The 57,671-nt window shown below is 38.2% G+C and carries 44 protein-coding genes and 1 pseudogene (2 of these 45 only partly in view); 11 read left to right on the top strand and 34 right to left on the bottom strand.

Features of this window, described 5'->3' with window-relative positions; all coding sequences use genetic code 11:
* From G6N06_RS03190 to G6N06_RS03175, 4 genes are all read right to left on the bottom strand, one after another.
* On the bottom strand, window positions 1–3,353 hold the 5' portion of the coding sequence (locus G6N06_RS03190; protein WP_163514613.1) for a T9SS type B sorting domain-containing protein. 1,474 nt of this gene lie to the left of the window's left edge; the window shows 3,353 of its 4,827 coding nt (coding positions 1–3,353); it begins with the start codon at window positions 3,351–3,353; its stop codon lies off the left edge, out of view.
* A gap of 325 nt (window positions 3,354–3,678) precedes the next feature.
* Entirely contained in the window at window positions 3,679–6,120 is a 2,442-nt protein-coding gene (locus G6N06_RS03185) for a T9SS type B sorting domain-containing protein (protein ID WP_163514612.1), read from the bottom strand.
* A 232-nt stretch (window positions 6,121–6,352) separates the two neighbouring features.
* Window positions 6,353–7,177, bottom strand: coding sequence for an ABC transporter permease (locus G6N06_RS03180; protein ID WP_163514611.1), 825 nt, complete (start codon window positions 7,175–7,177; stop codon window positions 6,353–6,355).
* Window positions 7,178–7,195: 18 nt separating this feature from the next.
* Entirely contained in the window at window positions 7,196–8,092 is an 897-nt protein-coding gene (locus tag G6N06_RS03175; RefSeq protein ID WP_163514610.1) for an ABC transporter ATP-binding protein, read from the bottom strand.
* 99 nt (window positions 8,093–8,191) lie between these two features.
* On the opposite strand from G6N06_RS03175, the gene G6N06_RS03170 reads away from it, so the two are divergent.
* Window positions 8,192–9,253, top strand: a complete 1,062-nt coding sequence (locus G6N06_RS03170; protein ID WP_163514609.1) for a hypothetical protein — start codon at window positions 8,192–8,194, stop codon at window positions 9,251–9,253.
* Between the two features lie 195 nt (window positions 9,254–9,448).
* On the opposite strand, the gene G6N06_RS03165 is transcribed toward G6N06_RS03170, so the two are convergent.
* The 7 genes from G6N06_RS03165 to G6N06_RS03135 form a co-directional block, all read right to left on the bottom strand.
* Window positions 9,449–9,967 (bottom strand): IS1096 element passenger TnpR family protein, encoded by a 519-nt coding sequence (locus tag G6N06_RS03165; protein WP_163514608.1) that lies wholly within the window; start codon window positions 9,965–9,967, stop codon window positions 9,449–9,451.
* A gap of 38 nt (window positions 9,968–10,005) precedes the next feature.
* Window positions 10,006–11,025 carry a COX15/CtaA family protein gene (locus tag G6N06_RS03160; RefSeq protein WP_163514607.1) on the bottom strand — a complete coding sequence of 340 codons (1,020 nt, stop codon included), beginning with the start codon at window positions 11,023–11,025 and terminating at the stop codon, window positions 10,006–10,008.
* 97 nt (window positions 11,026–11,122) lie between these two features.
* Window positions 11,123–12,544 (bottom strand): CCA tRNA nucleotidyltransferase, encoded by a 1,422-nt coding sequence (locus G6N06_RS03155; protein WP_163514606.1) that lies wholly within the window; start codon window positions 12,542–12,544, stop codon window positions 11,123–11,125.
* 71 nt (window positions 12,545–12,615) lie between these two features.
* Complete coding sequence (locus G6N06_RS03150; protein WP_163514605.1) at window positions 12,616–13,173, bottom strand: L-threonylcarbamoyladenylate synthase; 558 nt, start codon at window positions 13,171–13,173, stop codon at window positions 12,616–12,618.
* A gap of 191 nt (window positions 13,174–13,364) precedes the next feature.
* On the bottom strand, window positions 13,365–14,120 hold the full coding sequence (locus tag G6N06_RS03145; protein WP_163514604.1) for a glycosyltransferase family 2 protein: 756 nt from the start codon (window positions 14,118–14,120) through the stop codon (window positions 13,365–13,367).
* A 500-nt stretch (window positions 14,121–14,620) separates the two neighbouring features.
* On the bottom strand, window positions 14,621–15,730 hold the full coding sequence (locus G6N06_RS03140; RefSeq protein WP_163514603.1) for a CDP-glycerol glycerophosphotransferase family protein: 1,110 nt from the start codon (window positions 15,728–15,730) through the stop codon (window positions 14,621–14,623).
* A gap of 242 nt (window positions 15,731–15,972) precedes the next feature.
* On the bottom strand, window positions 15,973–16,788 hold the full coding sequence (locus G6N06_RS03135) for a 2,3,4,5-tetrahydropyridine-2,6-dicarboxylate N-succinyltransferase (RefSeq protein ID WP_163514602.1): 816 nt from the start codon (window positions 16,786–16,788) through the stop codon (window positions 15,973–15,975).
* Window positions 16,789–17,574: 786 nt separating this feature from the next.
* On the opposite strand from G6N06_RS03135, the gene ruvX reads away from it, so the two are divergent.
* From ruvX to mazG, 4 genes and pseudogenes are all read left to right on the top strand, one after another.
* Entirely contained in the window at window positions 17,575–17,985 is a 411-nt protein-coding gene (ruvX, locus tag G6N06_RS03130; RefSeq protein WP_163514601.1) for a Holliday junction resolvase RuvX, read from the top strand.
* Between the two features lie 79 nt (window positions 17,986–18,064).
* Entirely contained in the window at window positions 18,065–18,655 is a 591-nt protein-coding gene (def, locus tag G6N06_RS03125; protein WP_163514600.1) for a peptide deformylase, read from the top strand.
* A 67-nt stretch (window positions 18,656–18,722) separates the two neighbouring features.
* Window positions 18,723–19,139: pseudogene (locus G6N06_RS03120) on the top strand (DUF5606 family protein); the annotation flags it as partial.
* 487 nt (window positions 19,140–19,626) lie between these two features.
* On the top strand, window positions 19,627–20,403 hold the full coding sequence (gene mazG / locus G6N06_RS03115; RefSeq protein ID WP_163514598.1) for a nucleoside triphosphate pyrophosphohydrolase: 777 nt from the start codon (window positions 19,627–19,629) through the stop codon (window positions 20,401–20,403).
* 232 nt (window positions 20,404–20,635) lie between these two features.
* Here the strand turns inward: mazG and G6N06_RS03110 are convergent, their stop codons facing one another.
* From G6N06_RS03110 to G6N06_RS03055, 12 genes are all read right to left on the bottom strand, one after another.
* Entirely contained in the window at window positions 20,636–21,685 is a 1,050-nt protein-coding gene (locus tag G6N06_RS03110; RefSeq protein WP_163514597.1) for a glycosyltransferase family 10 domain-containing protein, read from the bottom strand.
* Between the two features lie 275 nt (window positions 21,686–21,960).
* Entirely contained in the window at window positions 21,961–24,042 is a 2,082-nt protein-coding gene (locus tag G6N06_RS03105; protein WP_163514596.1) for a DUF349 domain-containing protein, read from the bottom strand.
* A 96-nt stretch (window positions 24,043–24,138) separates the two neighbouring features.
* The gene (locus G6N06_RS03100; protein ID WP_163514595.1) at window positions 24,139–24,873 is read right to left on the bottom strand and encodes a shikimate dehydrogenase family protein; all 735 of its coding nucleotides are present in this window, start codon (window positions 24,871–24,873) and stop codon (window positions 24,139–24,141) included.
* On the bottom strand, window positions 24,866–25,885 hold the full coding sequence (locus G6N06_RS03095) for a DUF368 domain-containing protein (RefSeq protein WP_163514594.1): 1,020 nt from the start codon (window positions 25,883–25,885) through the stop codon (window positions 24,866–24,868). The genes G6N06_RS03100 and G6N06_RS03095 overlap by 8 nt, the downstream gene beginning before the upstream one ends.
* The gene (locus G6N06_RS03090; protein ID WP_163514593.1) at window positions 25,886–26,896 is read right to left on the bottom strand and encodes a DUF368 domain-containing protein; all 1,011 of its coding nucleotides are present in this window, start codon (window positions 26,894–26,896) and stop codon (window positions 25,886–25,888) included.
* Window positions 26,897–26,935: 39 nt separating this feature from the next.
* Window positions 26,936–28,348, bottom strand: coding sequence for a tetratricopeptide repeat protein (locus tag G6N06_RS03085; RefSeq protein WP_163514592.1), 1,413 nt, complete (start codon window positions 28,346–28,348; stop codon window positions 26,936–26,938).
* 172 nt (window positions 28,349–28,520) lie between these two features.
* A complete protein-coding gene (locus G6N06_RS03080; protein WP_163514591.1) occupies window positions 28,521–29,699 on the bottom strand; it encodes an aspartate aminotransferase family protein in 1,179 nt (392 codons plus the stop codon).
* A 1-nt stretch (window position 29,700) separates the two neighbouring features.
* A complete protein-coding gene (locus G6N06_RS03075) occupies window positions 29,701–31,509 on the bottom strand; it encodes an OstA-like protein (protein ID WP_240337955.1) in 1,809 nt (602 codons plus the stop codon).
* Window positions 31,510–31,706: 197 nt separating this feature from the next.
* Window positions 31,707–32,978 (bottom strand): adenylosuccinate synthase, encoded by a 1,272-nt coding sequence (locus G6N06_RS03070; RefSeq protein ID WP_163514590.1) that lies wholly within the window; start codon window positions 32,976–32,978, stop codon window positions 31,707–31,709.
* A gap of 2 nt (window positions 32,979–32,980) precedes the next feature.
* Window positions 32,981–33,442 carry a Fur family transcriptional regulator gene (locus G6N06_RS03065; RefSeq protein WP_163514589.1) on the bottom strand — a complete coding sequence of 154 codons (462 nt, stop codon included), beginning with the start codon at window positions 33,440–33,442 and terminating at the stop codon, window positions 32,981–32,983.
* Window positions 33,443–33,478: 36 nt separating this feature from the next.
* Window positions 33,479–35,683 (bottom strand): RelA/SpoT family protein, encoded by a 2,205-nt coding sequence (locus G6N06_RS03060; protein WP_163514588.1) that lies wholly within the window; start codon window positions 35,681–35,683, stop codon window positions 33,479–33,481.
* Between the two features lie 348 nt (window positions 35,684–36,031).
* Window positions 36,032–36,475 carry a hypothetical protein gene (locus G6N06_RS03055; protein WP_163514587.1) on the bottom strand — a complete coding sequence of 148 codons (444 nt, stop codon included), beginning with the start codon at window positions 36,473–36,475 and terminating at the stop codon, window positions 36,032–36,034.
* Window positions 36,476–36,727: 252 nt separating this feature from the next.
* Here G6N06_RS03055 and G6N06_RS03050 point away from each other — a divergent pair, with 252 nt between their 5' ends.
* Window positions 36,728–37,702: a hypothetical protein gene (locus G6N06_RS03050; protein ID WP_163514586.1), complete on the top strand. Its 975-nt coding sequence runs from the start codon at window positions 36,728–36,730 to the stop codon at window positions 37,700–37,702.
* A 103-nt stretch (window positions 37,703–37,805) separates the two neighbouring features.
* Window positions 37,806–39,026 carry a class I SAM-dependent rRNA methyltransferase gene (locus G6N06_RS03045; protein ID WP_163514585.1) on the top strand — a complete coding sequence of 407 codons (1,221 nt, stop codon included), beginning with the start codon at window positions 37,806–37,808 and terminating at the stop codon, window positions 39,024–39,026.
* Window positions 39,027–39,074: 48 nt separating this feature from the next.
* Here G6N06_RS03045 and G6N06_RS03040 read toward each other — a convergent pair whose 3' ends face one another.
* A complete protein-coding gene (locus G6N06_RS03040) occupies window positions 39,075–39,674 on the bottom strand; it encodes a hypothetical protein (protein WP_163514584.1) in 600 nt (199 codons plus the stop codon).
* A gap of 188 nt (window positions 39,675–39,862) precedes the next feature.
* Here G6N06_RS03040 and G6N06_RS03035 point away from each other — a divergent pair, with 188 nt between their 5' ends.
* The gene (locus tag G6N06_RS03035; protein WP_163514583.1) at window positions 39,863–42,148 is read left to right on the top strand and encodes a glycoside hydrolase family 20 protein; all 2,286 of its coding nucleotides are present in this window, start codon (window positions 39,863–39,865) and stop codon (window positions 42,146–42,148) included.
* A gap of 148 nt (window positions 42,149–42,296) precedes the next feature.
* On the opposite strand, the gene G6N06_RS03030 is transcribed toward G6N06_RS03035, so the two are convergent.
* From G6N06_RS03030 to G6N06_RS03015, 4 genes are all read right to left on the bottom strand, one after another.
* Entirely contained in the window at window positions 42,297–42,785 is a 489-nt protein-coding gene (locus G6N06_RS03030; protein WP_163514582.1) for a YdcF family protein, read from the bottom strand.
* A 118-nt stretch (window positions 42,786–42,903) separates the two neighbouring features.
* Entirely contained in the window at window positions 42,904–43,452 is a 549-nt protein-coding gene (locus G6N06_RS03025) for a hypothetical protein (RefSeq protein WP_163514581.1), read from the bottom strand.
* A gap of 132 nt (window positions 43,453–43,584) precedes the next feature.
* Window positions 43,585–44,820 (bottom strand): M48 family metallopeptidase, encoded by a 1,236-nt coding sequence (locus G6N06_RS03020; protein ID WP_163514580.1) that lies wholly within the window; start codon window positions 44,818–44,820, stop codon window positions 43,585–43,587.
* Window positions 44,821–44,978: 158 nt separating this feature from the next.
* Window positions 44,979–45,776 (bottom strand): TrmH family RNA methyltransferase, encoded by a 798-nt coding sequence (locus tag G6N06_RS03015; protein WP_163514579.1) that lies wholly within the window; start codon window positions 45,774–45,776, stop codon window positions 44,979–44,981.
* Between the two features lie 257 nt (window positions 45,777–46,033).
* Here G6N06_RS03015 and G6N06_RS03010 point away from each other — a divergent pair, with 257 nt between their 5' ends.
* Entirely contained in the window at window positions 46,034–46,837 is an 804-nt protein-coding gene (locus tag G6N06_RS03010) for a DUF6503 family protein (protein WP_163514578.1), read from the top strand.
* Between the two features lie 227 nt (window positions 46,838–47,064).
* On the opposite strand, the gene G6N06_RS03005 is transcribed toward G6N06_RS03010, so the two are convergent.
* From G6N06_RS03005 to G6N06_RS02995, 3 genes are all read right to left on the bottom strand, one after another.
* On the bottom strand, window positions 47,065–48,366 hold the full coding sequence (locus G6N06_RS03005; RefSeq protein ID WP_163514577.1) for an amidohydrolase family protein: 1,302 nt from the start codon (window positions 48,364–48,366) through the stop codon (window positions 47,065–47,067).
* Between the two features lie 107 nt (window positions 48,367–48,473).
* A complete protein-coding gene (locus G6N06_RS03000) occupies window positions 48,474–51,440 on the bottom strand; it encodes an amidohydrolase family protein (RefSeq protein WP_163514576.1) in 2,967 nt (988 codons plus the stop codon).
* A gap of 82 nt (window positions 51,441–51,522) precedes the next feature.
* Entirely contained in the window at window positions 51,523–52,590 is a 1,068-nt protein-coding gene (locus G6N06_RS02995; RefSeq protein WP_163514575.1) for a DUF3810 domain-containing protein, read from the bottom strand.
* Between the two features lie 165 nt (window positions 52,591–52,755).
* Here G6N06_RS02995 and G6N06_RS02990 point away from each other — a divergent pair, with 165 nt between their 5' ends.
* The gene (locus tag G6N06_RS02990; protein WP_163514574.1) at window positions 52,756–54,216 is read left to right on the top strand and encodes an aminoacyl-histidine dipeptidase; all 1,461 of its coding nucleotides are present in this window, start codon (window positions 52,756–52,758) and stop codon (window positions 54,214–54,216) included.
* A 144-nt stretch (window positions 54,217–54,360) separates the two neighbouring features.
* Here the strand turns inward: G6N06_RS02990 and G6N06_RS02985 are convergent, their stop codons facing one another.
* The 3 genes from G6N06_RS02985 to G6N06_RS02975 are packed head-to-tail and all read right to left on the bottom strand — an operon-like array spanning window position 54,361 to window position 57,090.
* The gene (locus tag G6N06_RS02985) at window positions 54,361–55,524 is read right to left on the bottom strand and encodes a peptidylprolyl isomerase (protein WP_163514573.1); all 1,164 of its coding nucleotides are present in this window, start codon (window positions 55,522–55,524) and stop codon (window positions 54,361–54,363) included.
* Between the two features lie 4 nt (window positions 55,525–55,528).
* Window positions 55,529–56,077: a gliding motility-associated peptidyl-prolyl isomerase GldI gene (gene gldI, locus G6N06_RS02980; protein WP_163514572.1), complete on the bottom strand. Its 549-nt coding sequence runs from the start codon at window positions 56,075–56,077 to the stop codon at window positions 55,529–55,531.
* Window positions 56,074–57,090: a DHH family phosphoesterase gene (locus G6N06_RS02975; protein ID WP_163514571.1), complete on the bottom strand. Its 1,017-nt coding sequence runs from the start codon at window positions 57,088–57,090 to the stop codon at window positions 56,074–56,076. Before G6N06_RS02975 ends, gldI begins: the two co-directional genes overlap by 4 nt.
* A gap of 463 nt (window positions 57,091–57,553) precedes the next feature.
* On the opposite strand from G6N06_RS02975, the gene G6N06_RS02970 reads away from it, so the two are divergent.
* On the top strand, window positions 57,554–57,671 hold the start of the coding sequence (locus tag G6N06_RS02970; protein ID WP_163514570.1) for a nucleoside-diphosphate kinase. Its footprint extends 302 nt past the window's final position; the window shows 118 of its 420 coding nt (coding positions 1–118); its start codon is at window positions 57,554–57,556; its stop codon lies off the right edge, out of view.

The following is a 57,671-nucleotide window of genomic DNA, read 5'->3' as shown; positions in this document are numbered from 1 at the left end:
TGGCCGTCATAATCCGTGTCACATTGAACGATTGGCTTTGACGGATTGGCATCTGGAGCTTTGATGACTCCCAAACTAAAGTCGGTTATGGACGCACAAATACTACCATTTTCAATGCGAGCATAAATCTTTTGTGGGTTTTTTGTGTTGGCATATTTTGTATTGAGAGGATTCACTGCATTCTGGGCATTGGCATAACTCGTATAAAACGTAATATGCAAATTATCCTCAATTCCTGCTGAGATTTCCGCGATTTTTTCTGATAGATTAAAAATTTCAGTGGAATCATTGGAGATATCATCACAGACAAACCAATCTGAGGCCACATTAAATTCTGGGCTTGTGCCTACTTCAATGTTGAAGGATGATGTTCCGTAGCAGGTCATATCTGAAGTGTTTTCTACCCTCACGAAAATCCTTTGAGGATTGCTGATGTTCTCGTAAATCTCCGTCTTATTTATCGCATTTGTTCTATTATGGGCATCTTCTTGGGTTAAATAATAAGACGCTACCTTGCCGTTTTGCCCATTTAAAATCTCAGAGTCTTTAGTTTTAAATATAAACTCTCCAAAACCATCACTGGGATTTTCACAATAGATGTAATCACTAATACTTGTAAAAACAGGTAAGGTATTGATGATAATTTTAATCGGTTCTATGGAATGACAACCGGTCAATTGGTTTTCAACCCGAGCGAATACGGTTTGTGTATTGGCATTATAACTGGTAATGTTGGTTATGGGTTCAGTATTGAGTTCGGCATGCTCTAATGATTTATGGAAAGAAAATGTCCTGTTATTTCTGTCCGTCACCAATTCGTTGATTGTAGTGCTTAAATCTATAATTTTAAAACCGTCTTGGTCATCATCACAAATGATGATTTCTTCAGGAGTAGTTGTTTCTGGTGCGGGAAGAACCGTAATTTCAAAACTCTTAATGTCTGAACAACCTGTCGCATTTGAAGTAGTTCTCGAATAAAGTCTTAACGGATTGATGGTATTCGTATAAAAATTTGGAAGGGCGTTGCTGTTATTATCAGCGTCCTCTTGAGTTTCAAAATAACGTACGGTATAACCATCTTCCCCATTGGTAATGGCACTTGAAAATGAACTCAAATCGATAGGAGTATAACCATCTTGGTCGTTGTCACAATAAGTTACAGATCCTATGGATGGGAAGTCGATGACAGGATTCAGCAATAATTGTATTTCTGAAATTTCCGTGCAACTACTGTTTTTTAAAGTAATGTATAGCGTTTTCGGAAATGCTGGTGGCATATATGGAAAAGCATGATTTAAGGCATTGGTTTGATTGGTTTGGTCTTCAATGGTTTCGTAAAATGTAATCGTCACATCGGGAAGATCATTGATAATCACTTCTGCAATGTTGTTCAAGTCAAATGACGGGAGATCTCCATCCTTAACGTCGCAAATAGAGAAGTCTTCAATGCGTGTGCCAGTCAATAGAAGGTTGGCATGAACCTCAAATGAAGTTACAGAAGCACATCCTGATTCATCATCGAGCACTCTAATGTACAAGGTTTGAAAACTTTGTTTCGTATTTGTATATGCTGAAGGATTAGGGATGGCATTGGTTCCGGATAATGCATCATCATAAATTTCATGAAACGTTACTGAAACACCAGTCAGCCCATTTAAAACATCTGGAGTGATATCGTTGAGGTTAAATTGTGAAAATCCGTCATGCTCAGGATCACAGGCGTCCAAATAGTGATCACCTGTATTAATGGCAGGTTTATCAAGAACTATTAAATTGAGAGTTGTGGTACTTGCACAACCAGTCTCAATATTGGAAACTCTTACAAATAGGGTTTCGTTTCTCGACTGATTGGTATATGGAGAAGCAATGGCATTGATGCCTTCATCTGCATCGGATTGGGTATGGTAATATGCAACAACTAACTCTGCTTGTCCGTTCGTGATTTCATCGTCTTTTTCGGTAAGGTCAATAGAAGACAAACCGTTTAAGCTAGGATCGTCACAAGCATATAAATCGGTTGGAGCTGTAATTTGTGGAAGCTGATGAACTACCAAATTAAAGGAAGCATAGGCCAAACAGCCATTGATTGTATCTTCAATTCTGACAAATATAGGTTGCGGATTGGTGGTATTAGTTATTGGTGCTGAAATAGCATTGCTGTTTTCGAGAGCATCCTCATTGGAATAATGATAGGAAATGGTGTATTCAGATTTAGGAACTGCTTTTAAAACATCAGCATTTTTAATATTAAGATCAAAAACCTCGAAACCGTCCCCAGACGCGTCGTCGCAAATGCCAAAATCTGAAATTTCTGAGGCCGTTTGGGTTGAACTTAAAACAAGGGCTACCCTGTCGTCAATGGTGCAGAAGCTATTTCCTAAAGGAATATCAATTTTTACCGTGTAAACTCCGGATTGAAGAGCTGTTAATGTAGATTGTGTTTCGCCAGGTAGAAGCTCATCATTTAAAAACCATGAATAAACCCCGTCTGGATTATCGATATTGCCATCCAAGGTTAAGCGATCGGCGCAGGTGGTGATGTCTTCTCCCAAGTCGACGACGGCCGAAAAACTATTTCCTTCAATAAAAACGGCAGAATCATAATTGGAATCGGTCTGATCAGCGATAATCAATTTGATATGGTAAACCACATTTGGGACCGTGTTTGCCGTGGCAGTCATCACTTTGGTTCGACCGTCATAGTTGGTGTCCCCTAAACCATAACCATCAAAATAATCTTCATTTGATGCTGCACAAAAACCAACAATTTCGTTATGAATGGTATTGGTGTTTACAGGAATATCGGTACCTGGAATAATGGCGATATTTTGGTATGGATCATTGGTCCCTGCACGTTTGATTAAGAACGCGAAACCATCTGAATAATCACAAGGATAGTTTCCATAATACTCTTCAGACGCTAAAATATAATTAAATTGAATTTGGTTGGAGAGTGATGAGAAATCAAATTCTATTACGGTGGCATTTAGGGTATTTGAAATACCTAAAGCTTCTTCAAGATCTGGATCGGAAAGCCAGTTGCTATCGCCATCATTTAAAGTTTTATCATTCTTCTTATTACCCGCTGAATCTGCTTTTCCGGTAGAGAGAATTATTCCATTTTCAAACGGAAAATTAGAGTTGCCACGCTCAAAATATCCAAAGCTTGAAAAACCGTTGATCGAGCCATTTATGGGTGAAGCCACATCGGAAATCTCGACACAACCCTGAATTAAATGGTTTGCAATCAGTTGATCCGGATCGACTTGGCTATCAATCGATATTTGCTGACTAAATACCTGGTGGCATAAAATACATGCAAAAGCAAGGAGGGAAATTCGGAAAGATTTCATTCTTTATAGGTTAAGTTTAGTCGGGAGAGAATTCATCTTTAGGGGAATGAAATCTCAGTATCATTTAATTGGGCCCGAAAAATAACCAATTTTTAGACGAAATACAATAAAACACGATGAATTACAATAAACTTTAACTTTGATTGGGAATTCAGTGGTTTTATTGGGATTTAAAACCATTTACCATAGAAAATTGTTTGAAGATGAAATTTAGAAACTAACAGTTGATGTTATATTCTGGAAGTTTTGAAACAATACCCGTTAAAGTAGCGTCTCAAATTGACTGCTTGGTGCAGATTCAAATGGAATCGGGTTTAAGCTTCGATTAACGTTTTAGACTAAAGTGACCACTAAATACCCTACCGTCCTGAAGGGTCACTGAAAACCAATAATCATCTGTTGGCATTGGCTTCCCGATATAGTTCCCATCCCAACCACTGCTTAGGGGATGAAGTTCTTTGAGCAATTTACCCATCCTATCAAAAATATAAATAGTTGTCTTTGGCTGAAACTGCTCATTGACACCGTGTACTTGCCAACGGTCATTGATGCCATCGTTGTTTGGGGTGAAATATTTGGGAAAACCAATAACGGAAATGTCCTCTTGGATGATGCCACAACCGTTGATGTCTCTTACAAAAATAGTGTGGAAACCAGGAGCTACATTGTTAAAGGTGGCACTATTTTGATAAGGACCATTGCTTTCGTTTAGTGCATATTCGTATTCACCTTCTCCGCTAACAATTACCGTGATGCTGTTGTTTTGAGCGCCATCAGTGATATTGATATTTGTTACTGTGGCAATATTGGAAGGCAAGACATTAATTGTTCTGTCTTTAAAACAGCCATTGGCATTAGATACTCTTACCGAATAGGTTCCTTGTGTATTTATCATAATTTCAGGAGTGTTTTCACCTGTAGACCAAGCATATGTATAGTTGTTTGGGTGGTCATCAATAATTCCTCCAGTGAGTGTGATTTCGTCGGGGAATTTATTTAGACAGTAGATAGCATTGACTTCCAGTTCAACATTTGGCATTTCAAATACGGTCAGGACAATTTCGCTAATCCCATAACAGGCATTACTGTCCTCAACCCTTGCATAAATAGTTTGTGAATAAGGGACTGTATTGGTGAAAATATTCGGGAGTGGGTTGACTTCCAAAAGGGCATCCATATAGGTTTCATAGTAAAACAGATCGAGCCCAATGGGCAAGCTGCTCAAAACTGCAGCATTTGCGTCAGAAAGATTAAATGCGTACAACCCATCTTCATTACCATCATTGTCACAAGCCTCCAAGAGTGCGTTATTTGCGGAAGTTGTGCTGACTTCAAGATTCAGCTGACTAATACTGAAACAGCCGGTCAAATCATCGGTTACCCTAACAAATATCAACTGCGGATTTGCGATATTCGTATAAGCAGTTCCACTAACCGCATTGCTGTTATTTTCGGCATCGTTACGATTGAGATAGTAGCTTAGACTTCTATTAGGACTACCACCAGTAATGGCCTCTTTGGCTTGATCCAAATTAAAAGTAGTATTGCCGTCAAAAGTGCCATCCTCATCGCATTGGAAGAGTGTGGCATCAAAGGCATCAGGTAAACGATTGACCACGAGATCTAATGTTGTAATCGTTCTGCAGTTAGTGTTCAATACGTCTTCAATCCTAACAAAGATTTGTTGCTGATTGGGAACGATATTATAATAGGGGCTGGATATTGCATTTATTCCCATTTCTGCAGAAGTCTTAGACTCGTGGTAACTAATGTTAATAGAAGATGGATCTTGACCGTCTAAAATCTCAGGATTTTTAGAGTGTAGATCAAAATAAGTCTGTCCATTGTTATTGTTGCCATCAATCGTTGAGTCGCAAAGTAAAAAAGGCGTAGGAGGTTCATAATTTGGTCCTAAATTGACATTGAGAGAAAAATCGGTGATTTCAAAACAACCGGTAAGATCATTGGTGATCCTAACAAAAATTTCCTGCGGATTGGAAATATTGGTATAAGGACTTGAAAGTGGATTGATATTGATATTGGCATCACTCTCAGTGAGATGATAGCTAATGGAAACATCGGTTTGTGTACCCATAATTATAGGTGTATTGACATCTAAATCAAAGCTTGTCAAGCCATCTTCAAAAGGTGTTTCGGTATCGCACTTCGCAAGGTCCAAAGGTGTCAATGGACTTGCCTGATTGACGGGAGGCGCAGAAAACTCAGCTGTTCCGGTCCATTCCAAAGTAAATCCACTATTGCCAATGGGCCTGTCAATAACGATGAAGTAAGTGTCTCCAGCCATAACATCGAGCCAACGGACAAAACTGTCGCCGTCAGGGCCAGGACCTTCGGACACATCGCTTGAACTGGCATTCATTCCTGTATAATTATTGTTCAGACCTGCCGAAGCCGGATTTGTTGTAGAACAACGGATAGCTTGTCCAATATCATTACATGGAACATTTGGTCCGAAAACAAAAAAATCATAATCTTCTTGAATCGCGCTGCTGTTTGGTCGTAAGGTAAAGCCTAAGGTGCCATCGGTAACAAGGCTTACTTGAAGCCAAATACTATTGTGTTCACTACTGCCACAGGTGTTTGAATTATTCAACTCCTGGACTCCAACGCCGTTGACATCTAAATTGACCGTGGAATTCCCACAAATAATTACAGAATCGATACAATCTGTAGGGCCCTGCCCATAGGAAATATAATTTACACAAAGTATAGTTAATGCTGGCAGAAATCTAAGAAGTGTTTTCAAAAAAGCAATGCGTTAGGATATGGTGGACTTTTAAAAAAAATATAAATGGACGAATTTCTGAACTCCAGAATTCATCATGCTTGTTTCATTGTCCATCCTAAACAAAATAGATTCACAACTGATATTCTCAATAATAACAGTAGTTGTGCTCAACTACTGTTATGAATAAATCTGTGATCGAAATTGAATTAAAGTTTTGTCCCATTAATGATGGCAATTTCGATCAAATATATTATAAATCGCGATTTTTTAATAATCTGTACGATAAAAACACAAATAGAGCCGTCCAACCCAAAACAATGACGATTTCGTACCAATGTACCGCATAGTCATAAGCCATATCAATTTTTTCTGGATACTTGGTCATTAGGACTCGTTGAAAAGGCTGATCGATTAATTTGTACATGGATTCCAAAGGCAAAAAATTCTTGACTTTCCATGCTATATCCATACCTGATGCCTCTGTTACAATCCAAAAAATAATCCATTCAAATATGTAGAGGATAAAAAGAAATGCCAAAGCGAAAGCGGAACGTTTCACCAGCATCCCAAAAAACAAACACAAACTAAAAAAGCCCACAAGTTTCAAAAAATAGGCCAAGAGGAATTCGGTTTCCCTGAAGATAATGGATGCTTCCGTATAGCTTGAATAATAGAGACCTATAAAAAATGAGCCTAGCCCAATGAGAACGGTGGCTAAAAATGAAAAGAAAACAATGGTATAAAATTTAGAAAGGATGAATTCCTTCTTGCTCAGTCCATCAATCAAGTTTTGTTTTATGGTTTTATTGCTGTATTCATTGCCAATCATACTCACCACAACTATGGCAAAAAACAGTTTAAAATAAGAGGCAAAAAAAGTGGTAATATGCCAAATGATCGGGAAGTTGAAAATACCAAGCTCTCCTAATTCCAAGGTAAAAAAACCGAAAAAGTTGATTTTTATTGAAGAAAGGATCAACACCGTAAACGGCAATACAAATGAGATAAATATCAGGACTCTGCTCGCTCTGTTTAAGAGTAGTTTTTGCAGTTCTAAATTGACGAGTCGTAACATGGATTAGGTTTTGATGGATTAGGTCTTATCAGTTAATTTCAGGAATTGCTCTTCCAGACTTTCCTTGCGTTTCACCAAATGTGAAAGAATGATACCTCTATCAAACATGAGTTTGTTGAATGTGGAAGCATCCATAGGTTCATTTAAGAATGCGGTAAAAAGTTCCCCTTCTTCCTTAACGCTAATAAAATCAGGGTTGTTTTTAAGAAAGGAAACCAAGTCTTTATGCTGTGCCGATTTTAACTCAAAAAAACCATGACTGGAAATCATTTCATCCACTCGGCCTGAATACAATTTTTCACCTTTGCGTAGTACGACAACATGTGAACATACTTTTTCAACTTCATCCAGCAAGTGGGACGCCAGCAGGATGGTAGTTCCTTCGCTCGCAATCTGCTTAATCAAGGTCCGAATTTGATGAATCCCCTGAGGGTCCAATCCGTTGGTAGGCTCATCCAAAATTAGGATCTCCGGATCATTCAGTAGGGCGGAAGCAATGGCCAAACGCTGTTTCATGCCCAAGGAATAATTGCTGAATTTACTGTCTTTTCGCTCCAAAAGACCAACAATACTGAGTTTCTCATTAATCTTGCCATAATCTACTCCTTTGATTTTGCAGACCAATTTCAAGTTTTGATAAGCCGTCATATAAGGATAGAAATTCGGGTTTTCTATAATGGCGCCCACCTTTTTTAAAGCTTCATGAGTTGAAATCTGTCCGTTGAACCAGCTAAAATCACCCGAAGTTTTATTGACCACATTAAGTACAATACCTAAGGTAGTTGATTTGCCACTTCCGTTTGGGCCTAAAATACCGTAAACATTACCTTTGTTGATGGTAAATGATAAATCTTTGACAGCTGTGAGATAACCAAATTTTTTAGTGAGATTATTAATGGTGAGAATAGTTTCCACGTTGTTTTTTGATTGATTAGTTATACGTATGACGAGTGATATGTAAATTTGTTACACAAGTAAATATATAAACTTTACATTTGAGTTAATTTAAATACTATGCAAGATCTTAAAATATCCTTACGCAAACCGTCTTATCCCATAACGGAAAAGCTGGATGCCTATCTTTCTGAGTATAACAGAAATATCAGGCTGCCTATTTTTTATGACGATTTGTTACGTTTTCAGGGAACCGTTGTTTTGTATGATAAAGATGATAATGATACCCTATGGGTCAGAGTGTATTTTAATGAATTTGAACGCCAGGAAATTGATCTGAGTCTTAAGAAGGTCTATACCATATTGCATTCTGATGGGAACGAGCGTACCATTCCGTTTTTGAGTGTAGATGCTATCGACTATTGCACTTTTGGAAATTCAAAGCCATTTAGAATTAAGATCAGAAATATCCTCAATGATAATTACACCTATTTTTATGTCAAGAAAGCAGATGCTTCGCGAATCTACGGCTTGGAATTTGAACATATGTTATCACCGTATAACCTAAATTTCTTGGTGTTTCAGGATACGCTGATTGAAGAGCATATTGCAGGCGTTCCGGGAGATGAATTTATTAAAAATATGCTACCCAACTGTACTGCATCTGAAAAGTCACAGATTGCCAAAGAGTTTGTAAAATTTAATGAAAGGTGCATGATAAGACTTTTGGGCGATATGCGTTCTTATAATTATGTGATTGTCCCCACTCATGATTTTGACCATGTCGTCTATAAAATTCGGGCCATTGATTTTGACCAACAGAGTTATGAAGGTAAGTTCAATGTCTATCGGCCACAGTTTTTCAAGGAGAATTTGGCCATGGTACAATTGGTGCAAGAAAAGTTTCAAAAGGAATCTATTGATCAATATAAGTTGGAAGAGCGCTCCATCGTTGCAAAACGATTGATCAGTTATCACGAGCGCATCAAGGAATTATTGGACTGTATGATCGCCGACACACTGTCTACGCCAGAACATATCCACCTTCTTAAAATGACTATTTATGAATATACGCACGATTTAAAATTCAAACGAAGTAAAAATATGGGAGAGATTGTAAAGAATGCGCTGGATTTTGTGAAACGGAATTACGAAAATGTGAACATGAAGTATTTGAAATGAGGGGGATACGTAGGAAGTGTTAAGAATCAAGTATTAAGAATTAAGAATCAAGTATTAAGTATCAAGAACCAAGAACCAAGAATCAAGAATCAAGAACCAAGAATCAAGACCGGACTGTATTTGAAATATAGGTCAGATAATTATAAATAGACGGGAATAAATAATAAAAGTAAGCACTAATAAAATAGTTCCTCTTTAATTCCAATTCTCGTCAAAATCCAAGCTTTCGTAATCGTCAACGTCAAAATCGTCATCAAATTCATTGTAATCATCAAACTCATCTTCAGCTTCAAATCTTTTAAGAGGTGCTTCAGTAGGAATTTGACCATGAACATACATCAAATTTGGATAATCAGTGCCTTCGGCTGCCTCAATTATTTCGGCCAATTCCACGTAAAAGGTCCACATGTTGAAGAAATCATATACATAGATCAATCGAGTTTTCGCTTCGTGAACGACATGATTGATAGCTGTTTCGCTCATAAGTCTCACATCTCCTTGAACGTCGCCTGTGTCAAACATCGGAATTTCCTCACCTTGATTCCAGTCTTCATCACTTAAATAAAATGACGCCATCTCAATACCGTCAAACCCGAATGCCTGTGTGATACTATTGTGCAAGTCTTCAAGAGTGTCTGTTTCGCGGATTTCTAAATCCCTAAAAACATCATCATCGGTGTCGTTGTCAAGAATAATTCTGAATCTGTAAACCATGAATAAAAATTTAAAAGGCAAAGGTAGAACTTTTTCTATTATCTACTGAAGCGATGTAATGTAAATGTCATTGCCGATAAAAGTAAAAAAGCTCCAACTTGATGCGCTACGCCCAACCAAAGAGGTACGCCATAAATGATGGTCAGTACGCCCAGTAAAAATTGAACCCCAACAAGAATAAGCAGGCTGTCAATACTTTTGGATTGGATAGGTGTTAATGATAATTGTTTGCCACGATACCAAATGATTGCAATAATGATCACCACCACATAGGCAAAAGTGCGGTGGACAAACTGAATACCACTCGGGTTTTCAATCAAATTTAAATAGAAAGGATCGATGGCATAAGCCGATTCGTGTATAAATTTACCTTCATTCATAAAAGGCCAATGGTTGTGGAGTAATCCAGCTTTTAATCCCGCTACAAATCCGCCATAAACAATCTGAACGGCCAAAATGATATACCCAATACCAATGAGGTTTCTAAAATTTTTATCTATAGGCTTCTTTTCAGGAAACTTTAGATCCAAAGCCACCCAAAGCGTGGCTGCAAAAGTCAGAAAAGCCGTGGTTAAATGTGCAGACAATCGATAGTGACTAACATTTGGCATATCCACCAATCCGCTTTTTACCATATACCATCCAAGGAAACCTTGAAATGCCCCTAGAGAAAGTAATATTAGGCATTTTTTGATGGTTTTTGATGTAAGCTGCTTGGTGGCCAAAAAATAGATAAATGGAATAATGAAAACAAGACCAATCAATCGCCCCATAACACGATGCAGCCATTCCCAGAAATAGATTTCTTTAAAATCTGATAATGTGAAATGTGAATGGAGTTTCTGGAATTCTGGGTATTGCTGGTAAAGTTCGAAGGCTTCTTGCCATTCTACTTCATTTAATGGTGGAATGGTTCCAGTTATGAGTTTGTAATCTGAAATAGATAGTCCAGAATCTGTTAATCTGGTAATTCCGCCAATAACCACCATGATAAATAGTAATACGCAACCTGTAAGGAGCCAATAGATGACGTTTTTATTATCTTTTTGTTTTGCCATTTTTTATATAAAATTGAAAATGAATTCGAAATTGAACATGAAACTTAACATAATTTTAAATTTTACCAACTACCAACTACCAACTACCAACTATCCACTACCCACTTGTTCCTACTTCCTTTAGGCCCAAACGCCTCCCTTCTTCCAACATTAATGCGTAAGCAGCTTGGTGTTCATTGGGGATTTTACCTTCCAAGATGGCCTCTTTAATACTTTCTTTTATCACACCAATTTCTCTTGATGGTTTTAATCCAAAGGCTTCCATGATTTCTTCACCTGAAATTGGAGGTTGAAAATTTCGAACTTGATCACGTTCTTCAACTTCTATGATCTTTTCTCTGACAAGTTTGAAATTGTTGTGGTATTTTTTGAATTTATTGGGGTTTTTAGTAGTGATATCTGCCTCACACAGTAACATTAAATCGTCCACATAATCACCGGCATCAAAAACCAAACGTCGCACGGCTGAATCTGTGACATCTTGCGCCAATGCAATTGGTCTCGAGCTCATGAGTACCAATTTTTGCACAAATTTCATCTTTTCATTAAGAGGCATCCTTAGGCGTTTGAATAGACGATAGACCATTTTTGAGCCTTCAAACTCATGGCCATGGAAGGTCCAGCCAACCTTTTTGCTGAACTTTTTAGTCGGTGCTTTGCCAATATCGTGCAACAGCGCTGCCCATCGTAACCAAAGGTCATTTGTGTTTTGAGCGATATTATCTACAACTTCCAATGTGTGATAGAAATTGTCTTTGTGGCGTTGTCCTTCTTTTTCGTCTATCCCTTTTAGGGCAACCAATTCGGGCAGAATATAATCCAAAAGCCCAGTTTCTTCCAAGAGTAAAAATCCGATGGAAGGCACATCGCTTTCCAAAATTTTATTAAGTTCAACTACGATCCGTTCTTTCGTGATGATTTTGATACGGTCTTTATTTTCCGAGATCGCAGCAAGTGAAGCACTTTCAATGGTAAAGTTGAGCTGGGTCGCAAATCGGATGGCGCGCATCATTCTTAAGGGATCATCGCTGTAGGTGATGTTGGGATCTAATGGCGTCCTAATTATTTTAGCGTTCAAATCGGCCATCCCATCAAACGGATCAAGCAACTTGCCAAAATTTGAGATACTTAGATCCAAGGCCATGGCATTTATCGTAAAATCGCGTCTATTTTGATCGTCTTCCAAAGTGCCATTTTCGACAATTGGGTTCCTGCTTTCTTCTGAATAAGATTCCTTTCGTGCACCCACAAATTCCACTTCAATATCCTCATAACGCAACATTGCTGTCCCGTAAGTTTTAAACACTTGGACCTTAGGATGGTTTGGAATGTTTTTCGCCACTTGTTTAGCAAGGTCAATACCACTACCTATGGCTACAATATCGATGTCCTTATGCTGTCCGCGCTTCAAGATAAAATCACGAACAAACCCACCAATGACGTAGGCGTCGATTCCCAATTCTCTTGCCGATTGGGAGATGATTTTGAAAATGGGATGTTCTAATGCCTTATGTTTCATAATATTCAAATTTCAAGTACCAAATACCAAATGGATTTGTGGAATTTGGAATTTGAATTTTGGAGTTTTAATTATCTGATGATCTTCACCCTCCCGTTTGCGCTCAACTTAATAATGGAGGAGGGTTTGGAACAGATTTTTTCGCGATGCAAATTTACGACATAGTCCACTCCTTTTAAAATATGGGGTGTGATTTCTTTATATGATTTTGGGGTGGCTTCATGACTTCTATTTGCGGAGGTCGAAACTATGGGTTTGCCAAATCGTCTGAGCAGTTGGAAGCAAAAATCGTCATTGGGTATTCTGATGGCAATCGATCTATCCTCGGCAATTAAATTTTCGGCTAAATTCTGGGCTTCATCATAAATAATGGTGATGGGCTCTTCAGAAACCTCAAAAATATCGTAGGCCACTTTCGGAATCTCCTTAACGTATTTGCTCAGCATCCGATCATCGGCCACCAAGCAAATCAAGGCCTTGTTATCCTCGCGCTCTTTAAGTTGGAACACCTTTTTAACAGCTTCAGGGTTGGTAGCATCACAGCCTATTCCCCAAACAGTATCCGTGGGATAGAGTAGGAGTCCACCGTCCTTTAAAACTTGTAAGGCATTTGATATTTCTTTTTGCATATTTTATAATTTGAACTTGAACTTGAACTTGAACTTGAACTTGAAAATGAAACTGAAGTTCGAAATCACTCTGATCTGTCATTTTTTTTAAATTCTACAATATTCAACTTTCATAACTCATAACTCATAACTCATAACTCATAACTCATAACTCACCAACCGTCCACTACCAGTTTCTTGGGTCAAAAAAATCATTCCCTATTTCTTCTTAAGAGCCACAATTTAACATAGCGCATAAAAACGACATAGCCTTGCATATAACCTATAGTTAAACCTACCACCCCATCTCGAAAACCACTTTGTACGATATAATGTTTGAAAAACCCCCAAAAGGGCTTGAGTACAAAATGATAAGGTGTTAAAGGCCCAGTTTTTGGATCATAATCCTTGGCTTGCCATGTGGCGTACCTGTTCATTTTTTCTATGTATTTGTCAAGGGTGGTATAACTGTAATGCAGGAATTTATTTTTTAAAGTTGCAGTTTCACCATTTGCAATGATCTCTGCATGCACATGCTTATCTTCGTAGATACAAAAATCACGTTTAAATAATCGAGTGACCTTATCATTGCGCCAACCGCTATATTGGACACGTTCACCCATAAAATGATTGATTCTCCCAATTTTATAGGCTACGATATTCGGATCTGGATCCTTTAGAATTTCTAATATTTCTATTTTCAACTCAGGAGTCACACGTTCATCAGCATCGACTAACAAGATCCATTCATGCGTCGCCTGAGGAATAGCCCAGTTTTTTTGTGAAGCAGAATATTCATATTCTCTTCTAATTACTTTAGTGGCCAATTCCTGTGCCTTTTCAAAAGTACCATCGGTGCTAAAGCTGTCTACAACGAGAATTTCATCGGCAAAATCAATAGATGCTATGACCGCGTCAATATTGTGAATCTCGTTGCCGGTAGGAATAATAGCAGTAAGTTTATGCATGCGAAGAGTTGGATTTGATCAAATTTAATTTAAATGCAAAAATAGGGTTTTTGCGTTATGGAATGCAACCTTTAGGCCTCTATTAAGTAATGGGTAAATTGATCCCACCCCTGAAATTTGATATTACATCACTAATATCAATGAGGCTGCCTTTAGTTGAACGCTTTGCTATTGATCATTACTCATGTATATAGTAAAAATGCAGCAACAGGACGTATTGATTATGTTCTCAAATTTCGGTGGAAATATTAAGTGGACGTGATTTTTTAGTCCTTAGGATTAATTAGAGTGAATTGTTGAAGAGAGACGATTAGCTGAGTGTGCGATGATTATTGACGATAATTGCATTTATGAAGGATCTCATCTTAATAACATGTAGCAATCTTTAACGAAATCGGGTTACTCAATCTTTTTCTAAAAGTATAATCAAGCTCGTGCAATTTCGAATAGATACTTCAAAATAATCTCAACAAATAAGGTGTTTTGGTTTGTATTTAATACTAGGTGTTTTGTTGTTTTTTCATGGTATATGGTCTATTGAAGCTTTTAAATGTGAAATACCCCAAGCGTTTTCTTATTTTATATTTTCGGAGTAGGTTGAACGGTTTGTTTTTAAGGTGACTTTTATCTTTATGCAAAAATTCAATACAGGCCTCAATAACACGCTGGCTCGATTTGCCATCAAAATATGGATGAAGATTTAGGATGTAGGCTTCTATTTTTTCCATCAGTTCTTCGGATGGATTTAAAGCTTTTTCAAAAGCTGTTTCAATTGCATTGACATTATCGATATCAATTAAAAAATCCTCGTAGACTTTATGCTTAAAAGTAACAACAGGCTTTTTTTGAAGCACAAACTCTTGAATTGCCGATGTAGTATCGGCAAAAAGTATATCTGCTTTAAAAAATAAGGGCGTTAAGTCCGTAGTATCGTAAAACGTAAAATTATCGTTGGTCAAGGACTGCCATTTTCTAAAGATATATAAGGGCAATTTGGGATGTAAAACCATAATGAATTTATAGGCATTTGATTTTGAAAGCCTTTTTATCTCCTCAAAAACCTTATCATCATAGGCCAGGCTCAAGCGCTCAGTAAATGTTGAAGCTATCATGATGGTTGGAAGCTGAGAGTTGGAGTCGGGCAAAATATTTTGCTTTTCTTCTAAGGGAAACATGGGGTCTACCTTGCTCCATCCTGTCTCAATAACCTCAAAATATTTTAATTGATTTGCAAGTCTGGTAAATTCACTAGTTGTACTTGGCCCTTGTGTACAGTACAGATCATAAGAGCCCCGGATTCTGAAATGATAGAACTTTCCATTTTTCAAAGGCCTTTTTTTCGCAAAAAAACCGTGGAAAATCTGAACTTTTAAACCGGTAATAAAATCTGGAACATCATCGGTAGCTACTAAAACCACATCCGGTTCGTAGGAAACCACTTCCTGAATGGTATCAAGTAAATAGGGATTATCTTTTAGACCTTCTTTACCATTACCTGTATCGCTAAACCATTTAACGGAATTTCCAGTACGAAGAATTTCTTTCTCTAACGGATTGCCAATTGGAACTGCATAGCTGTAAGAGATATAAATTAGAAACTTGTAAGACATATATTTATTTGTTTTAAAAAGAATTAAGGTCTTATAGAAACCTCAATCGGGCCCTCTTTTGCTAAATTCTATTTCGGAGTAATGAAAACACACCTCTTTATATAAGGATTCCTCTCAATAAATATATGCGAATTGAAACTATAATCCGAAACAGGATTTGGATATTTTATTTCAAAGTCTCAAACATCAGCCTGTTCTGTGTTCCTCGCCAAGCCATCTTGTTCTAAGGTTATCGCTTCTAATTATACCGCTACATCATACTCGCGCAATGCATCATTCAATGACGTTTTTTTATTGGTGCTTTCTTTACGTTTTCCAATTATCAAAGCACAGGGAACATGATAGGATCCTGCTGGAAAATCTTTAGCATAACTTCCCGGAATCACTACAGAACGGGCAGGGACGACACCTTTCATTTCAACAGGTTTGTCACCAGTAACATCAATTATTCTTGTTGAAGCGGTCAGGCACACGTTTGCGCCCAAAACGGCTTCAGTTTCAACTCTGACGCCTTCCACCACAATACATCTACTCCCTATAAACGCATTGTCTTCAATGATTACAGGAGCGGCTTGTAATGGTTCTAAAACACCGCCAATACCAACGCCACCAGACAAATGAACGTTTTTACCAATTTGTGCACAACTGCCAACTGTGGCCCATGTATCCACCATAGTCCCTTCATCTACATAAGCCCCTATATTCACATAACTTGGCATTAAAATCGTGCCTTTGCTAATATAGGCGCCATGTCTCGCTACGGCATGCGGGACCACACGAATGCCTTTATCTGCATATCCGCGTTTCAAAGGAATTTTATCATGATATTCAAAAATCCCCACTTCAAAAGTTTCCATTTTCTGGATAGGGAAATAAAGTACAACCGCTTTTTTGACCCATTCGTTTACTTGCCATCCACTTGCTGTAGGTTCTGCGACCCTTAAGCTGCCTTCATCTAATAGATCGATGACACTCCTGATACTTTCTATGGTGACTTTATCGCTGAGCAATTCACGATTTTCCCAAGCATTTTCTATATTTTGTTGAAGTTGTTTCATGTCTAATTTAAAATTTACACAAAGATAAACGTATAATTCATTTAGGAAAATTTCTTTATTGAACTTTAAATTTTTGATACAGATTTTGCTGATTGACGCGGAAGACTCAGGATGATCCTCATGTGTAACCGACTTCATTGATACTTTTGGGGTGCTATTTTCATCAATTTACTCTAATGTTTTAAACATTGATTTCACGGATTACACGGATGCCTCGAATTGTGGATTCGATTGTAATCCATATTTTTTGCGAATTGAACCCAATGACATTACACGGGTTTTTTGGATCTATTTTAAAAATTGGCGCCAAATTAAAATTCTCCTCCTTTTTAAGGAGTAGTGGCTTCTTCATCAGAAAAGAGGCAGAAGACGAGGTGGTTAAAATGGGCTAGAGGATTACCAATTACTCGTTGAAATGATTTTGCTTTTAGAATGAACCTTAATTTCAGTCTTTAAGTCTTTCCTACGCAGCTCCTTTGGTTTTTTTGGCCACGGATTTCCAGCTCCCTGCTATTTACCTTTGATTTACGCAACTTTGTGTCTCCTTTGTGTGACTTTGCGTAACACTTTTTAGTGGTGAAAATATGGTAAACAACAGAGTTATTTAGAATAATTTCTCACAAATATCTGAGAACATTTTTCCTTCCAAAGCTCGATGTTTTCTGGTACATCTCTGTTAAAAAAATCTCATAAACACATCATAACTCTTCACACACCCATTTAATTGCTGTAACTTTGCAGCATTAGTAATTTAAAAATGGGATTTCCACTTTCGTGGGAGCTACAATGGCAAGAATTTTAGCAATAGATTACGGAACAAAACGCACTGGTATTGCGGTAACCGATGAACTTCAAATCATCGCTTCCGGATTGACCACAGTTGCCACAAAGGAACTTTTGCCTTTTTTGAAGGATTATATTTCTAAAGAAAATGTAGAGTTGTTTCTTGTCGGCGAACCCAGACAAATGAACAATGAAGTGTCTGAAAGTGAAGAGTCCATCCAATCCTTTTTGAAAAAACTTGCCAAATCTATTCCAGATATGCCCGTTAAACGTGTTGATGAACGCTTCACTTCAAAAATGGCATTTCAAACCATGATTGATAGTGGGCTTAAAAAAAGACAACGTAAAAACAAAGCCTTAGTCGATGAAATTAGTGCGACCATCATTCTTCAAAGTTATTTGTACAATCAATAAGTGGGCTTTAACAATTTTATCCTAAGCATCTAAAATTCTAATAAGAATTGTATTTTTGCAGTCGTAAATTTAAAGAACAATGATTTTACCCATTATTGCCTATGGCGATCCCGTATTAAGAAAGGAATGCGAAGTCATTACTGCAGAGTACCCCAATCTAAGGGAACTCATTGATAATATGTTTGAAACCATGTATGACGCCTATGGCGTTGGTCTGGCGGCACCACAAATTGGACTCCCAATCCGTTTGTTTGTTATAGATACGACTCCTTTTGCCGATGATGAAGATTTGACCAAAGAGGAGCAATCACAATTAAAGGATTTTAAGCGTATATTCATCAATGCTAAAGTGCTTGAGGAAACAGGAGATGAATGGGCCTTTAACGAAGGCTGTTTGAGTATTCCAGAGGTTAGGGAAGATGTATTTAGAAAACCGAAAATCAAGATCCAATACCAAGATGAGAATTTCAAAACACATGTTGAAGAATTTGAAGGTCTTGTAGCCCGAGTCATTCAACATGAATATGATCATATTGATGGCATATTATTTACCGATAAGCTCTCTACTTTAAAAAAGCGCCTTATTAAAAGTAGATTGATTAATATTTCAAAAGGAAACATTAGCGTGGATTATAAGATGCGTTTTCCATCCATGAAAAAGAAACGTTAATTTTACAAAATCATTAAGGCAAAAGTATATATTTGTCAACTTCAAAATAAAAAAGCATATAACGACTATGAGTTTAGACAAGATTTTATCCATTTCAGGAAAACCAGGGCTCTATAAGATAATAACCCAAACACGAAACGGTTTTGTAGCAGAATCGTTGTTGGACAATAAGCGGATAACGGTAAATATTCATAGCAATGTGAGTGTTTTAAGTGAAATAGCCATGTACACGCTTACTGAAGAAGTACCATTGCGCGAAGTTTTTAAAAAAGTGCGTGATAAAGAAGAAGGTAAACAAACTTCTATTAGTCATAAAGATTCTAAGGATCAACTTGAAGAATACTTCTTTGATGTCTTGCCAGATTATGATGAAGATCGCGTCTATCCAAGTGACATCAAGAAGGTGATCCAATGGTATAATATATTACAAAAGAATGACTTGTTATCTTCCTTAGATGAAGAGGAGGAAGATAAGTCAGTGGCCACCAAAGTAGAAGAAGCTCATGCCAAAACTTCTGCCAATCCGGCTGCGGTAAGAAACGTCGCGCCAAAAGCATCATCTTCCAAAAAAGGTGGTTCTACCAAAAACACGAGTGCGAGAAAAACCTAAGAAGTATTAAGATATAAGTATTAAGTATAAAGACTTGATACCTTAACATACCCCACAATGTTATTTGAATATTGTGGGTTTTTATTTTGAAGACAATTTGACGATAAGCTTTTGGAGCTAATAGCACAATAAATATTAAAGAAATTTCTTACAAATCTCTAATCCCTAATCCCTAATCCCTAATCCCCAATCCCTCTGAAACGCTAGCAAGGACGGATTCATTCAGGTAGTGAAAGCTACGTTCGGGTGGCTCCTAATTCTTAATACTAAGTACTTGATTCTACTAATAAGATTCTGAACATTAACCTTCATTGCCATCATCAATTTCGTAATTTTGAATTTTGGATGAAAAACAATTTTTATGACACGTAGACAAGAACAATTACAAGCCTTTGACCGACTTTTAACCATTATGGATGAATTGCGTGAGCAATGTCCGTGGGACAAGAAGCAAACCATGGAAAGTCTTAGACATTTGACCATTGAAGAAGTATATGAGCTGGGTGATGCCATTTTGGAGAATGATTTGATGGAGGTCAAAAAGGAGCTGGGCGATGTATTATTGCATATTGTCTTTTATTCACGCATTGGTAGCGAAACCAATAGTTTTGATATTGCTGATGTATGCCACAGCATCAGCGATAAACTGATTGAACGTCATCCACATATTTATGGCGATGTTAAGGTAGCCAATGAAGAAGATGTCAAACGTAATTGGGAGCAGATTAAACTAAAGGAAAAGGGTAAAACCAGTGTATTGCAAGGTGTGCCTAAAAGTTTACCTGCAATGGTTAAGGCCAATCGGATTCAAGATAAAGTGGCCGGCGTAGGGTTTGATTGGGAACGTCCTGAACAGGTTTATGAGAAAGTAGAAGAGGAGCTTAACGAATTGAAAGTTGAAGTCGCCAACGGAAATGCCGACAAAATGGAGAGCGAACTTGGTGATGTGTTATTCTCCATCATCAATTATGCCCGATTCTTAAAAATAAATCCGGAAAATGCTCTGGAAAGGACAAATAAAAAATTCATCAAAAGGTTCCAATATTTAGAAGCTAAGTCTATAGAAATCAATAAGTCCTTGTCTGAATTGACCTTGTCAGAAATGGATGTCTTTTGGGAAGAAGCAAAAAAAGCATAATCTTTTTTCAATCTCGTAATCCAAATAAGGAACAACTACGTATATATAGTATATTGGAACTTATCTTAAAGTTTCATAATCATAAGTAGGTAATCTTAATTATATTTTAAGCGGTATTAGTTAAGGTTAAAAATTTAGTTTAGTTAGGGGTCAAAATCCTACCTGTTTTCACAGGTAGGATTTGATTTTTAGGCCAATTTGTATTTTACTTATTGACAGGATCCCTCAAATCTTATTCCTTATATAATACCGACTTACCTTTGAACATTTCTTTTAATTTTTGCTTCCATTTAAATAATGAATGCTTAATCACGTAATTATATAAATTTCGCCAATCCTTTGATGAATTACATTTATTGATTGTTACCGTTTGTTTTGGTAGATCTGGATTCATCTGATCGCATAAATGAGCAACATAGTCAAACATATTGTATTCTGTAAGAACCTTCATCTTTGACTCTTTTAGATGAGACCTTCTTTTTTCGAAGGTATCTTCACTGATTACCTTATCTATAATAGCAACGGCAGCATCAAAATCTTGAATGTCTATAGATTGAAATGATTCTTTATCAAAGTAATCGGAAAGGTTTTTACAGCCATAATAAATAGGAAAAGTCTCCGCCAAAAAGCAATCCGATATTTTTTCGGTCCAATAATACTTTTCCGATGAGTTTTCAATCGCAATATGATATTTATAGGGGGCTAGTACGTCCCATTTATCCTCAAAACTATTAAACCCTTGCCCAAACACATCCAACTTATCTCCATAATACGCCTTTAGTTTTTCAACAAATTCAATTCTTTCGAGATGACCTTTTGTAAATGCTTTATTACTCGTGATAACAGAAATGAGTTTGGTTTTCTTTGGGGTTTCATTAGTCATTAAATCATCATAGGTTAATGAGTAGGTAACCTCATTATTTTTTCGTTTTTTAAAACCTACGAACCACGGAAGAATAGCTGGGCCCAATTTTAAATTTTTATGTTTTGTGTCTTCTTGGCAGGAACAAATTGTTCCAAATTGATTAATGTATCCTTTGGGATAAACAAGAACCGATTTTGGTTCTGTTGTCAATAAAATGGTGTTTTCCGGTGCAACCTTACAGCTTTCAGAACCTCTGACTCCTTTGCCCTGAACCACCCAGAAATCTGGCTCTTCAATCTTTTCATCAATATAAAATTGATAACGTCCATCCGAGGAAATTCCTTTTCCACCTTTGGTCTGTCGAAACATTATTTTACCTAAACTTTCTCGGTATGGGGTAAATTTAACTTTATACATGATTGTAACTTTTCAAAGTGATATGGTCAATAAACAAAAGGGTGTGCAAATGTAATTAAAATTTATGCTTGTGATAACAATTCAATTTTTAGATTCTGAGCAAGTTGTTTGAATTTTAATCTGTTTATATTATAAGGTTCTTTTAAAAAAATCACATGTCTTGATGGGAAATACAATCTCAAAGAACACAATTCTATCCTTCAGAAAGGACCAAAAAGGAAAGTCCATTTTTCAATACGAAAAATGGACTTTCTTTCTCTATAAAAACGATATTGTTAATACAACTCCTTCAGTTTTTTGAACTTCTCTTCCCACATTGCCAAGTTTTCTTTATGGTTTTCAATGTTTTTCAACACATCTCTGACCAAAGGATTGCTCTCATCTATATTCGAGAAGAATTGCAGATTGTTTTCAAGCTGATTGAGTTCACCTTTCACTTCGTCTATTTTTTTACGGATAAAGTGGTGTTCGTTGTCCAACAGTCTGGTATCATCTGGTTGCGAAAGATGTTCTAGTTTGTTTTCAAATTTGATCATTTCAACCTCAGACTTGTCCAGCTTTAAATTATTGAACAGACCATCTACGGTTTTGCTGAATTTATTTTCAATGAAACGCTTGTTTTGTGGCACTTGACCTAAGGCATTCCACTCTTCGGTTTTTTGTTTGATGGTCTCAAGATCTTGTTCTGGCTCACCACTTAATTTCAAGTCTTTTAACTCATCAAGAAGTTTTGTTTTCTTTTCAAATGCGTCTACTTGATCTTTGTTGGCAGCATTGCGTTCAGCATTGACCTTGTCAAAATAATGGTTACAAGCCGCCTTAAAACGCTTCCAGATTTTGTCGCTGTCTTTTCTCGGCACATGTCCAATATGTTTCCAATCGCTTTGGATTTTTTTCATCAACGGAGTGACAGTTTCAAAGTCGTCACTATCTTTATTGTCCTCAGCTATTTTAATCAGCTCCAATTTCTTTTGTAAGTTAGTGTACTGGTCTTTTTTCAGGTTTTTATAAAATGTGTTTTTCTTTTTATTGAAAGACCTTACTGCACTTTTAAATTTAGCCCAAGTAGCTTCATTGACTTTAATTGGTACTTTACCAGCGTTAAAAAACTCAGTACGCAGGCCTTCAATCACCTTAATTTTATTTTGCCATGCCTGATGTGAGCTTACTTCATCTTTGGCTACTTCTTCAATTTTAGCAATGATGGCTTCCTTCTTTTGAAGATTGGCTTCATGCGCTTTGTCAACATCGGCATAATACGCTTGCCGTTTATCGTGAATAATTTTAGTAGCATTACTAAAACGCTCCCAAATAGCTTCTCTGTGTTCTTTGTCAACAGGCCCTAAATCTTCTTTCCACATTTTGTGAAGCACCTGTAATTCTCTGAATGCTCTATTGGAATTGTCATCTTTAGCCAATTCTTCGGCGCGCTCTATGATTTTAAGTTTTTGCTCAAGATTATGTTTGAAATCCATGTCGCGTAAATCGCGATTGAGGTGCAGAAAGTCATAGAAAATCTCCACATGATGGTGGTAAGTATTCCAAGCATTATTGTACTTGTCCCTTGGAATTGGCCCTGCATTTCGCCATTCTTCCTGTAAGTCCTTAAAATGTTTATAGGTGGTATTGATATTCTCTTCTACATTGAGAAGCCCTTTGATGTCTTCAATAATGCGTAACCTATTCTCTAAATTGGATTTCAGATTGGTCTCAAGAGTCTTATAATAAGCATTCAGTTTATTCCTATAATCGTTGTAAATGGAATTGAAACGTTTTTTAATCGGACTGGTATAGAAGAAGTCAATCTCATCACCACCCTCACTTAAAAAATCATCTTTCTTTTCCTCAAGTATTTCTGAAAACTTAGAGTTAAATTCTGTTCTGATCTCTTCAACATGTGATTTGATAGTTTGAATCTTTTTGTTTTTCATCAAACTTTCAAATTCGTCTGCCAATTGTTCCATCGACATGGAATGATAATCTTTCTCCTCCAAATTGTGACGCTCAACATTGCTGTCATCCTCAGCATCTTCAGCGTTGGATTCTTCAATTTCTTCTACATAGGCATCCTTCTTCTTTGCTGGGATTTCTTCTGAACTGGTTTTTTCAGTTTCAGCATCATTCGATTCGGTAGAAGGTGTTTTGGTAATAGCTTCAGGTTCTGTTGTTTCAGGAGCTGTCTGCTCAAGCTTGTCGTCACTATCCTCTTGTGTAACTGATGATTCAGTATTTTGGGTTGTAGTGATATCGTCGCTTGGTAAGCTTTGGTCATTTGCAACTGGTTCTTCAGGTGAAATGACCTCTTTTTTTAAAATTTCATTTCCATCTGCATTTTGCAGGTTATCTTTCTCTGACATTGTCATAATGATTAAATTTCTTGCTATTGTAAGCAAGTAAATATACTAACAACACCTTAGATTACAAAAGAGAAAGCTAATTTTAGGATATTTTGGTTATTTGGTCCAGATCTCCCAAGCTTTTTCGGCCTGGTATTCCAACATCTTAGAACCGTTGCAGATGGTGGCACCTTGTATTTCACCACACATCAAGAATTTGGTTAGAATAGGATTGTAGATCAAATCGAAAAGTAGGTGTTCATCGTTAATTCCATCGTACGGGATGTCTGGACAAACATTGACATTCGGGTGGGTACCAATAGGTGTACAGTTGATAATGATCTGATGGTTTTTTATAATATCCTCCGTTAAATTAGAATATAGAAACTTGGCCTTAGGGTTTGGACTTCTCGACACATAATCAAAATTGATATGTAGTTTTTTTAAGGCATAGGCAATAGCTTTCGACGCTCCTCCGGTACCCAAGATTAAGGCATGGGTATGATGTGGTTTCAGAAACGGCTTGATGGATTTCATAAATCCGTAGTAATCCGTATTGAAACCTTTTGTCTTTCCTGAAGGATAAAACTTTATGGTGTTGACTGCACCAATTTCGGAGGCTGTTTTATGAAGTCCATCCAAATAGGGGATCACCTGTTCTTTATAAGGAATGGTGACATTAAGTCCCAAAATATCATGGTTTTCATGAAGGATTTTTGGAAATTGGGAGATATTTTTGATATCAAAGTTCTCATAGGAATAAGGTAGATTCTCATTTTCAAACTTCGTAGTAAAATGAGCTTTTGAAAATGAATATGCGATATTCTTACCAACCAGACCGAATCTAGACATTTATTTTTCTTGTTTTTTTTCCATACCATTCCAGCCCTAAAACAATGGCAATTCCGACGGCAATATATATAATTGCCAAATAGGTTTCAGTGTTTAGCTGCGGAATAAATCGTTCATAATTTAAAACCACTTTCTTGCCAGTTGAGTCATAGATAAATCCACCCTCGTCCGTCATCCTATAAATAGTTTCTTTCCATGGCCAAACCACTCCCAAAGAACCAACAATAAAACCAATAATGGAAGCTATGGTAATACTTTTGTAGTGCTTAAGAATATAACTGAGCATGTGTGAAAAGGTAACCAACCCGGTAACTGAGCCCAACGTAAAAACAACCAATACCTTGAGCATTCTAATTCTCTCAGAATTCTGAAATACACTTAAATCGCCTACAATGATCTCGTAAAAGGTGTCGGAAAGCGCATTGACAGAATCGACCAGCAATAAAACATAATTACCCAATAAGATCAGGATAAAAGACCCAGAGAAACCAGGCAAAGTCATCCCCGATACACTAATGATACCACAGAAAAATACGAAAAAAAGGTTATCGTTTTCTTTCGCAGGATCCAAAAAACTGATGGCCACGCCCAAAATAATACCGATGGCAAGGGAGATTAAGGTTTGGTAATTCCAGTCGTTAAAATCTTTGTTGATATAGTAAATGGAGCCGATGATCATGCCAAAGAACAGGCTCCATACATACAGTTCAGAATGGACAAGAAAATAATCCAGAATTTTTGAAACACTAAAATAGCTCACCACCATACCTAAAAAGAGCAATCCCAAAAAACGTCCGTTGATGTAGTGAAAAAAGCTTTTGAACCGTCCATTAAATAGGAGTTTGAACGCGGTTTTGTTTATCTTTTGGAGTGAATAGATAAATTCTTCATAAAACCCAGCCACAAAGGCAACGACCCCACCAGAAACTCCGGGAACCTTGTTGGCCGCTCCCATGGCCAAGCCCTTGATGAACAGGAAAAGCTTATCTTTATAAGTTCTGGTGCTCTGCATTTATGAAGTTTTGGTGCCTATTCTCTCAAGTATGAAAATCGTTAAAAATCCTACGACCATAAGGCCTACTGCCAAGCCTATCTGTGGATCAATTGTGTTATTGATTTCCGAATAATGAAATGGCAAGACACTTTTTTCTGAAACCATCTTGAAGGACTCAAAGTTATTGATTTGTCGTTGATAGACTTCAATCGTACCATAATCAGTGATTTGCGAAACCGGAATGGTCTGCCCAGTAGATTTTTCCAAAACAGTCAATGTCTCTTTCCAGGGCCATATTTTGTTGAGTGAACCGAAAATAAAACCGGTCAACACAGCTAAAGTGGTGTTTTTATAGTGTTTGAACAACCATTTTAAAACGCGACTGAAACTTAATAACCCAATCAATGCCCCAACTGCAAAAATGGCGATTCTTTTAAAATCAAAATCGTGAAGGGCATCACTTAATGTTTTGTAGGCCCCTAGAATGACCAGGATGAAAGATCCAGAGATTCCAGGTAAAATCATGGCGCATATTGCGATAGCCCCGGCAAAAAACAAAAATAGAGTACTGTCGTTATTGGCCATTGAAGATAAAGTGGTGATATAATACGCCGCCAATGTTCCAAGAATAAGCGAGACGATGGTACCTAAGTTCCACGTTTTAATCTGTTTTCCTACAAAGAAGATACTGGCTACAATGAGTCCGAAAAAAAACGACCATATCAATATGGGATGCTCCTCAATCAAATATTTGGCAAGTCGCATAAAAGAGACAAAACTGATCAGGATGCCTGTGAGCAGGGCTACTAAGAAATTTCCATTAAGCTGCTTCCAAAATGCAGAAAACCCACTCTTTCTAAGCGTGGTCAATAGGCTCAAATTGACGCCACTAATAGTGGTTATTAATTCTTCATAAATACCGGAAATAAAGGCGATGGTGCCGCCTGAGACCCCCGGAACAGCGTCTGCTGCTCCCATTGCTACTCCTTTAAGTGAAATGAATAGGTAATCTGATAAGCGTCTTTGCATCTTTAATCGATCATATGAGAAGCGTAAAGATATATAATTTTACTTGGAGGTTTTTTTGGAATTTGAAATAATATTGAGCACCATTTGATGTTTTGCAATCATCGGGAACAATTCCTCTAAAATAAAGGAGAATTCTGAATTGAGAAGCCACCCGTTTTTGAGGTGGTATTGGGCTTTTTCATTTTCCAAAAGAGTGAAATAAATTCCGGCCAATCGGTATTCAATCTCTGCAGTTTCAGGATAAAATTCAGCAGCTTGAATGAGGTTGAGTGCTGCTGCTTCATATTCACCTAATTTAATAAGCACATCAGCCCTTGCGAGCCAAGTGTCCAATTCGTAATTACCAAGATCCAACGTTTTTTTATAGCCGCGTTCTGCTTCTTCAATAAAGTTCAAACGGTGGTTGATTTGGGCGTACAGTTTCCAATACCTGACGTTGTCGTCATCAATATTAATGGCTTTGTTGATATAGTAAAGTGCTTTGTGGTAATTTTTCTTTCTATTGTAAAACTTGGTAATGGCGATCCATCCTTTGTCTAATAACGGATCTTCGTGGACCGTTTTAAAGTAGTATTGAACGGCTAAATCATCAGAATGCAATTTCTCATAACAATTTCCAATTCTCAATAAAGCAAAGGAAGTGGGCTCATCAAGTGCCAAGGTCATGTTGTAATTTTCAATGGCCTCGTTATACTTCTTCATCTTTTCCAATACTTTCCCCTTTTCAAGATAGGCGCCTACAAAGGTGTCGTCAGAAATAATGGCGAAATCAAAGGCCGTCAACGCCTTTTTATAATCTTTTAAAGTGAAATACTGCCTGCCCAATTGATGCCAAGCTACTTCGCAATAAGGATTCTTATCCAAATAGCGGTTTAAAAAATCAATGGCTTCATCGTGTAGGTCTAAAAATTCAAAACAATAGATAATATTATAAAGCGCAGAATAATCTTCCATATCCAACTCCAAACATTTTATAAAATGGGATTTGGCATTGTCAAATTGATCCATAAAGAGGTATTCCATGCCAATTAAAGCATGCAAATCAGCTTCGTCTTCTTCCGAATCTATTAGTTTTAAAGCGATTTTCAGCGTATCAATAGCTTTTTGGTGTTCATCGCGTTTTGATAGGACACTGGCCTTTTGAATATAGATTTCCTCATTGGAAGGTTCTAGAACATGGAGTGCATCCAAAAGCTTTTCTGCCTGGGGCAACTTGTCTTCTAGAATATAAATTTCAACTTGAAAAAGTCTGAGGGTTATGGATGACGGGTGCTGCTCCAAGCCTAATTTGACAGCTTTCTTTGCGAGTGCAATTTTGCCGTTTTCAAAATAGAACTGAATGATATTTTCAAACTCGCCTGAATCAAAAAACAACACGTTATTTGTTTTTAGCATGGATTCAAACTTGGTCAGCGAATAATTATTGTCGTCGTCATATTGACTAAACTCCATAAGCACTTTGTATTGTTCGTTCAAATAAATGTAACGTTATCCTGAGAGAAAAGGGATAATTAAGGCGAATGTTTTCAACAAATTAGTTAACATTGCCAGCGTAACATCCTCAATAGTTTGGGTTGTTAATTGGTTAACAGTAAGTTATGATTGCTGCAAACTTAAGCATTTATTATGAAATTTCATCCAAAATAGAGATGATATGCTGACAGCCCTCGATGATTTCGGTATTTGTAATGGTTAACGGTGGGGTTAACCGAATCGCTTTTGGCTCAAAAAGTAACCAAAACAGGATTAAACCTCTATTTTGCGCTTTCAAAATGACTTGATTTGTTATCTCTGCTGATGGTGTCATCGCCGCTAACATGAGACCACGGCCTCTAATATCGGTAATCAACGGATGTACCAATAGTTTTCTGAAGAGCTGCTCTTTTTTTAAAGCTTCAGCCATTAAATTGCTTTCCGTAATTTCTTTTACAGTGGCTAGCGCAGCAGCAGCAATTACCGGATGGCCGCCAAAGGTCGTAATATGTCCCAGTTTAGGAGCATCCTGCAAGGTGTGCATCATGGCTTTGGATGAAGTAAACGCGCCAATTGGCATGCCGCCCCCAAGTCCTTTTCCGGTGACTAAAATATCTGGAATGCAATTGTAGTGTTCAAAACCAAACAACTTTCCGGTACGTCCTATTCCTGGTTGTATTTCATCCAATATGAGCAAGGCCCCCACTTCATCACAGCGGGTTCGAACTTTAGTCAAGTAGTTATCATAAGGTTCAATAAAGCCTGCACCACCTTGAATGGTTTCTAAGATCACAGCGGCTGTTTTTGGTGTGATCTGATTTAAATCTTCTTTATTGTTGAAGTGGATAAAGTCAACATCTGGTATTAAAGGTCTGAAGGCCTGTTTACGTTCTTCGTAACCCATGACACTCATGGACCCCATGGTATTGCCGTGATAGGCATGATGTGCTGCGATAATCTGACTTCTGCCAGTGGCACGACGTGCTAGTTTTAAAGCGCCTTCAATGGCTTCGGTGCCAGAATTGACAAGGTAGGTACAATCTAAGGATTTTGGCAAATGTTCGGCCAATAGCTTGGCAAGTTCTACTGAAGGTTCCTGGATGTATTCCCCATAGACCATGACGTGCATGTATTTGTCCAATTGGTCTTTGATGGCCTGCACAACTTTTGGATGCCGATGTCCTAAACTGCATGCCGAAACTCCTGCTACAAAATCGAGATGAGCTTTATTATTGGTGTCATAAACATAACAGCCTTCAGCATGTGAGACTTCCATGGCTAAAGGATGTGGTGTGGTCTGGGCTTGGTAAGCTAAAAAATCACTTGTCATGTCAATTATCTTCTTTCCTGGGTTTTTGCAAAGTCTTTACTTTTGACGAATCTGCTTTTTTAATCACAGCTTGTGGGATGTTACGCGACGCTTTCTGTTCGTCCTCTTTCTTGGCGTCCTTAGGTTTTGCGTCTTCCACACGCTGTAATAAAGCGTCGTCAAAGAAATCTTCTTGAGGAATATAATCGTCTAAACCTTTGATTATGGGTAATACCAACGGTGGATCGTCTTTAAATAAATCGTCAACACTTTTTGGACGCTCTTCTTCTCGCCAGTCAAAACCTCGCAATTTTCTTGCGTTTTCTGGAAATAGCGATTCTGGCCAAATCTCGCCATCTATTTGATCAATGAGCGTGATAATTTTATATTCGTCCTCAATTTTAAGATTGATTTTTCCTGATTTTGATTTGTTGATCCCTATCAATTCCTGATTGTCATCTCTTGAATAATTAATGACTTCGGCATTTTTGATGATATCCACATTATAAAGATCGTTGTCCTTAAACAATCCGATCAACCGCTGTCCCTTGATTTGATTATATCCAGCATTAAGAGTGTCCTTACTGATCAAAAAGGCATTATCAAACACCAAGAGCGAGTCCAGTTGTTCAGTTTTGGGATTTGAAATAAGATGGATGGTATCACCCGTCATCTGATTGTCCAGATTCCAAAGAATAGGCCTCCGTTTAACGGTAAAGGCATCAGTAGTGGAAAAGCGTGCCAAATTGATTAGTTGCGTCAATCCAGACTTATGGTCGGCATGAATGGAATCTGCTTTCCCACTTAAATCGCTTTTAAATATTTTAGCATTGTAATAGGCTCTTGTGATGCGATGTTCCGGTTTTCCGGTGACCATTATAGTATCACTATGCATATAAATGGAATCGTTTTCCTGAACGGTTATGGCCAAAGCACGTTTAGTGATGAAAACCGAGTCTTTTGCACGCCACACTTCTGCATAATGCCCACGTACCAAACTGTTGTTAATAGTGTCTGTGACCTTAATATTGTTGGTTGCAGAGGCAAAGTTGATTTTTCTATCGAAATACATGCTATCTCCTTCAAAAACCCGATTTTCATAATTGATTTTCGAATTTTTAACAAAATAGCCCGTGTCATTATTGGTATCATAAAACCCGCGTTCAGCATAAATGGTGTTGGATTCGCCGACAATGGTGGTAGGGCCATAAAGATACGCATGACCTGTTTCAGTATAAAAGTCGAGATGTTCGGTATTTAAAGTGTATTCTGGATTGACCAAAACCACATTCTTTACAAATTGGTATTTTTTGCTGTTCATATAATAGCGACCAATTTGACTGGTAATGGTTCCGGAGGTATCTCTGACTACTTTGCCTTTGCTTTGGTAAAAGGCCTGCTGCTTGATTCGGTCAAAATAGAGTGTGTCTGTAGTCAAAACCGATTTTGGTTCCGTCAGCACTACATCGCCACTCGCAAACGCCAATTGGGTTTTACCGCTATATTCAGCGTACTTGGCACTCATGTTTATGGTATCGCCTTGTATCATGACCACATTGCTATAGGCTTCAATAAAATCTTCCTTCTCATAATACACGGCCTGATCACACCATAAATTAATGCCTTCATGGGTAAAGTGGACCTGTTGGGTATTATCTCTTGTGAAAACGGAGACCCCAGGACCTCTAAGGCTGTCGGAATCGACAAAACCTGAATATTCAACACGGATTTTCTTGAGTTTTTCAGTTTGCGCAACCGCAGAAAAACCTAAGCAAAAAAATAAAATGAAAAAAATAGATAATGCTCTCAATGCGTAACAGATGATTTTCAAAAGTAACTCTTTATATTAAGCATAATTTTACGTTAACATTAATTTAAGTACATAAATGTTACGTATCAATAATTTTTAGGCTCCAATTTTACGAATGCCGTGATTTCCATTTGATAGCCTCTTTCGCTATTATGATTAGGTCTTAATCCGTAGAATTATATGAAACCCACCCGTAAATACGGGCAGGTTCATGAAACTTAGCGTATAATCGTCTGCTTTCTATCTGGGCCCACAGAAACAATGGTGATTGGAATTTCAAGTTCTTTTTCTAAAAACTCGATATACTCCAATAACGGCTGTGGCATGTCGGAAGCATCAGTCATTTCAGTCAAATCTTCGTTCCAGCCCTTAAAATCAGTATAGATTGGCGTTACGTTCTCTGATTCTATATTGTATGGTAAATGGTGTATGATGTCACCTTTGTAATTATATGCGGTGCATACTTTTAAGGTTTTGAATCCTGAAAGCACATCGCCCTTCATCATTATTAACTTGGTGACGCCATTCACTTGACACGCATAGCGCAAGGCAACCAGATCTAACCAGCCACACCGACGTGAGCGCCCTGTTGTAGCACCAAATTCATTGCCCACGCGGCCCATGGTTTCACCAATTTCATCAAACAATTCAGTTGGGAAGGGTCCTGATCCTACTCGTGTGGTATAGGCTTTAAAAATACCAAAGACCTCACCAATTTTATTAGGTGCGATCCCTAAACCTGTACAGGCTCCTGCGGCCGTTGTGTTGGAAGAGGTAACAAAAGGATAGGTTCCAAAATCGATATCCAATAAAGAACCTTGGGCGCCTTCTGCCAAAATAGTTTTTCCTTCCTTATGGGCTTGGTGCAGGTATTCCTCAGAGTCTATAAAGGTCAAGGTTTTCAATACTTCGATGGATTTGAAGAACTCATGCTCCATTTCTTTCAGGTTATACTGTACGTCCACATTGTAAAACGCAATCATGGCTTCATGCTTATCGGCCAAGGCGCGATATTTCTTTTTCCAATCGGCCAATTCAATATCTCCAACTCTAATCCCGTTTCTACCGGTTTTATCCATGTAGGTTGGGCCAATTCCTTTAAGTGTGGAGCCAATTTTGGCTTTACCTTTGGAGGCTTCACTTGCCGCATCAAGCAAACGATGCGTTGGAAGGATAATGTGGGCCTTACGCGATATCAACAAGGATTTTCGATAATCCACTTGTTGCTCTTCAAGTTTATCCAGTTCTTTATTGAAAATAACAGGATCAATCACAACACCGTTACCTACTAAATTGACCGTGTTTTCGTGAAATATTCCTGATGGAATGGTGTGCAGAACATGTTTTTTACCATTAAATACCAATGTGTGTCCTGCGTTTGGGCCTCCTTGAAAGCGCGCAATAATATCGTATTTTGAGGTGAGTACATCGACAATTTTTCCTTTGCCTTCGTCACCCCATTGTAATCCTAGTAGTAAATCTACTGCCATTTTTAAGATTCTTTAGGTGGTTCGTTTTTTGTTCCGTAAAAGTATAGGGAATGGTTGGTGATGGAGATATCAAAAACCTCTTCTATCGTTTTTTTGATGGATTGGATTCTAGGGTCGCAAAACTCATAGACTTCTCCAGTGTCCGTTAGAATGACATGATCATGTTGTTTATCAAAATAAGACTTCTCATAGTGTGCCTGATTCTGCCCAAACTGATGTTTACGCACCAAACCACATTCCAAAAGCAATTCGATGGTATTATAAAGCGTAGCACGACTCACCCGATAATTTTTGTTTTTCATTTTGATATAGAGTGATTCTATGTCGAAATGCTCTTCATTATCGTAAATTTCCTGTAGTATGGCATAGCGCTCTGGTGTTTTTCTGTGACCCTTTCCCTCTAGGAATGTGGTGAACACGTTCTTAACTATTTCCTGATTGCTATGTTTTGTATTTTGACTCATAATTAATGCCCAAACTTCGGGGCAAATTTACACCTTTTAAACTCTTAAAACCTTATCAATCCCGTTAATTTTTTTTAGATTCTCCATCAGTTTTTTCAACATGGTGTTATTTTTGACCACGACATTGATTTTACCTGAAAAAACACCGTCATCACTTTGAAAACTAATACTTTTCATGTTGACGTGCATATTGGATGAAATGACCTTGGTGATGTTGTTTACCAAGCCCAAATTATCAATTCCTGACAATGTAATCTGGGCTGCAAACTCCTGTTGCGAAGAATCAATCCATTTGGCTTGCATGATTCTGTAGGCGTAGTTGGATTGAAGGCTCAACGCATTTGGACAGTTCTTTTTATGGACCTTAATACCTTCGTTGATTGTTAGAAATCCAAAAACATCATCTCCAGGGATTGGATTACAGCAGGCAGAAAGCTTATAGTCCAGTTTTTCTTCCTCCTTGCCAAACACCAAACTGTCATAATTGGCCGTAATCTCATCTTTATCAATATTTTGGATCACCGTTGGTTTGCGGATCTTGCTTTTGATATAGCTCATAAAAGCATTGCTTCTTGACGAGGCAAAATCTTTCAGCATGGTATTGTCAATAGATCCTATACCCACTCTATAAAACAAATCCAAACTTGTTTTTAGCTTGAAGAAGACCACCATCTCATTGATGGATTTTTCGTTCAAATTAATTTTAAGCTGTTTTAGTTTTCGTCTCAAAATTTCTTTGCCTTCTACAGCCACTTCTTTCTTTTCGTCTTTTAAGGACGATTTGATTTTGCTTCTTGCTCTGGCGGTAGTGGCATAATCCAACCAATTGCTGTTGGGTTTAATGTTTTCTGAAGTCAGTATTTCTACTTGATCGCCACTTTGCAGCTCATGACTTAGCGGCACCAGTTTCCCATTGACTTTTGCCCCTCTCGTTTTCATGCCAATTTCAGTATGGATACTAAACGCAAAATCCAACGGAGTGGCACCTTTAGGGAGCGATTTCAATTCTCCTTTTGGAGTGAACACATAAATTTCTTTTGAGTAGAGGTTGAGCTTAAATTGTTCTACAAAATCGACCGCATTCGTTTCGTTGCTTTCCAATGCTTCCTGAAGTTTGTCAATCCAGGTGTCCAAAGCATCTTCGGCATGTCCCTCTTTATATTTGTAATGTGCGGCGTAGCCTTTTTCTGCGATTTCGTTCATACGCTCACTTCGTATCTGAACTTCCACCCAGCGTCCTTTTGGCCCCATTACCGTAATGTGCAACGCTTCATATCCTGTCGATTTAGGTGAAGAAATCCAATCTCGCAGTCGGATGGGGTTCGGGATAAAATGATCCGTTACAATGGAATAGATTTTCCAAGCGAGAAATTTTTCATTCGCAAAATCCGATTTATAGATGATCCTGACCGCAAATTTATCATACACTTCATCAAAGGAAACTCCTTGCTTGAGCATTTTTCTTCGGATGGAGTAGATGGACTTTGGACGTCCTTTAATATCGTAATTCAGACCTTCCTTGTCCAATGAGTCTTGTATCACCTTTGCAAATGCTTTGATATAGGCGTCTTGCTCCTCCTTACTTTCTTTGATTTTATTGTGAATCTCATTATATACCTCAGGTTCGGTGTATTTAAGACCTAAATCCTCGAGCTCACTTTTTATATTGTAAAGTCCAATCCTATGGGCAAGAGGTGCATAAATATACAAGGTCTCTGAGGCAATTTTCTCCTGTTTGTCTGAACGCATGGAATCCATGGTTTGCATGTTGTGAAGTCGGTCGGCAATTTTGATGATGATCACCCGTACATCATCGTTGAGCGTCAACAACATCTTTCTGAAGTTTTCTGCTTGGGTTGAAACATCGGCTTCTTTGCTCAACGATGAAATTTTGGTCAATCCATCCACTATTCGGGCTACGGTCTTGCCAAATTTTTCTTCTATATCAGAGAGGGTATAATCTGGGTTATCCTCAACAACGTCATGGAGTAGCGCCGCAGCAATACATGTCGCATCCAGTCCAATTTCCTGAGCCACTATTTTTGCCACTGCAATAGGGTGAAAGATATAAGCTTCGCCTGATTTCCGGCGTTGATTTTTATGGGCATCAACAGCCACATCAAAGGCCTGCCTTATCAATTTTTTATCAGCAACGGTAAGGGTTTGGTAGCTTACTTTAAGCAACTCTTTGTAGGCTTTTGCAATAGCAGCATTTTCCTTTTCTATATCAACTTCTGTCATAAACTAAATGTAATACAAAGAAAAGAAATGAGCAATGTTTTTTAAGGGGAAATTGTCCGAATTCCTTGTATATTGATCGAAAGTTGGGATGATGTGTTTCAAAACCTATGACGTTGTTGCCCTTTAATACCAAGAGTTTGGTTCAATTTCGAAATGACATCTAATGACCTGAAGTAATCAGTATTTTATGGCCAATTCAAACTCTGCCTGAGTGAAGTCGAGGAACTGAAAGTATAGTTTTTCGATTTTATTAAGGTAACAGACATTTTGGTGAAATAACCGTTTTGTGCTTTTCAGAATAGTTTCGGATCGTTGAATTTTTTTAAAAGCACTATTTTAATGGCTTTCTTATGACTTTGGTCTGCTCCGCGGAATCGGCACCCTTATCCATTCCTTTTCTGCTTTTGGCTTGGTCTCTTCTTTAATAGCTTTTACCGGCGCATTTAGTTTCTTCAAGTTTTGCTTTTTCTGGTAAGCAATAAAAAATTTTGAGGTCAGTGCATAGTCATACTTAATACGATGTATCAATATGTCGAATGGCCTGGTGGGCTTGTATTCACTTTCTGCAATGGCAACCTGTAAAAGTGCCCAATCGGGGTTTGGGTCTTCCGGATCCGGTTTCAGCCGATTGAGGTTATCAATATATTTTTTGTAGTATTTTTTGAAAAACAGAAACTTAAGGCCGTTTAGCTTATTATAAAACTGGTCAATATACGTTGGTGTAATTCTGGACTGGGTTTCTGGACTCGCTAGCTTTGTTCTAAATTCTGAAATGATGGTGTGAAAGCTCATTTGTTTTCTAAAATAATTTTGTTCACAAAGAAATAATATAAAAGAATAAAATTGCTCCTCAGATACGACTTGTTATCTAATTTGCAAAATTAGTTAATCCATTAAGATATTCCGATTTTATCTTAAACATAGTTTTTTAAATTTGTTCCTTGACTTTATTTTTGATACAATTTTCGATGAAAATCTATTACGGAAACAATAGTTTATGGCTAACTTTGCAAGACTTAAAAAACCTTAATTTTCTGACTATCTATGTCCCAAATGCTTTTTAATCCTTTTCAGGATTTGATTTTCGACGAACATTTTTGCTTTCTTTCCGGAGTCTTGACCAATGAAAAAATGACCGTTTTCCCGGAATGGCTGATGGCCCATTTTAAATTTGGTGATGAACGCGTGGAGATGATGGATAAGGCCAAGTCTTATCATTATGAAGATCTCAAATTGCCGTGTTCTCCTGAAGTAAAAAAAGCTTTTGACGACTTGGATCTGAAAATCCAGGAGGCCTATAAAAAAGGATATGAAGGCATGGCAGCACTCGATGAAGAATTGCTTTTTCAATGGACTGGAAGGATGGTCTATGGTCTCTTATACTACGAAATGGTCTATGAGAGAGATGTGCTTTTAAGGAAAGGTGAGGAGTTTCAATTGTCACCAGTACTCAGAAAGCGTTTTAGCGAATTTCATCTTATGCTCCAATCTATAATTGAACCGATATCTTTTGTTGGTAAAAAACCGTGGACCATTGTCGTATTTCCACTCAAGTATTCTGCCGATATTTTCAGCTATCGCGATGATGCCATCAATTTAATGTTCTCTTTTGGTGTGAATGGTTTTGGTTTTATTGCATGCTTACAGGATAATGGGGTCATCGGTGAAAATCAGAAGGAAGTCCTCGATAAAATTGAAGGTCACGTTTTACATCCCGTCCAATTTGAAGAATTGTACGCAAGATTTCATTACACCGATTATATCATGCAATATTCACCAGAATATAAAATAGAGAATCTTGACGATAGGATTACCATAGAAGTTGATGAGGCGGGCAAGCCACCGCATTTCGGGCACTGGGATGAGGATGTCTATGCTCAATTGCTCTCCAATTACTGGCAGGTTTACGGCATTGAAAAAGATCATATTCTTCCTCCTCAAAGACCGAGACTGAGTTTTCTTGAAAATCCATATACCAAGGATTTTGTTGATCCAGAATCTATTAGCTTGCCGTTTTAACGGAGATAGAAAAAACAATCTGTCAATTGCACATTTAATTATTGTCTTCGGAGTTGGATGAATCCTGCTTAAAAGGCTAAATTTGTATGTTTTTCCCTTTTATATGTTTCACTATGATCTTCCAAATATCCAAGTTCAACGCTTGGCCGTCAAATTAAATCCTGCGGCTGAAAAGCTGATCATGCAATCTGCACATCCATGGGTGTTCTCTAAAAATATTGAGAAAATCAACAAACCCGGAAACGCGGGCGATATCGCCATTTTATTCCGACAGAAATCCAATGACGTGTACGGCGTTGGCCTGTACGATCCTGAGTCGCCCATCCAAATTAAAATGCTGCATTATTATAGCGGCAAAACTATTGATAAGCCATTTTTCTCAGAAAAAATAAACGAAGCCTTCGCTTTAAGAAAACCACTGTTGGCTACAAACACCAATAGTTACCGCCTGTTGTTTGGTGAAAATGACGGCTTCCCAGGATTTATTGCGGATGTTTACGCCAATGTGATGGTTGTGAAATTGTATTCAGCCGTTTGGTTTCCTTATTTGAAAGACATTTTAGAGGTCTTGATTGAGGTCTCAGGATCTGAAACTGTGGTGTTGCGATTGAGTCGTAATCTTCAAGCGCACAATCATTTTGGCTTACAGGATGGCATGATTTTATACGGGACATTGGAAAACGAAGAAGTAGAATTCGTAGAACACGGTGTTTTGTTCACTGCCAATGTCATTAAAGGTCATAAAACCGGCTATTTTTTGGACCATCGCGAAAACCGAAAGAGAGTCGGTGTTCTGGCCAAAAACAAAACCGTTCTGGATGTTTTTTCTTATGCTGGCGGATTTTCGGTACATGCATTAGCGGGTGGAGCCAAAGAAGTGACCAGCGTTGATATAAGCAAGCAAGCCTTGGAACTGGCAACTTCAAATGCGGCTTTAAATGGGTATGTGGACAATCATCTGACCTTGGACGGCGATGCATTTTTAATCCTTGAACAATTAATTGAAGAGGGAAATACCTACGATGTGGTCGTTATCGATCCGCCATCGTTTGCAAAGAGTCAAAAAGAAGTAGCTACTGCAAAACATAAGTACGCCCAATTGGCGCGATTGGGTGCCAAGTTGGTATCCACTAAAGGAATTTTGGTATTGGCCTCGTGTTCATCACGCGTAGTGGCAGATGACTTTTTTGAGATCAACGAAACGGTACTTCGCTCCACTGGACGACAATTTGTAATCCAAGACAAAACCTATCATGATACCGATCATCCCGTTACCTTTAAGGAAGGCGCGTATTTAAAATGTGGGTATTACAAATTCTCATAATTGCACACGTCAAATTTTGCCACTATCCTCAATGGGTATCATCAGCAATTAATTGTTTTTATTTTCCGCCGCAGGCGTAATCATAATATGCGATCGGTGGGTATTGGCGTCCATCAACCATGGCATGCCTGGCAACCCCGGTTGGGTTGGCAATCCGGTTTCTTCAGCGGTCATATACGGTCTGTATAAGACATAGCGAATTCTACTGTTTTTCAATTCACCACTTTCAAAATCGTGATCTTCCTGTTTGGCGGTCACCACATAAACAGCAGCGGGTTCTTTGGGCATCAACAGAGCTTCTGAATCGATTTCTTTTTTACGGAGTTCCCGTTTTTCTGCTTCGGTTTTTCCTTCAGCGATAAATTCGCGACCTCTGGCCATATAGGCTTCCAATTTATCACTGTAGCAAGACACACTAATGCGCTCTTTATTGGGATCGTCCGCTAGACAAACCATCCCATTATTGCCCTCGCGTATGGTAATAAGTTGGCCTTCTTGGTTGTAGCCCAAAACTTTCGCACCCTCTTGATACATTTCAGGACAGGCATAGAGCGCTGTTTTAATTTGACTTTCTACAGTTGGTATCTTGGTCTGACCAAAGGCCGACGCGAAACAAATAAGCGTTGATAAAAGAAATAAGTTTTTCATAATTGAATGTTGTTATTGGACTGCTTAAGATACGAAACTTATTGGAAACTACTTAATAAAACAGGCGGTAGAATATTCTTGTAACAAAGAATCCGTAGGATTGAAAGATCGCTAAACGACAGATCTGTTGTGAAATTTAATTATCTTGACCCTCTTAAGATAACCACTCCATTTTCAATTTTAAAACGATGAGATTTTTCAAGCCACTATTGTTCTGTATTATATTTATGGCGTTTTCCTGTAAAAAGGAAACCGTTGAAATAACCGGAATTATTCCCCAACCTAATTCTATAAACTACCAAGAAGGGACATTTCTAATAACAGATAACACCATTATTGTAGTCGAGGATTCAAAGGAAGCGAATTGGGTGGCTACTGAATTGAAGTCGTTTTTGGATGAAAATTTTGATTTGAATTTAGACATCTCATCAGAACCCCAATCGAATGCCATTAGATTGGTAGTAAACGATAAAGAAACTGATAAGGAAGCTTATCAATTGGGGGTTTCTAAAACCGGTGTTTCAATCACTGCCAACACCTATCAAGGCGTGTTTTATGGGATACAGACCTTAAAGCAGTTATTGACCCCAAAAACGATTATAAATAAGCCTGAACTTAATTTTGTCAACATTAAAGATGGCCCTGAGTTTGGTTGGAGAGGCATGATGTTGGATGTGTCGCGTCATTTTTTGGAAAAGGACTCGGTTAAAAAAGTCATCGACATTTTGGCCATGCATAAAATGAACAAGCTGCATTGGCATTTGGTGGATGGGATTGGTTGGCGAATTCAAATTGATCAATATCCGGAATTGACTAAAAAAGGAGCTTGGCGAAAAGTCAAAGAATATAAAAAACCTTGGGAAGACTTTGAGGCCACTTATAAGGATAGTGAAGGTGAAGTCTATGGTGGTTACTATACCAAAGACGATATCAAAGAAATTGTGGCCTATGCTGCCGAGCGTTATATTGATGTGATTCCGGAAATTGAAATGCCCGGACATTCGGAAGCAGCCTTACAATGTTATCCTGAGTTTATTTGCGAAGATGTCGAAAACACAGGCGTTTATTGTGCAGGGAATGACGGTTCCTTTGAGTTTTTACAGAATATTATTGACGAAGTGGTTGAATTGTTTCCTTACGCATATCTGCATATTGGTGGGGATGAAGTAGGGAAGGAGGCCTGGCTGAATTGCAAGAGATGTCAAAAACGAATGCAAGACGAGAATTTACAAAATGGCGAAGAACTGCAAAGCTATTTTGTAAAACGTATGGAGAAGTTTGTACATTCTAAAAGCAGAAAACTGATTGGCTGGGATGAGATATTGGAAGGTGGATTGCCAGAACGAGCTGCCGTGATGTCTTGGAGAGGCTTTGAAGGCGGAATTGAAGCCGCCAACGCTGGGCATGATGTGGTCATGTCGCCCGCTTCACCTCTGTACTTTGACTACAATCAAGGTACAAGTGAGTTTGAACCACCATCTTGGGGTGGGTATAACAGTTTACTTGCAGTGTATAATTTTAATCCGATTCCTGACGATATCGCAGCAGATAAAAGACATCATATCCTTGGTGGACAGGCCAATCTTTGGACCGAACAGATTAAATCCTTGAGTCATATTGAATATATGATGTTGCCAAGACTGTCTGCGCTTTCTGAGGCGCTTTGGACCAATCCAGAGCAGAAAAATGAACAGGAATTCATTAAAAAGATGGATGCTCATTTTGATAGGTTAAACGCCTTGGGTTATAATTTTGCGTGGAGCGCAGTTGCACCCCATTATGAGGTCACTTATGATAAAGCGAACAAAGAATATGCACTTGAATTAAATAATGAGCTCGGCATCTATGACATCAGATATACCTTAGATGGCTCGACGCCTTCAATGACCTCGGAAATATATTCAGAACCCATCCGTTATTCCGATCCAATTGATGTATATGCACAAACATTCAGACATGGAAAACCAATTGGGTTTCCGTTAAAAAAGCTGTTTTCTACAGATTTTACCGAAAACACCAAGGTAAGCTACACTAACCTTTATGATGCCAGTTACAGTGGCGGTGGTGACCAGGCACTGTTCGACAATAAATATGCAACACCACGTGGCGACGATTCCAATTGGCAGGGACTTCCACAAAAGGATTTTGAGGTGGTAATTGATTTAGGCGCACCAACTACCTTGTCGTATATAGGGTTGAACTTTTTCCAGCACCTGGCTTCAACATCGGTGATGCTGCCTACAGAAGTCACTATTGCTATTTCAAAAGATGGGAAAGACTATCAAACCGTTTACAACCAAAGCTTGGAAACCATAAAGGACAGAGACCCCATAATTAAAAGAATCGAAACTGATTTCGAAAAGCAAAACCTTTCATTTATAAAGATCACTGCGAAAAATAGAGGTCAATTACCGGAATGGCATGTTCGGAACGGCGACGCTTGGCTGTTTGTGGATGAGGTTTCAATAAAATAAAGCCTCCTGAGATTTATAAGGTTTTTAGGGTTTTTTTATCAGTAATGGGGTTTGTAAGGAGCATTTGGAAACTGTTGGTGGGAAACACCAACAGTGGCGACGTAGATATTACAACTCATTTTGAGCTATTACTCAATCCGAATCATCATCAATAATAAAGCCCGTTTTTTACAATAGCGTCTATGGCGCTTTTTTCATGCCGTTCTAATGCATCATATACATCCTTGTCCAAATGACTTTGCACACCAATGAAATCCATCGTATAATTTTTCAATATTTCATTAAAAATCAGCTTTACTCTATTGACATGGTAATCGGAAGTAATGATTGTCAACTTAATATTATCTAATTTGGATAGGATTTCTTTGACTTTTACGGCATCTTCAACGGTATTTCCTGACAAGGCAAAATCTAAAAAAACTTCTCTTGGAATTCCGTTTTCAATCAAATACTGTTTTGCCAATGCGGCATGTGCATGTTCTGAAGTGTTAAAATGTGCGCCCCAGCCTCCCGTACAAAGTATGAGGTTTCCTGTTTGATAATGATTGACACAGTAATTCAGTCGGCTCAGCGAAATATCGCTTAGTTTTCCAGAAGGTGAATTTGGACTGCCTAATATTATTAATATTTCTTTCATATCTATTCAAAAAATAAGCTAATGCCGATGCCTATCTTAACGGATTTTAAATAAATCTATTTATTCATAATTTCAGTAGCTTTCCAAACATATTCTTTTGGAAACTCTCCAAAATAACTTAAACATTCTCCATTTTTGGAAATAACGACAAAACTAGAGCAAGGATAATGATGTTCGAAAAATAAACTTTCAACAATTCCTTCAGGATCTTTCTTCCAATCAACAATGCCCTCATATTTTTATAAATATAAATGGGTTTAACTTTCGCAATTTGTTTTAAGCCTTCTTCAAGTTGTCCAAACCAATTTTGAATCCATCCTTGGTCGGTTGTTCCGCTACTGTTGCACGGGTCTTTTCCAGGACGATAAATAATAACAATCGGTTTGTTGGATTCCAGCTCATGATTGAGTTCCTTTTCAAGTAATTTTTCCAATGCTTTTCTGTTATTTATTTTATCTCGCTTTTCTCTTATAGTGAGCTTCTTATGATTAACTGAATCTCCTTCAATCTCCAAAAACTTATTTTTCAAACGACTTCGTTTAAACTCTGACTTACTAATTTCCACATTGTTTTCATTAAAGTATTTGGTCTTATAACCTCCAATCTTTGCGGATGAACAAGAGTAAAGGAAAATGCCGAAAAGAAAGGTCGGTAAAATGTTTTTCATGAAGATTACAATTAGCTTATAAGTCTTTCAAAGGCTGAGTTAATTATTTTGAAAAAAAGACATGAAAACTTTTTGTGTTTTACTTCTTCAATATAGTTTATAATTTTCAAATTAGCATAAATGTTGGGTGGTCTATTCTCTCCTCAAATTCCTAACCCGCTCCAATAGCGTCGGATGCGAATAATGCACCCAGACATAAGCAGGGTGCGGCGTTAAATTGCTCAGGCTGTTTTTAGAAAGCTTTTTTAAGGAACTCACTAATGGTTCGCTCTTATACGTGTTTTTGGCATAATCATCTGCTTGATACTCGAATTTGCGGGAGAAGTGGTTCATTACAAATCCGGTCAATTCAGAAATGGGCGAGTAGAGCAGTCCGAAAGCAATCAATCCGACATGGAAACTTGGGGTTTCCACGCCAAGCGCTTGGGACAATAAAGGATTTGAGATGAAAATGGAGAGGATAAATAGCGTCAATCCAGTAAGTAGTAAGGATGCAATCAAATTAAATATAATATGCTTCTTTTTATAATGCCCAACCTCATGTGCCAGAACGGCCACAATTTCTTCGTCTTCCAAATCGTTGACCAAGGTGTCGTAAAGCGTGACGCGCTTTTCACTGCCGAATCCTGAAAAATAGGCATTGGCTTTGGTGCTGCGTTTGGAACCGTCAATGACAAATATCTTATTGAGATTAAAGCCTACAGAATTGGCGTATTCTGAGATCTTATCCCTTAATTCACCGGCTTCCAAAGGTGTCTGTTTGTTGAATATCGGGACAATGAGGCGCGCATAAAACATATTGGTAAAAATGCTGAATAGGGCGACCAATGCCCAAGCATAGAGCCAAAAGTACGTTCCGGTCACCTCGTAAAACCAAATAATCAAGGCTAAAAGTCCGCCGCCAATAATGGCCATCATCAATAAACCTTTAAGCTTGTCCAAAATAAAGGTGGCTTTAGTTGTCTTATTGAAACCGAACCGTTCCTCAATAACAAAAGTTTTATAATAGGAGAAAGGCGTGTTAAGAAGATCGCTACCCAACATGATAATGCCAAAAAAGATCAAGGCAATGATGATGTTATGGTCACTATAACTTCGTGCAATCGTATCGACAAACTCAAATCCATCCAAACCTAAAAAAGCCAGGGTGACTATCAACGAAAAAGTTGAGGTGATCAATCCGAATTTATAGTTGGTGGTTTTATAGTCCTGCGATTTCTGATATTCTGCCTGATCATAAACATCAGTCAACTCCTCAGGAATCGGATCGTTATAGTGTTTGGCGTTTAAGGCATCCAAAATTTTATCGACTATAAAATCGATAATAATGATGGCGATGATGATGTAGAATAGGGAAGTGGGTGTCATGTTTTTAGTTTTCAGTAAGCAGTTTTCAGTCGGCAGTCTTCAGTCGGCAGTTATCAGGAAAACTCCAAGTTGGATTTTTCCTTTGGAATTTGTGTTTAATTGTGATTTCTCTTTATATCATGAGATTGCTTCGTTCGTGCCTCACTCGCAATGACTCTTTATAGAAAATTTCGTTGTCTTTTGGCTTCAAAAATAAGGATTCCTGCGGCAACGGACACGTTCATACTATCAATTTCGCCCTGCATGGGAATAATGATGTTTTGAGTGGATTGTTGCAGCCATTCGTCACTCAAACCTGTCGCCTCAGTGCCCATCACAATGGCGGTTGCTTTTGTGAAATCCTGTGTGGTGTACACTTCTGATGCTTGTAAGGCAGCGCAATAAATGGAGATCTGCTTTTCTTTTAAGAATGCAATAATTTCAGAAGTAGAACCCATGGCAATCTGATTGGTGAAAATACAGCCCACGCTACTGCGGATGATATTGGGATTGTACAAATCGGTTTTCGGATTGGCAATGATCACTGCATCCACATTGGCCGCATCTGCGGTTCTTAAAATTGCGCCGATATTCCCAGGCTTTTCAGGGGCTTCCGCAACCAGAATTAAGGGGCTTTCTGACTTGAATACAATGTTTTTTAAATCGTGTGATTTGGTTTGGGCCACGGCAATCACACCCTCCGTCGTGTCCCTGTGTGCCAGTTTTTGATAGACCTCCTTGGATATTTCTATTGTCGTTTGTTGCTGGGTGGTTAGACTGTTGAGCTGTGTTTCAGAGCATAACTCAGGATAATACAAGATAGTTTCAAGCTGATAATCGCCTTTGATGGCCAAGCCAATTTCGCGTGCCCCTTCAATTAAAAACAATCCCGATTTTTTACGGTCCCTGGACTTTTCTTTGAGCTGATAGAGCTCTTTGATATAAGGGTTTTGAACGCTGGTTATTTCTTTATTCACAGATGAGTGGTGTTTTGCTTTTGCAAATTTACTGAATATGAGAGAACAAAAGTCGTATTCAAATGGTTTATCCGATTTGTGATATTGAGACCCTTATAGAAATTTATGACATTCCGTGAAATTCGTGTTTAAAATTCTTAATTTGTCGACGATTTAACTAATCTGATTTCCGTTTTATGGAAATTTCTAAACACTAATCATATTTCCTCTTTCCAATCTGCCATTAGATTGGCGAGGGAATAAAAAATGAAATTTATATGAAAAATACCTTTTATTTATTGATGCTGATTACCGTCATGGTTTCTTGTAAAGACAAAACTCAGGAAACAAAAATTGAGAGCGAACCGTATCTCGAAGAAGAGCTTGATGTGACCACAAGCGCTTACCCTGAAAATATTACCAAGGTTTTTGATGCCCATGGCGGACTTGATACTTGGAACGAGATGGCTACTTTAGAATTCTCCGTTGAAAAGCCGGGCGGTTATGAAATTACCACCACCGATTTAAAAGATCGTTATACTTTGATAGAAATGCCAAAACACACGATTGGTTTTGATGGCGAAGTGCTTTGGATGAAGAATGTGGACAATAGCAAATATGAAGGTGATCCGAAATTTTACTACAACCTGATGTTCTATTTTTATGCCATGCCATTTGTCTTGGCCGATGACGGGATTATGTATGCTGAAGCTGAACCTTTGGTTTTTGAAGGAAAGACCTATCCTGGTATTCAAATTTCGTACGAAAGTGGGGTGGGAGCATCTCCAGATGATGAATATATCATGTATTATGATCCAGACACCAATAAAATGGCTTGGTTAGCGTATACCGTGACTTTTGGTAAAGACGAAAAAAGTAAAGACTTCCATTTTATAAAATACAGCAATTGGCAAGAGGTGGAAGGTTTGTTGCTGCCAGAAACCATGGTTTGGTATAACGTGGAGAACAACCAACCCACTACTGTAAAGAGTGAAACCAAATTTGTAAGTCCGATGCTAACAACGGTAAAAATGGACTCAAGAGTCTATGGCAGACCGGAGGGCGCGGAGATGATTCAATAAATAGAGCTAAATAGAACAAAGATCGTTTCGCTGTTAGAATAAAGAACAAAGATTTGATTTGTTTAAGCTTTACACATTGAGATAAAATTATTTAGACACTGAGGTCATCCTTTTAATTGTACTACAAAAAAAAATCTGTCACTCTCTTTACCTCGAGAATGACAGATTTTATTTTTTTTAAACGAAACCGCTAACTTCGTGCTTCGTTCTTCAAGCTTCACACTTCACTACTTCTTCTCAGCCTTATACTTATCATCATAACGATGGTACAATTCCGTTTGGTGTGTTTCCAAACTGATCAATCGACCATCAATAAAAGCATGGGTCAATTGATTGGTACGCATATCCAAAGCATCTCCTTCACTGATAAATAATGTGGCGCTTTTACCTTCTTCCAAAGTGCCGTAATCTTTATCAATGCCCAATATTTTGGCAGTATTTGAAGTAATGAGTTTTAAAGCTTCTTCTTTGTCCAAGCCATAAGCAACGGTCGTTCCTGCGTAAAATGGCAAGTTTCTTGAGCTCATTCGTTCCATGGATCCATTGGCATTTAAAGCCACCGTTATCCCTTTATTAACCAAAAGAGTGGCTAATTTATAAGGCATATCATAATCTTCATCTTCCTTGGATGGAAGTGAGTGGATACGTTGCACAATGACCGGGATGTTGTGTTGTTTTAGCAAATCGGCTACTTTATAGGATTCACTGCCGCCCACAATAACCACGTGCTTTACATTATTGTTTTTGGCAAAATGAATGGCGTCCGTGATGCCTTTTTCGTCATCGACATTGATATACAATTTTTTTGAGCCATCAAATAAACCTTCTGTAGCACCATAAGGTAAGTTGGTCGTTGTCTTGTCCCCAGCTGCATAAGCTTTGGTTTCGTTAAAAAATGCGACAAGCTCGTCTACTTGTTCCTTGTATTTATCGTTGCTCTTTAAGCCTCGATCTTCTCCAAGCCACCATCTGCCACGAGTAAAGCTACTTGGCCAGTTCAGATAGATGCCATCATTCACTTTAACGGTAGCATCTTCCCAGTTCCAAGCGTCAAATTGTACGACTGATGAAGTTCCTGAAATTCGACCGCCCTGAGGCGCAATCTGACCCATCAATACCCCATTTGGGCGCATGGATTCGACCACTTTGGATTCGGCGTTATAAGCAATGATACTTCTGATGTGTGGATTCATTTCTCCAATCTCACTTTCGTCAACTGTGGCCTTTACCGCATCAATCTCTGTCAGACCTAAGGTAGAAGATGGTACGATAAAACCAGGATAAACGTGTTTTCCATCGGCTTTGATGACTTCCATTCCAGAAAGATCCGTTTGTGAAGCATTCGACACCGTGGTTAATTTTCCATCTTTAAAAATGATGAGACTGTTTTCAATGACTTGGCCATTGCCCAAATGTGCGGTTGCACCGGTAATAGCAATCGGTTGGGACTGCTTTGGCGCTGGTGTTTGTTGTGCAAATCCGAAGGAAGTGCACAAAATTGCTATGAGTATGTATGTTATTTTTTTCATATGAAACTTATTTACATTCCCTCGAAGGAGGAAATCTTACTTATGATTTTTGTTTTTGCACGAATGCACAAATTTTTAATTTTCATCTTAAAACTCTGAACTCTGAACTATTCCGAGTCACAATGAAACAATTCTTTTTCTTTTTTCTTTATCGGCTGTGTCTTCAGGCCTTTGTTTTTTGCCTGTAACATATCATTGATCAGTTCACTTCTTTCTTTTTTGATTTGATCTCTCATCATTTCATCACGTTTCAAATCGAAATAAGTGACGCCTTCAATAATTGTTTTTTCGGCTTTGGCGTAAATCGAAAGAGGATGGTCTGACCAAAGCACCACATCAGCATCTTTACCAACTTTGATACTGCCTACGCGATCATCGATATGTAACAATTTTGCTGGGTTTAAAGTGACAAATTTCCAAGCTTCTTCTTCGCTAACACCGCCGTACTTGACAGTTTTGGCAGCTTCTTGGTTTAATCGACGGCTCATTTCGGCATCATCACTATTAATGGCCACCGTGATACCTACGTCATGCATAATGGCTGCATTGTACGGAATGGCGTCATTAACCTCATATTTATAAGACCACCAATCGGCGAATGTAGATCCACCAACACCGTGTTCAAGCATTTTATCGGCTACTTTATAACCCTCTAAAATATGTGTGAAGGTATTGATCTTGAAGTTGAATCGTTCGGCAACTTTCATGAACATATTGATTTCACTCTGAACATAAGAGTGGCAACTGATAAAACGTTCACCGTTCAAGATTTCAACAAGGGTTTCCATTTCAATGTCCTTTCGGTATGGTTTACCGCTTTTCTTAAGCGCTTCATATTCTTTTGCACGTGTAAAATAATCGACATACACTTGCTCAACGCCCATTCTGGTCTGCGGGAATCGACCTCCGCTCCAATTGGATTGTTTAACGTTTTCACCTAATGCAAATTTTATGTACTTCGGACTGTTGGAAATGATCAAATCTTTGGCAGCATGTCCCCATTTTGGTTTGATGATGGCCGAACGACCTCCAATTGGGTTTGCCGAACCGTGTAAGATTTGGATGGAGGTGACACCACCTGCTAAATTTCTGTAGAGGTTGATATCCGTGTCGTCAATAACGTCTTCAATTGATACTTCTGCAGATGAATTTTGTCCACCTTCATTGATGGAAGCCGCAGCAATATGCGAATGCTCGTCAATAATTCCAGTGGTCAAATGTTTTCCCGTGGCATCAATTACCGTTGCACCGCGTTCAGATAAATTCTTTCCTATTTTGGCAATTTTACCGTTTTTGATAAGGACGTCGGTATTTTCCAAAATGCCATCCTTTTCGTTGGTCCAAACGGTGGCGTTGGTAAACAATAGGGTTTCAGCCTTAGGAAGCGTTTCAAAACCGTATCCGTTGTTTGGGAAAGTGATAGGGGAGACAGTGGCCACAGAATCTTTTTTGTCCTCCTCTGAATCTTCTTTTTTCGAAGTAGTATCTTTCTTGGTTTCCGTTTGTTTTGCAAAGAAGCCCATTTCTGAGCCATTTGGCATGATGGCTTTTCCGTTCAGGTTTTTATTGGCATCTACATTGGCAATAACTCTAACAAACTCTTGTTTTGTACTGTCCTGGGTAGTGAAAGCAAGATTCACCCAATCATCAGTATAAGCTATTTTTGAGCCGCGCTTTTTGTTATTGGCAATGATTTCTGATTTCAGCTTGCTCAATTCCCCCGAAAGGGTCATCTCATAAGTTTCGCCAGCTAGGTTGAATTCATATTTACCAGTAATATCCACAATGTCTCTGTTTTCAATGGTGTTTTTTTGACCTTGAACCCAGTTCTCGTAAAGCGTCGTTTTCTTGTCGAAAATATCGCCAGAAGTAATCAGGAAATTGGCGTAAGTACCATTTCTTAACGAGCCTATCTTATCTGATTTTCCTAATAATTGTGCCGGAACAGTGGTTAATGCCTCTAAAGCTTTTTGTTTGGAAAGTCCTGCTTCGATAGCTTTCAGTAAGTTGGATTTGAATTCTTTCGGCGATTTTAAATCGTGCGTGGTCAATGCAAATGTGATATTGTTGTCAGCCAATAATTTTGGATTGGTCGGTTTTTGGTTCCAAGCTCTCATATCATGGATTGAAAGTGTAGACGCTAAAAACGCATTCTCAACATCATAGGCATCAGGGAAATTGATTGGAATGATCAGGGGCGCGTTCATGGCCTTGATTTCGTCGATACGCTCATATTCATCGCCACCACCCAAAATAACGTATTGGATATTGAACATGTCGCCTACTTTATCGGCACGTAGATTTTTGGCCCTGCTTCCGGCTTCAAAGATTTGAACCAAGGATTTGTTGTTGTTCAAAGCTTCAATTGAGAGGTCTTTGGTGGTGATATTGCCCTTGGCGTACCAATCGGCATCATAATATAATTGTCGTAATAAAGCCATGCTCCCCATGATTGATGAAGGATAGGCTTGGTTGGATTTGACACTTTTGCTAAAAGAAAGGTATTGCGCCGATTTGGCATCAAGGATCCGCATCGCATTATCGTCATTGGAATTTAAGGCGACCAATGTCCCAGTTCCACGAACGATCCCGTCCTGAATATGGGTGTTAACGACACCAAAACCAGCTTTGATCAAATCTTCAGCTTTTTTGGAATCGTATTTAAATTGATCAATGGCATTGTTTTCTGGCATGATATGGTCATTCCAATAATAGCCAGATCGTGATGCATCATATTGCGAGCTTCTGCCGCCAGCCGGGCGTTTTGGCTTTTCAATCCCAAAATCAGAATACATATCAATAAATGATGGGTAGATACTTTTTCCGGATGCGTCTATTTGTACCGCATTCTTAGGGATGGTTACTGAAGTTCCTGATGCCACCACTTTGCCATCTTTAATAAGCAATGTGCCTTTTTCAATGATTTGAGTGGGAGTTACGTAAATTTTGGCATTTGTAATTGCAGTGTAATTGGTGTTTTTGGTCGTTACACCGTCGTTTTTTGGAAAATAGTCCTGTGCGAGTATGGAAAAACTGCACACAAACGTCATGAGGGTCAAAACTGTTTTGATCATAGGGTTGGGATTAGTTAAAAATTGAGTTCTAAAGATAAAGAATATCGAGATTTAAGAGGGTTATTAAGATAGTTTTAACAATTTACAGCGGATTCTCTTCAAAGTAGTTGACTAAAAGTGCTACCACATAACTATAGCTTTCAATGCCGCCCTTTTGATTGTTGGCCATCAAAAAACCGCTGTAGGTGTTTTTGAAGAAGGTTTCTGAAATGTTTTCGTACGATCGCCAAAACAAGCGCATTTCCTCAAAATTTTTCAAAACGCCAATATGGACTTTGACAATGAGCTCTTCATATTTTAAGGGATCTCTCAAAAAAACTTCATTCAGACAATGTCTTAGTGCGAAGGAATATCCGGAGTAATTAAAATAAATGTTCTCATGTTTCATTGCGGCCATGGCTCCGATAAAATTGGCTTCATTCTCAGCGGCGTAGCCCAGTTGATGCGCAATTTCGTGGCTTGTGGTGGTCGGGTATTTATAGGCTGGGATGAGACCGTCAATTTGTGCTTCGTTGGTAAACGGATTCAAATAGCCACTAAACCCCATATAGGTCAGTGGAAGGCTGTAAATAGAACGCTTCAAACTACTTGGCCAATAAGCCAGATTGGGATATTCTTTGGCGAGCTCGTCGTAACCCTTGGGTGCCAATTTAATAAGTTCGCGTTTGGTATACGGCATCACCACCATAGAGGTATCGTTTTTTTCAATAAGGCTGTGGATGACATTGGTTTTTAAAATGAGCTCTTCGGTAAATTTTACGAGTTCAGCTGTAGAATAATCATTATCGATTTTCAGTGATTGATGTAATGGTAGCCGATAATAATTGAAGGCCCAAAGGATATGAAAAGCAAAGTAGCCTACGGAAACCGCCGATAGAATATCCAAGACATAATTTTTGGTGTCCGTTCTTAGGCGTTTTCTATTCTTTACAAACCATCTAATGATATAAATCCCAGCGATAGTATAAAGTATGTCTCCAACAGAGAATGGTATCCATCCAAATACAAAATGCATGAGTTTTGAAATCCATTTGTAAATGCCGTTGCTGTAATAGTTTTCAACAAAATCCGGGAAATTTGCCAATACTTTTATGAGCAAAATCTGTACAATCAGGGATAGGGCAATAATAAGTTTGGTGTGTTTGCGCATGGCTCAAAAATAGAAAATAGTTTTATATAACATACATGAATCGCTACCTTTGTAGAACAACATAAAATGGATGTATGAAATGAGCATGACCAAAATTCGGCCACAAGCACGAATGAAAAGTTGCGAATGACATATGTCCATAAAAAAAACAATAAACCTCTATATATGAATAAAGAAATAAGACAGTTAGAGCCGAAAGTGCTATGGAATAAATTCGCCGATTTAAATGCCGTGCCACGACCTTCAAAAAAGGAAGAACGAGTGATTGCTTTTATGAAAGATTTCGGACAGAAATTAGGATTGGAAACTTTTGAGGACAAGGTAGGCAATGTCATCATTAAAAAACCGGCCACTGCCGGGATGGAAGACCGTCAGACGGTGGTGATGCAATCGCATTTGGATATGGTGCACCAAAAGAATAATGACACCAAATTTGATTTTGATACCCAAGGCATCGAGATGTATATTGATGGCGATTGGGTTAGGGCAAAGGGTACAACGCTTGGTGCGGACAATGGGTTGGGCGTTGCCACCATTATGGCCATTTTAGAAAGTACGGACATTCCACACCCTGCTCTTGAAGCTTTATTTACGATTGATGAAGAAACCGGAATGACTGGTGCCAAAGGCTTGGAAGGCGGATTGTTGAAAGGCGATATCCTTTTGAACCTCGATACCGAAGAGGATGATGAAATTGGTGTTGGATGTGCAGGAGGGGTTGATGTTACGGCAACAAGAACCTATAAGGTAGAAGAAACACCTGAGTTTAAAACAGGTTATAAGATCACTGTAAAAGGGTTGCAAGGTGGACACTCAGGGATGGATATCCATAAAGGTTTCGGGAATGCCAATAAGTTGATGAACCGTTTACTTTTTGATGGATTTGAAAACTTCGGTTTGCGTATTTCTGAAATTGACGGCGGAAGTCTTCGCAACGCCATTCCGCGAGAAAGCAATGCCATTGTAGCAGTGGACACGATGAATATTGCTGCATTTGAAGCCGAAATGGAGGAGGTCATAGACGATATCAAAACCGAGTTTAAAACATTGGAGCCCAACCTCACGATTGAGATCAAAAAGATAGAAACTCCCAAAACGATGATGGACTTGGGAGTTCAAGAAGGTTTGACCCGAGCGCTTTATGCAGCTTGTAATGGGGTTTACAGAATGAGTCCTGATATTCCTGACTTGGTGGAAACCTCCAATAATATTGCAAGAGTAATTGTAAAGGATGGCGAGATCAAAATTATGTGTTTGACACGTTCTTCCGTAGAATCTTCAAAATGGGATTTGGCCAATATGCTACGTGCCACCTTTGAATTGACCGGATGTGAGGTGGAATTTGATGGTGATTACCCTGGATGGAAACCTAATATGGATTCGGCGATCCTAAAGGTGTTATCAAAATTGTATAAGGATTTGAATGGTAAGGAAGCCCATGTTGCTGCTTGTCATGCTGGATTGGAATGCGGGATTTTAGGGCAGAATTATCCGGAGATGGACATGATCAGCTTTGGTCCTAATATTAAGGGAGCGCATTCTCCCGATGAACGTGCCCAGATTTCATCAACACAGAAATATTGGAAATTCGTTTTGGAGATTTTGAAGAACATTCCGAAAAAGTAAAATTCTTCAAATATCAAATCCAGATCGAACGATTTAGGAAACCCAATAACAATAAACAGCAATAACAATTATAAAAAAAGCAGCGTTGAAAATTTTCAACGCTGCTTTTTTGTTTTCCAATGGTATTGATTGGAATTTTAAAATTTATTCTGCTATTTCCACCATGTCAATGATGAAAATCAAATCGGTATTAGGAGGAATTACCCTGTTCCCGCGTTCTCCATAAGCCAAATGTGATGGTAAATAAAAGAACGATTTATCTCCAACCTGCATCTGATTGACTGCTTCCTTAAATCCAGGGATCATTTGAGCATCTGGACTGATTTGCATTGGCATTGGATTGTACATTTGGGCTTGGTCTTTTTGTTCATTGTACATTCCGTAATGCTCTTCAACAGTTTTTACATTACTATCAAAAAGACGTCCGTCAGTAAAATACCCTTCATAATTCAACATTACGGTTTGCCCTGTTTTTGGTTTAGGACCAGTTCCTTTGGTAATATTGTACATTTTTAGTCCAGAAGCCAAGGTCTTCGATTTGCCTTCGTAAGTTTCCAGTGCAGGTTTCATATCGGCAGCGGCAGCGGCGCTTTTTTCATCTCTGATTCGCTGTGCTTCTTCCTCTTTAGCTATACGTTCTTTCTCTGCTTTCTCGGCTTCAGCAAAATGGTTTTTAAATATGCTAGGAGCATTAAAGTTTTTGGCCTCTTTGCCTTTTCTGATAATATTGACTTCTTCCATTACGACTGGAGTAACCGGTTTGTTTCCTTGTGGGGAAACTTCCACACTAGCAAGTGTATGAAGGACATCTTCACCAATTACCAACTGACCAAAAACACTATGTCTTCCATCTAAAGAAGGATAAGGAACTTCGGTAATAAAGAACTGGCTTCCATTAGAATTTGGGCCAGAATTTGCCATCGATAAAACACCCAGCTTGTCGTGTTTTAGAGTCTCATCAAATTCATCCATAAATTTATAGCCAGGATCTCCTGTGCCTGTACCTAACGGATCACCACCTTGAATCATAAATTCGTCCATGATTCTGTGAAAGGTCAAGCCGTTGTAATATTTTTTACCAATATAGGCACTATCCACAAGCGTATTGGTGCCTTCGGCCAAAGAAACAAAGTTTGCCACTGTAATAGGTGCTTTTTGGTATTCCAAACGAAGGACCATAGTACCTTTGTTTGTGATGATTTCAGTGTACAATCCGTCTTCTAAATCGGGATATTTGTCCTTGCAGGCCGTTGCCGATACAAGAAGCATTAGTAATACGAGGCCAAAGGCCTTTTTAATCAATCGCATAGTTTTAATCGTTTTGGTTTTGAATTATTGAATTTACGGTCACTTCGCAGATAACTGGAGTATTGGTGCCAATTTTGTTTTTGTCACCATAGTAACCATAAGCTTTTTGGGATGGAAATAAAAAAGTAACGGTTTCACCCGGTTTCATCAGTTTTAAACCTTCTCTCAATCCTGTAAAAATTTCTTCTTGATCCATGGCATAATTACGCGGATGGATGTCGTCATCAGAATATATGGCATTGCCATTGATGTCTTTGACGTCATAATCAAAGTTGACAATATCACCAAAGGAAGGCGTGATGGTGTCTTTTTCGATTTTGGTGTTATAATAGTACCAGAAACCACTTTCAGATGCGAAATAGGTTTTTGAAGTATCTTTTTTTATGATATTTTGAATCTGTTCAGACTCAATTGCATTGAGTTTTTTGTTGCGCTCTGCTGATATTTTTATGAAGGAACCCGATTTTTGCGAGATTGGTCTTCTAGCTTCAGGAGACTTGCAACCACTGATGCTAATGGATAAGACGAGAATGAAAAAAATGGCTCTTGTCATGAATTTAGGATGTTTTTATAGCGTGGCAATATACTAATAAATTTTTCAACTGTATCATTTAAACTGAGGTCGCTTTTGCCTCCCGCAGCATTGGTGTGGCCTCCACCACTGAAATTTTCTCTAGAGAATTCGTTAACTGAAAAATCACCTTCACTGCGCAGGCTTATTTTTACAATACCTTCCTGTTTGTGCTCAATAAAGATGGCTGCAAAAATAATATTCTTGATAGAAAGTCCGTAGTTTACAAAGCCTTCGGTGTCTCCTTTCCTGAAATTGGCGGCATTGAGCTCTTCTTGTGAAAGCGTTATATATGCTGTCCTGTATTCAGGCAGAACCTTTAAGTTCTTGAGGGCAACGCCTAAAAGCTGAAGGCGCTCATAACTATTGGTGTCGTAAATAGAATTATATATATCCGAATGGTTTGCGCCTTTTTCTATTAAATCAGCTACTACCAAATGTGTTGTACTGGTTGTGGACGGAAACCTAAACGATCCTGTATCTGTTAGAATTCCAGCGTAAAGACATGTTGCAATCTGATCATCAATGGTCTGCAAATCGCCAAGCATATCTATAAAACGATACACCATCTCGCACGTAGAACTCATGGACACATCGCTAAACATATATTCGGCATAAGTGTCCGGTTGTTGGTGATGGTCAATCATAATTTTCACGGCTTTAGAATTGCTCAAAGGAGTTTCCATTTCGCCAGCACGATGCAAAGCATTAAAATCTAAGGTAAATATAAGATCAGCAGTTTCCATTAGGTTTTCTGCATGGGTTCGATCAGATTCATAAATGACCACATTGTCTTGGCCCGGAAGCCATTTCAAAAAATCAGGATAATCATTTGGCGCAATGACGGTCACTTTATGATTGTTCTTTATGAGGTAATGATAAAGGCCCAAGGTGGAACCCATGGCGTCACCATCGGGGTTTTTGTGTGGCACAATGACAATCTGTTTTGGAGCCATTAATATGGCCTTGATCTCTTTAATATGGTGTTCTGTCATAGCGTGCGAAGATACAATTTTTTAAGTTTCATATTATGGTTTTAGTTATAAATGCCTTACTTTTGCACGAAATTTATGAGTGGCTTGTAAGAATCGGGTATTGAGAATAAAGAATTAAGTACTGATTATTAAGTATTAAGTACTAAGTACTAAGTATTAAGTATTAAGAATTAAGAATCAAGAATCAAGATCCAGGAGGAGGGGCCAAGAATATAGAATATAGAATAAAGAACAAAGAATTAAGTACTAAGTATCAAGAATTAAGAATCAAGAATCAAGATCCAGGAGGAGGGGCCAAGAATAAAGAATAAAGAATAAAGAATAAAGAATAAAGAATAAAGAATAAAGAATAAAGAATATCAAATACCTAATACCTAATCCCTAATCCCTAATCCCTAATCCCTAATCCCTAATACCTAATCCCTCATCCCTAATAGTAATCAGAATTAATTAAATTATAAATATGACAACTAACAGAACGTTTACAATGCTTAAGCCAGATGCCGTCGAGAAAGGACATATTGGCGCAATTTTGGATAAAATTAGTGCTTCGGGCTTTAAAATTGTAGCATTAAAATTAA

Source organism: Gelidibacter japonicus (assembly GCF_010725055.1).
GTDB classification, from domain to species: domain Bacteria; phylum Bacteroidota; class Bacteroidia; order Flavobacteriales; family Flavobacteriaceae; genus Gelidibacter; species Gelidibacter japonicus.
The sequence above is the reverse complement of the archived record's forward strand: the minus strand, read 5'-3'. Positions and strand labels throughout refer to the sequence as shown.

Coding starts and splice junctions, on each gene's coding strand:
- G6N06_RS03180 (WP_163514611.1), bottom strand. CDS start 7,177: ATGTTACGACTCGTCAATTTAGAACTGCAAAAACTACTCTTAAACAGA.
- G6N06_RS03170 (WP_163514609.1), top strand. CDS start 8,192: ATGCAAGATCTTAAAATATCCTTACGCAAACCGTCTTATCCCATAACG.
- G6N06_RS03165 (WP_163514608.1), bottom strand. CDS start 9,967: ATGGTTTACAGATTCAGAATTATTCTTGACAACGACACCGATGATGAT.
- G6N06_RS03160 (WP_163514607.1), bottom strand. CDS start 11,025: ATGGCAAAACAAAAAGATAATAAAAACGTCATCTATTGGCTCCTTACA.
- G6N06_RS03155 (WP_163514606.1), bottom strand. CDS start 12,544: ATGAAACATAAGGCATTAGAACATCCCATTTTCAAAATCATCTCCCAA.
- G6N06_RS03150 (WP_163514605.1), bottom strand. CDS start 13,173: ATGCAAAAAGAAATATCAAATGCCTTACAAGTTTTAAAGGACGGTGGA.
- G6N06_RS03145 (WP_163514604.1), bottom strand. CDS start 14,120: ATGCATAAACTTACTGCTATTATTCCTACCGGCAACGAGATTCACAAT.
- G6N06_RS03140 (WP_163514603.1), bottom strand. CDS start 15,730: ATGTCTTACAAGTTTCTAATTTATATCTCTTACAGCTATGCAGTTCCA.
- G6N06_RS03135 (WP_163514602.1), bottom strand. CDS start 16,788: ATGAAACAACTTCAACAAAATATAGAAAATGCTTGGGAAAATCGTGAA.
- ruvX (WP_163514601.1), top strand. CDS start 17,575: ATGGCAAGAATTTTAGCAATAGATTACGGAACAAAACGCACTGGTATT.
- def (WP_163514600.1), top strand. CDS start 18,065: ATGATTTTACCCATTATTGCCTATGGCGATCCCGTATTAAGAAAGGAA.
- mazG (WP_163514598.1), top strand. CDS start 19,627: ATGACACGTAGACAAGAACAATTACAAGCCTTTGACCGACTTTTAACC.
- G6N06_RS03110 (WP_163514597.1), bottom strand. CDS start 21,685: ATGTATAAAGTTAAATTTACCCCATACCGAGAAAGTTTAGGTAAAATA.
- G6N06_RS03105 (WP_163514596.1), bottom strand. CDS start 24,042: ATGTCAGAGAAAGATAACCTGCAAAATGCAGATGGAAATGAAATTTTA.
- G6N06_RS03100 (WP_163514595.1), bottom strand. CDS start 24,873: ATGTCTAGATTCGGTCTGGTTGGTAAGAATATCGCATATTCATTTTCA.
- G6N06_RS03095 (WP_163514594.1), bottom strand. CDS start 25,885: ATGCAGAGCACCAGAACTTATAAAGATAAGCTTTTCCTGTTCATCAAG.
- G6N06_RS03090 (WP_163514593.1), bottom strand. CDS start 26,896: ATGCAAAGACGCTTATCAGATTACCTATTCATTTCACTTAAAGGAGTA.
- G6N06_RS03085 (WP_163514592.1), bottom strand. CDS start 28,348: ATGGAGTTTAGTCAATATGACGACGACAATAATTATTCGCTGACCAAG.
- G6N06_RS03080 (WP_163514591.1), bottom strand. CDS start 29,699: ATGACAAGTGATTTTTTAGCTTACCAAGCCCAGACCACACCACATCCT.
- G6N06_RS03070 (WP_163514590.1), bottom strand. CDS start 32,978: ATGGCAGTAGATTTACTACTAGGATTACAATGGGGTGACGAAGGCAAA.
- G6N06_RS03065 (WP_163514589.1), bottom strand. CDS start 33,442: ATGAGTCAAAATACAAAACATAGCAATCAGGAAATAGTTAAGAACGTG.
- G6N06_RS03060 (WP_163514588.1), bottom strand. CDS start 35,683: ATGACAGAAGTTGATATAGAAAAGGAAAATGCTGCTATTGCAAAAGCC.
- G6N06_RS03055 (WP_163514587.1), bottom strand. CDS start 36,475: ATGAGCTTTCACACCATCATTTCAGAATTTAGAACAAAGCTAGCGAGT.
- G6N06_RS03050 (WP_163514586.1), top strand. CDS start 36,728: ATGTCCCAAATGCTTTTTAATCCTTTTCAGGATTTGATTTTCGACGAA.
- G6N06_RS03045 (WP_163514585.1), top strand. CDS start 37,806: ATGTTTCACTATGATCTTCCAAATATCCAAGTTCAACGCTTGGCCGTC.
- G6N06_RS03040 (WP_163514584.1), bottom strand. CDS start 39,674: ATGAAAAACTTATTTCTTTTATCAACGCTTATTTGTTTCGCGTCGGCC.
- G6N06_RS03035 (WP_163514583.1), top strand. CDS start 39,863: ATGAGATTTTTCAAGCCACTATTGTTCTGTATTATATTTATGGCGTTT.
- G6N06_RS03030 (WP_163514582.1), bottom strand. CDS start 42,785: ATGAAAGAAATATTAATAATATTAGGCAGTCCAAATTCACCTTCTGGA.
- G6N06_RS03025 (WP_163514581.1), bottom strand. CDS start 43,452: ATGAAAAACATTTTACCGACCTTTCTTTTCGGCATTTTCCTTTACTCT.
- G6N06_RS03020 (WP_163514580.1), bottom strand. CDS start 44,820: ATGACACCCACTTCCCTATTCTACATCATCATCGCCATCATTATTATC.
- G6N06_RS03010 (WP_163514578.1), top strand. CDS start 46,034: ATGAAAAATACCTTTTATTTATTGATGCTGATTACCGTCATGGTTTCT.
- G6N06_RS03005 (WP_163514577.1), bottom strand. CDS start 48,366: ATGAAAAAAATAACATACATACTCATAGCAATTTTGTGCACTTCCTTC.
- G6N06_RS03000 (WP_163514576.1), bottom strand. CDS start 51,440: ATGATCAAAACAGTTTTGACCCTCATGACGTTTGTGTGCAGTTTTTCC.
- G6N06_RS02995 (WP_163514575.1), bottom strand. CDS start 52,590: ATGCGCAAACACACCAAACTTATTATTGCCCTATCCCTGATTGTACAG.
- G6N06_RS02990 (WP_163514574.1), top strand. CDS start 52,756: ATGAATAAAGAAATAAGACAGTTAGAGCCGAAAGTGCTATGGAATAAA.
- G6N06_RS02985 (WP_163514573.1), bottom strand. CDS start 55,524: ATGCGATTGATTAAAAAGGCCTTTGGCCTCGTATTACTAATGCTTCTT.
- gldI (WP_163514572.1), bottom strand. CDS start 56,077: ATGACAAGAGCCATTTTTTTCATTCTCGTCTTATCCATTAGCATCAGT.
- G6N06_RS02975 (WP_163514571.1), bottom strand. CDS start 57,090: ATGACAGAACACCATATTAAAGAGATCAAGGCCATATTAATGGCTCCA.